General features: G+C 45.7%; 46 protein-coding genes, 4 tRNA genes and 1 pseudogene (1 of these 51 running past the window's edge). 24 read left to right on the forward strand and 27 right to left on the reverse strand.

The annotated features are described in order from the left end of the window. Positions 1 to 563: 563 nt before the first annotated feature. From L4D12_RS17780 to L4D12_RS17795, 4 genes are read right to left on the reverse strand one after another with little or no spacing between them, the layout of a single operon-like run. Positions 564 to 914 carry a hypothetical protein gene (locus tag L4D12_RS17780; RefSeq protein ID WP_428449176.1) on the reverse strand — a complete coding sequence of 117 codons (351 nt, stop codon included), beginning with the start codon at positions 912 to 914 and terminating at the stop codon, positions 564 to 566. Beyond that, positions 911 to 1465 carry a hypothetical protein gene (locus L4D12_RS17785; protein WP_428449177.1) on the reverse strand — a complete coding sequence of 185 codons (555 nt, stop codon included), beginning with the start codon at positions 1463 to 1465 and terminating at the stop codon, positions 911 to 913. The genes L4D12_RS17780 and L4D12_RS17785 overlap by 4 nt, the downstream gene beginning before the upstream one ends. Next, complete coding sequence (locus L4D12_RS17790) at positions 1462 to 3084, reverse strand: AHH domain-containing protein (protein WP_428449178.1); 1623 nt, start codon at positions 3082 to 3084, stop codon at positions 1462 to 1464. Before L4D12_RS17790 ends, L4D12_RS17785 begins: the two co-directional genes overlap by 4 nt. Continuing rightward, positions 3074 to 3262, reverse strand: coding sequence for a PAAR domain-containing protein (locus L4D12_RS17795; protein WP_428449236.1), 189 nt, complete (start codon positions 3260 to 3262; stop codon positions 3074 to 3076). Before L4D12_RS17795 ends, L4D12_RS17790 begins: the two co-directional genes overlap by 11 nt. A 453-nt stretch (positions 3263 to 3715) precedes the next feature. Between L4D12_RS17795 and L4D12_RS17800 the strand changes: the two are divergent. Continuing rightward, a pseudogene (locus L4D12_RS17800) lies at positions 3716 to 4133 on the forward strand (L-alanine exporter AlaE); the annotation flags it as partial. A 116-nt stretch (positions 4134 to 4249) separates the two neighbouring features. Here the strand turns inward: L4D12_RS17800 and L4D12_RS17805 are convergent. Then, on the reverse strand, positions 4250 to 4453 hold the full coding sequence (locus L4D12_RS17805; protein WP_428449179.1) for a mechanosensitive ion channel domain-containing protein: 204 nt from the start codon (positions 4451 to 4453) through the stop codon (positions 4250 to 4252). 101 nt (positions 4454 to 4554) lie between these two features. Between L4D12_RS17805 and L4D12_RS17810 the strand changes: the two genes are divergently transcribed. Both L4D12_RS17810 and L4D12_RS17815 read left to right on the forward strand, forming a co-directional pair. Continuing rightward, a tRNA-Ser gene (locus tag L4D12_RS17810) sits at positions 4555 to 4640 on the forward strand. A gap of 28 nt (positions 4641 to 4668) precedes the next feature. Next, positions 4669 to 4759, forward strand: a tRNA-Ser gene (locus L4D12_RS17815). Between the two features lie 224 nt (positions 4760 to 4983). Here the strand turns inward: L4D12_RS17815 and L4D12_RS17820 are convergent. Further along, the gene (locus tag L4D12_RS17820; RefSeq protein ID WP_428449180.1) at positions 4984 to 5838 is read right to left on the reverse strand and encodes a helix-turn-helix transcriptional regulator; all 855 of its coding nucleotides are present in this window, start codon (positions 5836 to 5838) and stop codon (positions 4984 to 4986) included. A gap of 144 nt (positions 5839 to 5982) precedes the next feature. Here L4D12_RS17820 and L4D12_RS17825 point away from each other — a divergent pair, with 144 nt between their 5' ends. From L4D12_RS17825 to L4D12_RS17845, 5 genes are all read left to right on the forward strand, one after another. Further along, on the forward strand, positions 5983 to 7257 hold the full coding sequence (locus L4D12_RS17825; RefSeq protein WP_428449181.1) for a hypothetical protein: 1275 nt from the start codon (positions 5983 to 5985) through the stop codon (positions 7255 to 7257). Then, positions 7250 to 7819: a condensin complex protein MksE gene (locus L4D12_RS17830; RefSeq protein ID WP_428449182.1), complete on the forward strand. Its 570-nt coding sequence runs from the start codon at positions 7250 to 7252 to the stop codon at positions 7817 to 7819. The genes L4D12_RS17825 and L4D12_RS17830 overlap by 8 nt, the downstream gene beginning before the upstream one ends. Beyond that, positions 7813 to 10602: a hypothetical protein gene (locus tag L4D12_RS17835; protein ID WP_428449183.1), complete on the forward strand. Its 2790-nt coding sequence runs from the start codon at positions 7813 to 7815 to the stop codon at positions 10600 to 10602. The genes L4D12_RS17830 and L4D12_RS17835 overlap by 7 nt, the downstream gene beginning before the upstream one ends. Next, positions 10599 to 11477, forward strand: coding sequence for a DUF7281 domain-containing protein (locus L4D12_RS17840; protein ID WP_428449184.1), 879 nt, complete (start codon positions 10599 to 10601; stop codon positions 11475 to 11477). The genes L4D12_RS17835 and L4D12_RS17840 overlap by 4 nt, the downstream gene beginning before the upstream one ends. Positions 11478 to 11786: 309 nt before the next feature. After that, positions 11787 to 13178, forward strand: coding sequence for an amidohydrolase family protein (locus tag L4D12_RS17845; protein ID WP_428449185.1), 1392 nt, complete (start codon positions 11787 to 11789; stop codon positions 13176 to 13178). A gap of 65 nt (positions 13179 to 13243) precedes the next feature. Here L4D12_RS17845 and L4D12_RS17850 read toward each other — a convergent pair whose 3' ends face one another. After that, on the reverse strand, positions 13244 to 14407 hold the full coding sequence (locus L4D12_RS17850; protein WP_428449186.1) for a DUF5666 domain-containing protein: 1164 nt from the start codon (positions 14405 to 14407) through the stop codon (positions 13244 to 13246). A gap of 333 nt (positions 14408 to 14740) precedes the next feature. Between L4D12_RS17850 and opgC the strand changes: the two genes are divergently transcribed. Then, positions 14741 to 16360: an OpgC domain-containing protein gene (gene opgC / locus L4D12_RS17855; protein WP_428449187.1), complete on the forward strand. Its 1620-nt coding sequence runs from the start codon at positions 14741 to 14743 to the stop codon at positions 16358 to 16360. An 88-nt stretch (positions 16361 to 16448) separates the two neighbouring features. Here the strand turns inward: opgC and L4D12_RS17860 are convergent, their stop codons facing one another. Next, positions 16449 to 17789, reverse strand: coding sequence for a helix-turn-helix domain-containing protein (locus L4D12_RS17860; protein ID WP_428449188.1), 1341 nt, complete (start codon positions 17787 to 17789; stop codon positions 16449 to 16451). Between the two features lie 662 nt (positions 17790 to 18451). Between L4D12_RS17860 and L4D12_RS17865 the strand changes: the two genes are divergently transcribed. Next, the gene (locus tag L4D12_RS17865; protein WP_428449189.1) at positions 18452 to 18904 is read left to right on the forward strand and encodes an L-alanine exporter AlaE; all 453 of its coding nucleotides are present in this window, start codon (positions 18452 to 18454) and stop codon (positions 18902 to 18904) included. 111 nt (positions 18905 to 19015) lie between these two features. Here L4D12_RS17865 and mscM read toward each other — a convergent pair whose 3' ends face one another. Then, positions 19016 to 22429: a miniconductance mechanosensitive channel MscM gene (gene mscM, locus L4D12_RS17870; protein WP_428449190.1), complete on the reverse strand. Its 3414-nt coding sequence runs from the start codon at positions 22427 to 22429 to the stop codon at positions 19016 to 19018. A 112-nt stretch (positions 22430 to 22541) separates the two neighbouring features. Between mscM and L4D12_RS17875 the strand changes: the two genes are divergently transcribed. Beyond that, positions 22542 to 22629, forward strand: a tRNA-Ser gene (locus tag L4D12_RS17875). A 25-nt stretch (positions 22630 to 22654) separates the two neighbouring features. Then, a tRNA-Ser gene (locus L4D12_RS17880) sits at positions 22655 to 22745 on the forward strand. A gap of 286 nt (positions 22746 to 23031) precedes the next feature. Here the strand turns inward: L4D12_RS17880 and L4D12_RS17885 are convergent. Continuing rightward, positions 23032 to 23607: a sugar O-acetyltransferase gene (locus L4D12_RS17885; RefSeq protein ID WP_428449191.1), complete on the reverse strand. Its 576-nt coding sequence runs from the start codon at positions 23605 to 23607 to the stop codon at positions 23032 to 23034. 472 nt (positions 23608 to 24079) lie between these two features. Here L4D12_RS17885 and L4D12_RS17890 point away from each other — a divergent pair, with 472 nt between their 5' ends. The 4 genes from L4D12_RS17890 to L4D12_RS17905 all read left to right on the forward strand — a co-directional run bounded on the left by L4D12_RS17890 (position 24080) and on the right by L4D12_RS17905 (position 28087). Then, positions 24080 to 25303, forward strand: a complete 1224-nt coding sequence (locus L4D12_RS17890; protein ID WP_428449192.1) for a hypothetical protein — start codon at positions 24080 to 24082, stop codon at positions 25301 to 25303. 21 nt (positions 25304 to 25324) lie between these two features. Next, positions 25325 to 26167: a DNAase gene (locus L4D12_RS17895; protein WP_428449193.1), complete on the forward strand. Its 843-nt coding sequence runs from the start codon at positions 25325 to 25327 to the stop codon at positions 26165 to 26167. Positions 26168 to 26284: 117 nt separating this feature from the next. Further along, positions 26285 to 27127 carry a DNAase gene (locus L4D12_RS17900; RefSeq protein WP_428449194.1) on the forward strand — a complete coding sequence of 281 codons (843 nt, stop codon included), beginning with the start codon at positions 26285 to 26287 and terminating at the stop codon, positions 27125 to 27127. A gap of 117 nt (positions 27128 to 27244) precedes the next feature. Next, positions 27245 to 28087 (forward strand): DNAase, encoded by an 843-nt coding sequence (locus L4D12_RS17905; RefSeq protein ID WP_428449195.1) that lies wholly within the window; start codon positions 27245 to 27247, stop codon positions 28085 to 28087. A gap of 234 nt (positions 28088 to 28321) precedes the next feature. Here L4D12_RS17905 and L4D12_RS17910 read toward each other — a convergent pair whose 3' ends face one another. Next, positions 28322 to 29293: a LysR substrate-binding domain-containing protein gene (locus L4D12_RS17910; protein ID WP_428449196.1), complete on the reverse strand. Its 972-nt coding sequence runs from the start codon at positions 29291 to 29293 to the stop codon at positions 28322 to 28324. A gap of 165 nt (positions 29294 to 29458) precedes the next feature. On the opposite strand from L4D12_RS17910, the gene L4D12_RS17915 reads away from it, so the two are divergent. Then, positions 29459 to 30013 carry a YbhB/YbcL family Raf kinase inhibitor-like protein gene (locus tag L4D12_RS17915; protein ID WP_428449197.1) on the forward strand — a complete coding sequence of 185 codons (555 nt, stop codon included), beginning with the start codon at positions 29459 to 29461 and terminating at the stop codon, positions 30011 to 30013. A 70-nt stretch (positions 30014 to 30083) separates the two neighbouring features. Here the strand turns inward: L4D12_RS17915 and L4D12_RS17920 are convergent, their stop codons facing one another. The 3 genes from L4D12_RS17920 to L4D12_RS17930 all read right to left on the reverse strand — a co-directional run bounded on the left by L4D12_RS17920 (position 30084) and on the right by L4D12_RS17930 (position 35577). After that, complete coding sequence (locus tag L4D12_RS17920) at positions 30084 to 30512, reverse strand: GFA family protein (protein WP_428449198.1); 429 nt, start codon at positions 30510 to 30512, stop codon at positions 30084 to 30086. Between the two features lie 178 nt (positions 30513 to 30690). After that, positions 30691 to 32355, reverse strand: a complete 1665-nt coding sequence (locus L4D12_RS17925) for an ABC transporter substrate-binding protein (RefSeq protein ID WP_428449199.1) — start codon at positions 32353 to 32355, stop codon at positions 30691 to 30693. A 438-nt stretch (positions 32356 to 32793) separates the two neighbouring features. Further along, positions 32794 to 35577, reverse strand: a complete 2784-nt coding sequence (locus tag L4D12_RS17930; RefSeq protein WP_428449200.1) for a molybdopterin-dependent oxidoreductase — start codon at positions 35575 to 35577, stop codon at positions 32794 to 32796. A gap of 401 nt (positions 35578 to 35978) precedes the next feature. Here L4D12_RS17930 and nirB point away from each other — a divergent pair, with 401 nt between their 5' ends. From nirB to L4D12_RS17950, 4 genes are read left to right on the forward strand one after another with little or no spacing between them, the layout of a single operon-like run. Next, positions 35979 to 38582, forward strand: a complete 2604-nt coding sequence (gene nirB, locus L4D12_RS17935) for a nitrite reductase large subunit NirB (RefSeq protein WP_428449201.1) — start codon at positions 35979 to 35981, stop codon at positions 38580 to 38582. After that, positions 38579 to 38944 carry a nitrite reductase small subunit NirD gene (nirD, locus tag L4D12_RS17940; RefSeq protein WP_428449202.1) on the forward strand — a complete coding sequence of 122 codons (366 nt, stop codon included), beginning with the start codon at positions 38579 to 38581 and terminating at the stop codon, positions 38942 to 38944. Before nirB ends, nirD begins: the two co-directional genes overlap by 4 nt. Before the next feature lie 10 nt (positions 38945 to 38954). Continuing rightward, on the forward strand, positions 38955 to 40430 hold the full coding sequence (locus L4D12_RS17945) for a NarK family nitrate/nitrite MFS transporter (protein WP_428449203.1): 1476 nt from the start codon (positions 38955 to 38957) through the stop codon (positions 40428 to 40430). Between the two features lie 15 nt (positions 40431 to 40445). Beyond that, positions 40446 to 42197, forward strand: a complete 1752-nt coding sequence (locus tag L4D12_RS17950; protein WP_428449204.1) for a bifunctional protein-serine/threonine kinase/phosphatase — start codon at positions 40446 to 40448, stop codon at positions 42195 to 42197. 105 nt (positions 42198 to 42302) lie between these two features. Here the strand turns inward: L4D12_RS17950 and cls are convergent, their stop codons facing one another. After that, positions 42303 to 43760: a cardiolipin synthase gene (cls, locus tag L4D12_RS17955; RefSeq protein ID WP_428449205.1), complete on the reverse strand. Its 1458-nt coding sequence runs from the start codon at positions 43758 to 43760 to the stop codon at positions 42303 to 42305. Positions 43761 to 43967: 207 nt separating this feature from the next. Here cls and L4D12_RS17960 point away from each other — a divergent pair, with 207 nt between their 5' ends. Beyond that, positions 43968 to 44654: a TIGR01621 family pseudouridine synthase gene (locus tag L4D12_RS17960; protein ID WP_428449206.1), complete on the forward strand. Its 687-nt coding sequence runs from the start codon at positions 43968 to 43970 to the stop codon at positions 44652 to 44654. Positions 44655 to 45171: 517 nt separating this feature from the next. Then, a complete protein-coding gene (locus L4D12_RS17965; RefSeq protein ID WP_428449207.1) occupies positions 45172 to 46110 on the forward strand; it encodes a class I SAM-dependent methyltransferase in 939 nt (312 codons plus the stop codon). Between the two features lie 109 nt (positions 46111 to 46219). Here L4D12_RS17965 and gspS2 read toward each other — a convergent pair whose 3' ends face one another. The 12 genes from gspS2 to aroF all read right to left on the reverse strand — a co-directional run bounded on the left by gspS2 (position 46220) and on the right by aroF (position 57338). Beyond that, the gene (gspS2, locus tag L4D12_RS17970) at positions 46220 to 46618 is read right to left on the reverse strand and encodes a type II secretion system pilot lipoprotein GspS-beta (protein WP_428449208.1); all 399 of its coding nucleotides are present in this window, start codon (positions 46616 to 46618) and stop codon (positions 46220 to 46222) included. 15 nt (positions 46619 to 46633) lie between these two features. Continuing rightward, a complete protein-coding gene (locus tag L4D12_RS17975; protein ID WP_428449209.1) occupies positions 46634 to 46936 on the reverse strand; it encodes a YciI family protein in 303 nt (100 codons plus the stop codon). A gap of 145 nt (positions 46937 to 47081) precedes the next feature. Continuing rightward, complete coding sequence (yciA, locus tag L4D12_RS17980) at positions 47082 to 47480, reverse strand: acyl-CoA thioester hydrolase YciA (RefSeq protein WP_428449210.1); 399 nt, start codon at positions 47478 to 47480, stop codon at positions 47082 to 47084. 14 nt (positions 47481 to 47494) lie between these two features. Next, complete coding sequence (locus tag L4D12_RS17985; protein ID WP_428449211.1) at positions 47495 to 48034, reverse strand: septation protein A; 540 nt, start codon at positions 48032 to 48034, stop codon at positions 47495 to 47497. A gap of 251 nt (positions 48035 to 48285) precedes the next feature. Next, entirely contained in the window at positions 48286 to 49515 is a 1230-nt protein-coding gene (locus L4D12_RS17990) for a dicarboxylate/amino acid:cation symporter (protein WP_428449212.1), read from the reverse strand. Positions 49516 to 49703: 188 nt separating this feature from the next. Further along, positions 49704 to 50507, reverse strand: coding sequence for a tryptophan synthase subunit alpha (trpA, locus tag L4D12_RS17995; RefSeq protein ID WP_428449213.1), 804 nt, complete (start codon positions 50505 to 50507; stop codon positions 49704 to 49706). Continuing rightward, the gene (gene trpB / locus L4D12_RS18000) at positions 50507 to 51697 is read right to left on the reverse strand and encodes a tryptophan synthase subunit beta (protein ID WP_428449214.1); all 1191 of its coding nucleotides are present in this window, start codon (positions 51695 to 51697) and stop codon (positions 50507 to 50509) included. The genes trpA and trpB overlap by 1 nt, the downstream gene beginning before the upstream one ends. A 14-nt stretch (positions 51698 to 51711) precedes the next feature. Then, positions 51712 to 53082 carry a bifunctional indole-3-glycerol-phosphate synthase TrpC/phosphoribosylanthranilate isomerase TrpF gene (gene trpCF, locus L4D12_RS18005; protein ID WP_428449233.1) on the reverse strand — a complete coding sequence of 457 codons (1371 nt, stop codon included), beginning with the start codon at positions 53080 to 53082 and terminating at the stop codon, positions 51712 to 51714. A gap of 2 nt (positions 53083 to 53084) precedes the next feature. Then, a complete protein-coding gene (gene trpD, locus L4D12_RS18010; RefSeq protein WP_428449215.1) occupies positions 53085 to 54095 on the reverse strand; it encodes an anthranilate phosphoribosyltransferase in 1011 nt (336 codons plus the stop codon). Between the two features lie 18 nt (positions 54096 to 54113). Further along, complete coding sequence (locus L4D12_RS18015) at positions 54114 to 54731, reverse strand: aminodeoxychorismate/anthranilate synthase component II (RefSeq protein ID WP_428449234.1); 618 nt, start codon at positions 54729 to 54731, stop codon at positions 54114 to 54116. A gap of 13 nt (positions 54732 to 54744) precedes the next feature. Next, a complete protein-coding gene (locus L4D12_RS18020; protein ID WP_428449216.1) occupies positions 54745 to 56328 on the reverse strand; it encodes an anthranilate synthase component 1 in 1584 nt (527 codons plus the stop codon). After that, the gene (gene aroF / locus L4D12_RS18025; protein ID WP_428449217.1) at positions 56325 to 57338 is read right to left on the reverse strand and encodes a 3-deoxy-7-phosphoheptulonate synthase; all 1014 of its coding nucleotides are present in this window, start codon (positions 57336 to 57338) and stop codon (positions 56325 to 56327) included. The genes L4D12_RS18020 and aroF overlap by 4 nt, the downstream gene beginning before the upstream one ends. 312 nt (positions 57339 to 57650) lie before the next feature. Here aroF and rnm point away from each other — a divergent pair, with 312 nt between their 5' ends. Beyond that, a protein-coding gene (gene rnm, locus L4D12_RS18030) for an RNase RNM (RefSeq protein ID WP_428449218.1) crosses the window boundary here: on the forward strand, positions 57651 to 57671 show its beginning. It continues 873 nt past the right edge of the window; 21 of the gene's 894 nt are visible here — the first part of the coding sequence; the start codon lies at positions 57651 to 57653; its stop codon lies beyond the right edge, outside the window.

Genomic DNA, 57671 nt, shown 5'->3' on the forward strand with positions numbered 1-57671 from the left:
TCGTAACACTCACTAACCTTTAATGTGGATACTTTCTTGTGTAGCGAATAAGAGGGATGGTAAAAGTCCAGTTTCTGTGGCTCTAGCTCCCCAAAAGAACCTTCCCCATCCTCAAAGCTGCCAAAGAGTAAATAGTAATTCATTTTGTCTCCAATGCTACGGCAACAGTGCCGGAATAGGCTATGCGTGTAGGTTGACCCGCTTGTGTGGTTTTAAAATCATGATGTTGGCTACTGTCTGATTTTGCTTATTCAAAGCCCCTTTTAGTCAAAATTATTAATCAGTTTAAGAGTGCGCTTACGTAAGGTTTTCATTTCCTTGCATATCTGCTCTGCCGCCAGATGATCTTGTTTGTCACAGAATTTAGCAGCAGTTCATAAAAACACGCTAGATCCGGTATGGTTGGCAGCACCACAATTTTCTTCTAATGCAACGAATATTGGCCTTGCTCATTTTCCCGACATAACGAACAGGGATACGAATATCATTAGCATGAACGTACGTACCGTTGGGTAAATGGTATAAAACATCCGGCATCGGCGAGATACCGGACGGCCACGGGCTTACATCAAACTATGCGAATGTTCGATGATGCTTGGGGATTGGGTCGCAAGCGCTTCAATCAACTCWGGTTCGAAATGAAGCGTATTTTCCGAGTATGCTAACCCTGTGCCTTGATAGTGCTCAAGTTTAACCGCAGGAATGAAGAYGTACATATCRTCAAGCGGGACGCTATTCTCATCGTAATAGACAACAGGTTGTGCCGCGTATGACTCTGATAAAACGAGGTTGTCGCGCACAAATACGCCCGGGGTTGGGAAAAACACCAAAACGACATCGCTCATCATTGGAAAAATCGTGGTGTTGGGTTTGTCTGCCAATAACCCCGGTTGTTTATAAGCTTGCTGGATCATGATGAAAACTCCATTGGCATAAAGGTAATGCCTTTCACGCCAGCGGCTTCAAGGGCTAATTTCACGGTTTCGTTTACATAATAGTCTTGTTTTATGGTTGATAGCGTGAAGCAATCATGTTTGAAGTTCGTGTTATTGAATTTATCACGGTCAATAATCGGGTCATAAAGGCTTGAGAATCCACCAATAGCCTCACTATAACGACGCGCTCTTGACGCCCTAGGGTCTAGCAGGTCATAGTGTGCAATCGGATTGATGAATGCGTAATCAGTGTATTCTTGTTCATTTTTTACCACCACAGGTAAAAATTGAATGCCAGTAAAGCCATGCTCAAAGAATACTTGTTGTACCTTGGCACTGGCTAATTTTCCAAGTCCTATTTTGAGAAAATCGGACATACCCCGTTCTTCGTAACACTCACTAACCTTTAATGTGGATACTTTCTTGTGTAGCGAATAAGAGGGATGGTAAAAGTCCAGTTTCTGTGGCTCTAGCTCCCCAAAAGAACCTTCCCCATCCTCAAAGCTGCCAAAGAGTAAATAGTAATTCATTTTGTCTCCAATGCTACGGCAACAGTGCCGGAATAGGCTATGCGTGTAGGTTGACCCGCTTGTGTGGTTCTAAAATCATGATGTAGGCTACTGTCTGATTTTGCCGCTATTCGATGGCGGCACATTGATAGTTCTTTATAATGGATTTGAATATCGCTGTGTAATTGTCGATTACAACAACCCTTATTACCTGCTTTATAAACATCGTGATACTTGGTATTTAAGGCCCCTTTGGAATGAAAATCAGCGATGAGTTCAAGAATTTCTTTACTGATTTCTCTCATTTCTTTGCAAATTAGCTTCGCCGCCAGATGGCCTTGTTTGTCACAGAATTTCGATTGCTTGATTTTATTTGCTAATGCTTTTAACTGGAGACGTATGTTATCGGTATAAGGCGTAGGGTGGGGCCCTGAATGCAGAGGCATTTCATAAAAACATGCCAGCTTAGGGACGGTTGGAAGTACCACAATGTTGTGCCACGCGTTCACATCGTACCCAAGGTGGGGCAGTTTTTCATACAAAAACATATTTTCCCACAGTTCGTCGCATGTAATGATATGGTGCGCCGCCAAAATGGTGCCGGGGGTATGTTTTGTTCCTTTTTCGATCAATCCCTGCTCTTTTAGTTGTTTAAATTCCTGCTTTGTCCAAACATGGTGAGGGTAAACATAGTGCCCTTTCTCATCGGTATCATAGCATCGAAGGTAAAGCGGATGTTTCATCGGACTGCCGTTGCTTAAGTAACCGTGCTCTTTAAGTAAATGCCATGGATAATGACCATTGGCAGGATAGACGATACCTTTTATCTTTGTTGGGCGATACAAACCGCGAAATGTAAAACCGTATTCGCTGTCAGTTTTTTTATAATATTCTCTTTTTAATTTCTTATGTTTGCAATAATTCCCACCTGAGTTTTTTTGCTCTTTTGTGGCACTCTTTCGTTCGCAAAGCCAACATGTTTTTGGCTTTTTATTCGCTTTATCCTGATGGACGGTGTCGCTCTGTGTACCAGACTGAGCGGTGCCTGTTTTTTCCGGCTTACCTTTTGTTGGGCTGGATTTGCCTTTTTTCATGCAGACATCGAGCAACTGCTGGAAATAACCGATTGCACTAGGCAATTGGTCATGGGCGAGTTTGCTCACGTCGTTCATTTGAGCATTAAAGTGGGTAATTTCACTGGCATAGGCATCATAACCAAACTTATCGGCGTAATCCGCTAAGGTGCACAGCACGTTTGAAAAGTTATCAACCACTTCGATGACAACCTGTAACACTTGCTGTTGGATAAACTGCCAATCAATATTTGCGATGAATGTTTCAACGCTCCCTTTGCCCATACCACGAAGCACTGCAAAGAGATCATCGCGCGATTTTTCCGCTTGGATTGCCTTGCCTACACCTTTCATGACAGAACCAATGGCAGGGACTGCCCCAATCGCAGTTAAAGTTAAGCCAAACCAATATTCAGGGTTTTGTTGGTTTTCTTCTTCAGTGAGATAAAATAGGTTAATTGCAATATCACGCGCGTCCATGACTTGGTCAACGCCGGGAACAACACTTAGTATGGTACTTAACATTAATTGACCGGATGTGGGGTCTTGATTTAAGTCACCAATCATGACACCCCATATCCAGTTGCCAGAGGTCATGGCTTGATTTTGCCGAATTACCATAAAGGATAGGAATAACGGCGTTACCTTGTGTGGTTAAGCAAACATCGGGCAATGTGGCGCTGGCCTCACCGCCAGAGCCTTTGTGTACAATGCTCAATCCATTAGCGTTAATGGTGACACTCACTATTCGTCTACTCGATTGAAAATAAGAAAAAACATACCAAAATAAGCGGGTTGCTTTCTCACTGTATTAGTGGGTGAATTGACTGTTTTTATAGGCTTTTTGCATATGCAAGTTAACGCTATGTATATGGGTAAGATTGAAAGGAATTGTTGTTACTTATCTTGGTGAGAGTTTTTAATGTATTCAAGACAATGTTGTAAGCAATGTTTAGAACGCGTCCTGTCCCTCTGATACCTGTACCATGTAGCACGAAAGTATTGCCAAGGTGGCGATTAATACTAAATAGTGACACAAGAGTAGTTGTAAAATTATAAACATGATAAACCTTTGGTGAGCTATTCTATTAAATAGCTGTTCTAATACGCGAATTAACTGGTCGTTGATTGTTATCCCAGTTAAATAAACTGGTGTTATTTGCCTTTCTGGTTGCAATTGCTGTATTTGAGGTTTTTTATGTCTGTTAAAGGCCCATTTAACGTAAGAAGTGCTGCTGCAGATACGTTTGCAATGGTGATTTTTAGTTTTATTACAGGCATGCTGATCGAAGTGTTCGTGTCCGGTATGACATTCGAGCAGTCATTAGCATCTCGTACCTTGTCGATCCCGGTCAATATTTTGATTGCCTGGCCTTACGGGGTATTTCGTGATTCACCAAGGTATGCGTTTATCTGATGGCCGATGGATGAAAGGGCTGTCTGATATGTTTGCCTACGTGCTGTTTCAGTCGCCAGCTTATGCCTGTATTTTATTAGTCGTTGGCGCTGATTTTGATCAAATCATAACGGCTGTGACCAGTAATGCGTTTGTGTCTGGTGCTTTAGGGGGGGGTTACGGCCTGTTCCTTGAAATGTGCCGTCGCATGTTCCGGGTTACTACCAGCCAGTATAGTGATTTTAACGCATTAATTGCGTGTCGTTTGATCATCATTGAACCATACAATTTTAGCCCCAGTAGGATATCCTGCTGGGGCTTTTTACTTTGGTGCTTTTATACATAGCGCTTTTTATATGGTGCTATTAATTTTGGTAACCGGGTATTGGCAACATAGTGGACATTGATTGATAGGGCTCTGTTCGGAACAATCACCTTTTTTTGATCAAAGTCGATGATGGTGGTTTCATGGGTTTGGATTTTTGCGATCACGCCAGTTAAATCGCGAATGGTGATGCAGATTGCCACAATTTGATCCATTCCTCACCAGTTGGGATAAATCGCAGGAAAAGCACTTGACCCTGAAGCGCTAAGTTATTACATTGGCCGCCGTTGAGACGCACAGCGTTCAACAACAATGTGGTGAGGTGTCCGAGTGGCTGAAGAAGCACGCCTGGAAAGTGTGTATACGGCAACGTATCGAGGATTCGAATCCCCCCCCTCACCGCCGTATCTCTTTTGAGATATAAAACAACGGAGAGATGGCTGAGTGGTTTAAAGCACCGGTCTTGAAAACCGGCGTGGGTTTATAGCCCACCTAGGGTTCAAATCCCTATCTCTCCGCCACATTCAAAAAAACCGCTACTCTGTTAGCGGTTTTTTTACATCTGAATTTTGTGATAAAAGATAGGGTGAAGAACCCGCTTAAACGGCAATAGCCCGAAGGGCGCGAGCTTGCGAGCAGTCAATCCCACCATTTCTTGTTTTAGTTTAGCTACATTCAAAGCTCAGTAGAAATAAAAGGGGCTTTGTTGGATGTAAAAAATCGTCCAAATTGACAACTGTAGTGACTAGAGATATTGCATCAACTCATCCATGTTCTTAACAATAATCTGCTGTCCTTGAGGGTTAGATTTTTGAGTATGAATATCAATGTTGTATGAATCGAGAACATACCTGATGAGTGACGCGTTTGTCGCTATGCTGAGAGCGCCATCATTCATGCCGTAATCTTTTTCTATCACCGCTTTTTGCTTTTCGTTAAAGCGAGCGTCGGGCACGAGTTCTACATCAAGACACGTGTTCCAAAGTGCGTCACCTTGTTTTCCATATATAGCGTTATCATTTAAATCAGGAATGTCATGAATTCGGCTTAATACGAAGTCTCGATAGTCCTTAGATTGTTCACAGTAAGCTCTAACATGCCAGCGTAGTGGTGTACAAACGAGTGTATGAGGTGAAATGATTCGTTCAACTACTTCGCCGTTTTTTAAGGATGTGTAGCTTATATCGACACGTTTTTTTTCGCGAATTGCTTGAACCAGAGGGCGTAAAATTTCGGGTGCAATGTTACGTGTCACTGGGCGGATCATTGCTGTATTTTCAAACCCCATATCAAGCTGGTCAAAAGTAACCGTCATGTCTTCAGTGCGAGATAAAACATGCAAGTACTCGTCTGCATGACCACGGGTAAGCTGAGGCACAAAGTTCCCACTAGGTTTATAGCCTTTTAGGTGCTTATCGTAGATGAGGTTATCTGGCGCGATCTCTGTCAAGTAGCTGTTAATGTCCTTTGACGCCTGCTGACGGCCAATACCAAAACTCTGGATTAAGTGATTGGTGGTCAGCCTTCCTTCCCATAACGCAATAATTTCAATCATTCTGTATCGAAACAGCAGATCCCATCGAATAGGCCAGTTACTCATTGTTCGATTCCTGTCTAGTTACTCGACATGTTTATGTATTCAGTATTTACCTGTCGCCGTTGTAGGTACATTATGAGCTTAGTTTTAATTGGTCAATGGTTCACTGCAATCTAACACTAAGTCTCTGAGTAAAAGGGTAATGACATGGCTGCACCCAAAAGTCTCATTTTTCAATTACATCGTCATTGGGAAGTGGTTGAAGAGTTGGCACGGTTATCTCGAGAGCACCCAGCGTTTGAGCTGCGTATGCTTGAGCACGTCATCAATCAATACAAGCACAAAGAAAGCGATAGCAACAGCGTCTTAAGCGCCTTAGTGAATGCAGATGTTTTGCAGTCAATGAGCCGAACCAGTGATTATCAACTCAACCCATTAGTGATGGATTTTGTAAGAGGACTGACTCAGGAACATGAACTCGGTCTATCTGATGTATTAAGGGTACGTGTTGAGGCAATAAAAGAGGCAACGGGTCAAATATTAAAAGGACTGGAAGAGTCGGATAATGATCTTCTTCGCTCCGGTGCACATAAATTGGCCGAATTAACACGGAAAATTGCACAGCAGCTTGCCCAAGATAAACAAGCCATTTTCGAAATTGCAGAGCAAGCTAGATCTGCAGATATAAATATGCCAATGGAGAGGCGATACCGCGAAGTATTAGAAGTTTACGATCAGTATGTCGAGCCCATGAATGAAATGATGGATAGTGGGCTTGGTGGCCGTTTTTATCCCCTATTGGAAAGTGCAGAGCATGCCTTAGATAAAGTGGTTGATACGTTATCGATTCGTGGGTCTTTGTATCAACAGAGATTGATGATGCGTCAAATAGCGTATCAAGTAAAAGATCTTCGATATCAAGGTCGTATAACGGCTCAACAGTGTGCCGATACACTACTTCCACTAAGAGAAGAAGTAAGGCAACACAACCGATTATCATCCATCATCAGTAAACAAATCAGCCAGGTGCGTAAAAAAGGACTGGTACGTGGATTGATCAGTGAGGGATTGCCTGTATGGCAAAGTCGACGTTCTACTCGCGTTCAATTGGGTAATGAAATTCGAGAGTTGATGGCCGAGTTTATGTACTTTGAACCAATCGCGGTCCCATTTCCTGATGAAGGAGCCTCGCCAGATAGTCCATTAATTCGTTGGGTTGATGAAGATGAGCTTCGCAGTAACTTGATGAATTCGTTACCCATCACCAATCTGATGATTTGGCTTAAGCAGCATTATCTCTATTTACCGGATGCGGAGCTATTACGCCTTTACCATGATCTTGTTCGAGAGACTCATTGGCAGAGTACGCTTAGTCAAAAACAGAGCACCACGGCATTAAATAGCATATTAGTGACTTTTCACCCCCATGAGCTGGGCCTCTCCATTGCTCAAGCATCTGTTGAGGACAATGACAATGCATAATAATCACATTGACTTAAACGAGCTTTCTCAACTTAAAGAATTCTTCAACTTGTTTAGTTCTGGCTATCATCTGAATCGTTGGGCCAACGCATCTTTATGGCATGAGCTAGAGCAACACAGTGATCAATATCAAGCTCTATTTAAGAACTTGGGCTTTGACCTTGAAATCGATAGTCGAGGATTTGCATGGTTTCATGATGAAGAAGGTAATCCAAATATCACTAAACAGTCGCGGCAACTTGCTTTACTGATTATGGTGATTTTTGACTACCAAGCAGATAGCGGACGCGACCTTGGGCAGTTTTATCAATGGATCATTGATCGTGAGCTATTGTCAGCTGTGTATGAAAAACATCAAGCGTTACTGGATGCCGAAGAATTAGATCAAGATGCGCTAGTGAAAATATTAGATGTTGCAGTACGCAAGGGTTTTGCTGCCCAAGAAAATATTCATTGGCAGTTGTTGCCCGCTGTTTATCGATACCTTGATCATTTTGAAGCAATAACAGAGAAAGCAATGGATAATAGTGCGCAGAAAGTTGAGGAAGACGAATCATGTTAAATTATGGATTTCAACGACTGGCTTTAATTGGCAGTGCGGGATATCAACGAGCAGAGTTACCTCTCGATGATTCCGTTTCCTTAATTGCACCGAATAACCACGGTAAAACAAGTCTTATTAATGCGCTGCAATTTCTGCTTATTATTGATAAAAGACGAATGGACTTTGGTTCTCACTCGTTGGATAAAGCTCGACGCTTTTACTTCCCTAACAATAGCGCGTACATCTTGTTGGAAGCGGTTCTACCGCAAAGCGGCACTGTGGTTTTTGGTTGCGTCGGTAAAGGTGTTGGCCATGATTATGAATATTTTGCTTACCAAGGGGAGTTAGATATTGATGATTACCGCCTTGATGATGGCAACATGGTGACACAACCGAAGTTGGTGAATCACCTAGCGAGCAAAGGCCACATTGTTTATCGTTACAACGATAAAGAGTTTCGTCATTTGATTTATGGTGGAGCAAAAAGCAAAAAAACAGCAGAGGTAGACTTTACGGTTTTTAAATTAGAAAACCTTAATGATGCGCGCCCATTTCAGCAAGTACTTACCAAAACATTAAGATTAGACAAACTGAATTCGAGTGACGTTAAAGAATATCTTCTCAAGATTTTCCGTCGCGATCAGGCTAATGCGAGTGTCGACTTCAAGCAAGAATGGGAAAAAGCTTTTCACGACATCAATATCGAACGAGAGCAGTATTTAGCCGTCGAACAAAATTTGCCTTTGATACAGGTTCTTGAAAATAAATTTGAACGTAACCTAGCCTTAAGAGGCAAGATTATCGCGTGTCAGCCCCAAATAAATGAGTTGCTTCATCAATGGCACGACTATACGGAAGATCAGGCTAGACTCCTCGCACAGGAAAAATCTGCAATTGAGCAGCAGCAAAATGATTTACAACAGCAAGATAGAGTCCATGTTGAAAAGCGCAGTGACCTGAAAAATCAAATTGCCCAAATCCTGCAGATAGAGCGACAGCAACAAGAATTAGTTGCTCGCTTCGCTTTGATACCTGATCAGCAATATCTAGAGAATCAACGTGAGTTGGCCCAACGAGCTTATGATGTTCAAGCTGCGCTCTATGTTAACTCTCAGCGCTATTCGCCTCAAAGCCTGAGCAAACAGCTTGCGGAAGCAAAGGCACGACTTGTTGCCCTACAGGGACAACATAAAACGTTGGGAAATAATCTCTATCTCTACCTAGCTAACTTTTTAGATTCCGTTGAGTTAGAAAAACTCAACAAAGTGTTTAGCTCACAAATGATGCAATTATCTCCAGAGCATTACGCCATCGATATTGATGCGCTTCACCAGTTGTTGAAACATGGTACTCAGGAACAATTCGTATTGTCTGGATTAAGTGTTTCTCTTGTGGACCTTATCCCCCAGCATGTCCAAAAAACAGAGCAAGAGTTGGTGGAGGAAATACAGACGGTCAATGAGCAGTTAGACGAACTGAACAAACTACTCGAAACCAGCAAGGAAATTGAATTAGCAGAAAATAAGAAGTCACAGCTTGAGCGAGCCGTCAAAGAGTGTGCAAAGGATCTCGTGGATTATCAGCAATTACAGACGTTGCTAAAAGAGCAAGATCAGCGCACTAAACTAAACGAAACGTTATCCGATGAGCTCAAGTCCATTGAGAATGAACTAACCAATGCAAATCAAAAGAGCAAAGTATTGGCGGAAAAATGCACTCAAACGGTGCAAAAGGCGATCGAGTTGGCAACGAATAACGACAAAGTAAGCAAGCTTAAAGCGAACCGAATCGATGACCAAGCCATATTTACGGCGTTAGCTGAACAGCTACATACTCCTTGGTTCTTTGATGAAGACTGGTCACTGGAGTACTTGCCCGCTCGGTTTGAGCATTACAATGCCGAGTGTCGAGAGCTAGATTCGCTCACCAAAGAGTTGCGCCAGATGAGACACGATCTAGTGCAAAAAGGGCTAACCAAGTTTCAAATGGCTCAAACTCAAGATGAAGAACTAAAAAGCATCATTCAATTCAGTCAATGCTTGGATGAGGAGAAGAAAGCGCTTGAAAGGCGAGCTCGTTCAGCAGTGGTCACTGTTACAGCCAGCTTACGCGAGTTACGTGATGGGCTGCGGGTAATACAGACCAAAATGAGAGAGTTCAATCGTCTTATCAGCCATAGACAGCTATCAGATCTAAAAACATTTAAAATTGCGCCAATGGAAGAAGAGCCGCTAGTAAATGCAATGAATGTTCTGATCCAGCAAGCGGAACAAACCGACAGTGGACAGAGTTTCGATCTGTTTGATCAAGCTAGCATCTTAGATGATGTTGAATTGGAGAGGGCGAAGACTCTTCTTATCGAAGAAGGTAATGCTCGCCAAGGCTTGAGAGTGTCCGATCTATTCCGACTAGAGTTTGTTGTTGCCAAGCAAGGGCAGCCGGAAGAGTCTTTCGAAGATATTGATAGTGCAGCGTCTAATGGAACGGTTTTGATGGCCAAACTGGTCACCGGGCTTGCCATGTTGCACTTGATGCAAGATAAGCGTCACAACATGAAGGCGGTGTGTTACCTCGATGAAGCATTGGCGCTTGATACGAAAAACCAAGCCAACTTGATTGAAATTGCTCAGCAATTCGGCTTTTCACTGATCTTTGCTTCGCCAGCGCCGTTAACCACGGCAAGATATTGTGTACCTATCCATCAAGCCAATGGAAAAAACCATATTAGCCGCAATAGTTGGCAAATTTTTGAGTCATTAGAGCATTCAACAGTGGACTCGTCATTGGAAGCGGCACTATGAGCCAAGCTTTAGCTAAGGCGCTGGCACGATTGTTAGAAGTTCATCCTGCCTCCGTTGCCGCCAGCATAATGACGATAGCGCAAAGAAAGCAACTGGATGAGTTTGCGCGCAGAACACAAAGTATTCTGGTTTCGACTAAGGGGCGAGGGGCTATTTATGCCATTCGAGATGTGGATGTTATTGAACTCAAGGTTCGTCAATTAGTCCCCAGTTATGGCGAGCAGTTATCAGCACCGCAACGAGCTGCAAATATCGCGGCGACGCGCAGCAGTAAAACGGGGCGAGTGACTCACGATGTTACCCATATACTGCTGAAGACGCGAGGCAATCCCTGTTGGTATCGTGCTGACAAACGAACCGAACAACTACACAAGGCAAACGAAGAATTTGGCGTTGCAGCATTGGAAATCGGCGGAGACAAAAATTGCGCACTATTCAGCCAGCAGCCTATCTGGCTGGTGGAGAACCAAGAGCTGTTTGACCAACTCGATTGGTTGCCGAGCGCTGAAAAAACAACCGTCATTTGGTATCGCGGTCAGTTGCACAACAAGCTGATCGATTGGCTCTCCGTCCCCGAAAGGGCATCTATGGTCTATTTTTTTGCTGATTATGATGGGGTGGGGCTCAACAACTACCGCCGTCTGAAGGAGCGGCTTGGGAAAAGAACAGAGTTTTGGATGATGCTAAACTGGCGCGAGCTATTAACTCGCTATGGTCAAAATCAACTCTGGCTCGACACTTCACGAGAATTTGAGTCTTTTGAACGCAATATTGGGCCATGGTTCGAACAAGAGAGTGAACTCCAAGAGCTTGTTAAAGCGATGAAGAAACAAGGATTGGCATTGGAGCAAGAAGTGGTGTGGCTGGACAGATAAATACGGACTCAATTATTGGCAAACCTTGATTATGGACTGAAGGTTGTGCTGTGGGAATAATTGACAGCATCTTTAGGGGACTCATCGGCAGTTTCATAACCGAGAAGACCAAAGGAATAGTTGTGAGTGGTAAAATAAGCGGAGGGCGATGATATCAGTAAGCTCACTCATAGTTAACAACTGATAAGCATGCAGCTTACAATCAAAAGATAAATAACCTTGCGTTTGTGTTGCTGCGATAACTCTCACCGTATTTTATCGCGCTATCGCGTATGTTGGCGGTAATTTCCCTATGGATTTACCCGATATATGAAGATCAACAAGATTAAGTTTTTTGATGGTGTTGAGCGGCGTTTTACCGCTCGAGATTGCATTGAGGTGGAATGCCTTGATTTTGACGGGGTGATTGCCGATGGCGGTTATTTGATTCCGGCACTAACCGATATTCACACCCATAGTGATTTTTATTTTGACTCGGCTAAGGCCAACCAGTTTGCAAAGGGAATGGGGGTCGCCTCTCAGATCGGCGGGTTGTGTGGCTTTCATGCCGTTTTTGATGAATCTCGGGTATCGCGTGAAGAGTTCGAGGAATATGCGGCGTTTCTTGGTACCAAAGGGTCGATCTTTACGAGTTTTGATGAGTTGTTTGCTGCTGCTGAGTGTGCGGACAAACAACATTTACAGCTGTTGGGGCTTAATGCCTATCTATTCTCTTATCCGGTGACTGAGCAGACCGATCTTGATCTATATGTTGATGAGCTGGCAAAGATCTTTCATTCCTATCCGTTTGTCGGGATCAGTGTAGGCTTAGCTTATCATCCAATAAAAACCTTGCCAGAAACGCTGTTTCAGCTGTTACTGACCAAGCTGGTTGCGAAGATCCCTACGGTGTATAACTACCATATTCGCAACCAGAATAGCCAAGTGTTTGAGTCGCTGGAGGAAGTGTTCGTGTGCCACCGTGGTTCAAGTGCTCACTGTCATATCAGTCACTTGAAATTTGCAGGGGCGACGCATATTGGTCATGTTAAAGATCGTTTTGCCCATTTTAACGCTATGGTTGAGCAACAAGACTTTCCGGTGACCTGGGATGTTTATCCATTTAATTTTGCCTGTACCACGATCAGTGCTTTTCTGCCTGAAAGTGATTCTTGGAGCCGAATGACTGAAGCTGAAGTCATTGAATATCTGGAACAAAACCCGCCTTATGATTTTAATAATGTCATCATCGCCTGTGATATGCCCGCTTACAATGGCTTAAAGTTGTATGAGATCGCCGCGAGTAAAGGACTATCTGTGGAGCAAGCATATTACAAGATTGTATACGAACTGGAAGGAATCGGGGCCTATTTCCGTCAGTTCTGTAGCGATGCTGATCTGGCTGAATTAGTCTTTGCGCAAGAGGCGATTATTGCGTCGGATAGTTTGGGAGTGGATAACGTGCATCCGCGTTGTACTCATACTTTTATTAAAGCATTGGCTTGTGCTCATCAATTGGGAGAAACGTTCTTTATCGATATGGTCTGTAAATTGGTAGAAGGACCTAATCGGGTGTTTCCACAGGTCAAGGATCCCACAGAGTATCTGTACATTGCCTTTGATTCCGATGTTACAGTGGATTTGAGCAGCCCAGAATCGTTGATCGATAAGAAAATTAAGCAATGCTTGCTGGTCAGGTTGAAATCGAAAACCACGGCTTAATCATTTTCCCTCACTATCAGCGATGATGGTGAGGGATGTTTGGGTCACTTTACATTGAGAGGTGATCAGTCGTTCTCATCTTCAATCTCAATGGAACGCGCGATGCGTTTACCGTCAATCCACATGCCTTCGACTTCAATGAATTCATTGAAAATCGTATCAAAGTTAGCGCCGTTTTCGAACTCAGTATGAGCATCGGTATGAATAGTTTTGCCATTGATGGAAAAAGACTGCTCAGCGACATTATAATCAGCCACATAGCCTTCAAATTCAAATTCCAGCTTGTCCCAATCACCGTGGTTATCATCACGGCCTTCAAATTCGATTTCTTCGGCGATCAGCTTGTTCTGGTTATTACGTAGCTCGACTTCGACCCAAGCACCGGGTTTCAGATCCGCCTTATTTCCATCATCAAACTCGGTTGCGCCATTGACTTTGATTTGCGCGCGGTAATTGAGTTCAAAGGCACGTTTGTCTTTCGCGACCCAAGTGACGATGCCTTCAATTTCTCCGTCGTGGGTGATGTGTGAGTAATCTTCACGCGTGATGGTTTCGGCTGTTAATGTCGAGTTTGTTTCATTAAATGAACCAACCACTTCCACCCACAAGCCTTCGCGCAGGGCAAAATCGACATTATTTTTGTCAAATAGCACCGTCAGTGACTGACCAATTTTGAAGCTGCCTGCATTGATGTTGAGATTGTTAATGCGACCTTCGGCTTCGGCTAAGTGACCAAACTCGTTGTTAAACTCGATAACAGATAGCACTTTGTAGCCTGCGTTGGCGGTGGGTAGCGCTGATACCATTACCCAATCACCATCCTGAATGTTACTAGACAGGGTTGCAAACTCTAGTTCAACACCGTTGACCAAGAAGCGGTTAGGTTTGTCATGAGAGCCTGGCGCGAAAATGATTTGGCCAGTAAAAGTAGGTTCAAGCTCAACATTAACACCACCGCCATGGCGTGCGTAGCTATTGGCGATACGCACCATCATGTTTTCTTTGCCAGCAAGGAATGATGCTGGGGCTGATCCGTCTAGATAGCTAACTGCGCTTACTTGATATTCATACCCATTTACATAAATGGTGTTGCCAGATACGCGTTCGATGCGACCTTCTACCGCAGAGGGAGTGGTTGGCGATGTTGTTTCGCCGTTGCTGCTTTCACTACCGCCACCACAGCCAACCATTGCAAGAGAGAACAGAGGAAGCATTGCGTATCGTTTCATTATTGTGCCTATTACTAAAAGACTGCCCTATTGGCGAAGCAGAAATTAGCATAGGTTTTCAGCAGAAAATTCCGGCCAATGTCAGGAAAATGCAAAGCATGACGTTGCTTCAATAAATGGCATTTTATTATGGTGTAATGGTAACAAAATGTGACTAAAAGTGTGGGTATCTAGCGTACAACTGTCGTTAACAGGTCGCTAAATGTTTTGTTCTGGAGTGCTTGATTGCAAATTCGTTTCGTGTGTGGAATTGGCAACTAAAGCGCACATTCGGTCAGATCTTTGCATTGTAGTTGTTCCACAATGATCAAAATTCATCATAAGGAACGAAGAATGAAAAGAATACCGGCGTTAGATAGCCTGCGAGGATTGCTGCTTCTGCTGATGACCTTCAACCATCTGATTTGGATCAGCGGCGGGACAACGGCTTTACAGCGTTTTACCTTGCAACCGTTCGGTCAATTTGGGGCGGCTGAGGGGTTTGTGTTTATTTCCGGCTTGCTGGCTGGTGCTATTTACAGCCGTCGTGAGTTATCTGATCGTGAAACACAGCGCAAAGCGCACCGACGGGCGCTGACTATTTATAGTTATCATTTGGTGTGTCTGGCGATCATCGTGGTATGGTTTGCCCTGGCTTATGTATATTCTCCTTTGGCTCATGGGGTACTTAGGGCGAATGTCAGCGGCTTGGAGAGTGCGCCTATACCAGCATTGATGCTTAGCGTTCTGCTTATTAATAAACCGTTTTATCTCGATATTTTGCCACTGTATGTCATGTTTATGATCTTACTACCATTGTTAATTGCAGCGTATCGACGTGGTTTGATGTGGTTGGCGGTGTCTGTAAGCGCGGCTTGCTGGTCGATGAGCGGATGGGTCACTGATGCCATGTTGGCTCCCTTGTATACATGGGTCGCCCCTGAATTGACGGTGCAAACCGGCTTTTTTGATCCGGTGGCGTGGCAGTTATTGTTTGTGCTCAGTAGTGCACTCGGTTTTGCATGTCAAAACCGGTCATTCAAATGGCGATATCCTGCGCTGACTGGGCTGTGTGCTGTCGTCGCAGCATTCATTATGGCGGCGCAGACTGGTCTGTTGTGGGAGTTCGGTTTTAAGCCACAAACCTTATATATGTTGGGTAATAAACCTGAGCTGGCATGGATCCGGTTAGTTAGCCTTGGGGTATGGGTTTATCTGATCGCCGTGGTGATCCAGAGCTACCCCCAAGCATTGACATGGCGACCACTGAGTTACCTTGGCCGCTATTCATTACAGGTGTTTAGTTTTCAAGCGGTCTTAATTTACCTCTGTGCGCCGTTGTTGTTCTCGTTGCGTGTGGCACCAGCGTATTTGCCTGTCGTGGCCTTGTGTTGCGCTTCTTTGTGGTTGCCTGCATGGTTTTTGGCTGCCCGCCAGCGGGGGGCATTGTCTGGCGCTAGCACATCACCAGAATCGGCGAAGCCTGTTCTGATGAATAGGCTGAAGGCTGGTGGGGTGATCGGTGGCGTATGTGCTGTACTGGTGGCCATCAATGTCTTATCTGGGACATTAAAGGGCGAGTCAGACAGTATTCTCTCTGGTGAGGCAGGTGGCCAGTACCCGTTGACGATACAGGTGAATGGGGCACGTGATGTGAATGAGTTCGTGGTAGTGTCTGTGTTTGCTGAGAGTGATGATTTGAATGGGACCGCCAGTGTACATAAACAAACGTACACCAAGTTACAGGTGAGTGAGGGGATCGTGTTAGATGCTTTACCCGTGGGACAGTACGCGGTGTTTGCCTATCAAGATAGCGATGGTAACCAGTCTCTTACTATGGACAGTAGCGGAATGCCGCAAGAGGCGATGGGCTATTCTAACAACCCGATGTTGATGGGGCCACCGACGATGAAGCAAGTGAGATTTGCTCATCATAAACCACAGACGCAGACGGTCAATTTGACCCAGTATTAATATTGATAGGTATTAACGACTGATTGAATTTGTAACATTGTCACTGTCCGGTATTTATGTCTGATTATTTTCTTGTTTAGATGAGTATTCAGCGTGATGCCGGACGATCACCCCTACGGTTTTTTATCGGGGTAAGTAACTCGAATGAGATTTCGCTCCTCTCCCAGAGGATATGCCGAATGATCTCGTATCCTTGGGTGTAATAGAGTTCGGGATGCTGCATGAGTTCAAAATACATCCGCTCCATGTGATTTTCAATCCTGAAGATATCACTTCCTTTCCACAACGTTCGTAAATAGGTGCCGCCATAATGGAGTGATTCCGGCCCTGTTGCTGAGCTGAATGATATTTGATACTGCGCATCATCACCGATTGTCGTATCGCCAAAGGCAATCACCGCCTGTTCCGTATCGGCAATAATCTGAACCTGCTCGCTAAACCGTGTCAGTAATGTGGATAGCCGGCGTGTACCTGCTTGTTGGCTAGGTAATAGCTGATGGGTGGAGACCCGCGTTGAGGTATGAGGCAGATGGATTATATCAGGGGATGATAGCGATATGGGGTGGGGATCGCTATCTGGTATAGCGCCTTCAACGGCGAAGAGGACGTTAAAGCATGTTCGGTCGGCATTGTAATACCAGATGTGTGGCGGCTCTGATAAGCGTAGTCCATGCTCAGCACTCATTCGGATAGCCAGATGATAAAAGACGGCTGGAATGTAACTGGAATCGGGTAAGGCAACATGTGCCATTGTTCGGGCAGGCAGTTGTATTTCAAACATTGCCTCAGGTATCGGTTGATTGGCGTTGAGGGGAAAGGCTATCGCGAGTGGGAAGAATGAGCTGGCATATTGGTTATGTTCGGCGAGCTCAATGATGACAGGGGATATCCCTGTAAACTGGCTGGCAAAGGGCTGGTGGTAAAAGTGTTCAAAACTGGCATTGATGGCTTGTTCAATGCTTGCGCCATCCCGGCTTAAGCAGTTTTGACGAATAGCATAACAGGCCATTCGCATCGCAGGCTGGTTGTTGACGGTCAGCGGTGTGTCTCGGAGATAAGTGATTTTCGCGAGTAAATTGCCATCAATGGCTGGAAACGACAAGCGCTCTGCCCAGACGGCATGCTGGCGGATATTCTTGGGAGCGACCGTGGTAAACCGTTTGAAAGCACGGGCAAAGGCTTCTTGGGATTCAAAACCAAAATCAATGGCAATATCAAGAATGCGGTTATCTGTTGTGCCAATCTGCTGCGCAGCCAGACTAAGGAGTCGATTACGTTGATACTGTCCGATGGACAGGCCCGTTGCATGTTTAAATTGGCGCTGTAGGTACCAGCGACTATAGCCACTGCGCTGGGCTATCTCATCAATACTGATGGTTCCCGGTAGTATTGATTCGATCATATTGATAATAGAGAGAATTTTATCCATCGCTTTAATTGTATGGCGGTGTCAGCATTAAATATTTACTGAAGATTAACATTTATTGTCTGATTTTTATCTCAATGGCTGAAATGAGATGAGAATATTATGTTTTATATCGGTTTGATCTCATTTTATTTCGATGACTACTCAAATTCTATGATAACTCGTCGTGTTTGTTCCACTATGTTCTCAAAAATTGTATACCAAAATGGCATTTTTTAGATTAATAGTTCGGTATTTATATGTTGGTATTGTTCTTTTTTATCAGTGGCTTGTGATGGGTTTATTGCATGGGTGATGGTGGCTGTCGGATTGGGAGTGGAAATGCCTAATTGGTAGGTTAACGTGGTTTTATGGATTGCAACTCTTAAAGTTGGCACTAAACATCGTGATATTCACACGTTGAGGCTGGTTTAAGTGTGTATTTTATTGGGAAATAATGTTGTCAAAGCGCCATGTAGCACGAAAGTATTGCCTAGGTAGCAATTAATCCTGAATAGTGACGTAAAAGTAGTCGTAAAATTACAAACATGATAAATCTTTAGTGAGTAATTCCAGTTAAAAGCTGTTCTAATACGCGAATCAACTGGTTGTTGGTTGTAATCCCAGTTAAATCAACTGGTGTCATTTGTCTTTCTGGTTGCAATTGCTGTATTTGAGGTTTTTTTATGTCTGTTAAAGGTCCATTTAACGTAAGAAGTGCTGCTGCAGATACGTTTGCAATGGTAATTTTTAGTTTTATTACAGGCATGCTGATTGAAGTGTTCGTGTCTGGTATGACATTCGAGCAGTCATTAGCATCTCGTACATTATCTATCCCGGTGAATATTCTTATTGCCTGGCCTTACGGGGTATTCCGTGATTTAGTGATCCGCCAAGGCATGCGTTTATCTGGTAGCCGTTGGATGAAAGGGCTGTCTGATATGTTTGCTTATGTGCTATTTCAGTCGCCAGCTTACGCCTGCATTTTGTTAGTTGTTGGTGCCGATTTCGATCAGATTATGACGGCGGTAACCAGTAATGCATTTGTTTCGGGGGCATTAGGTGTAGTGTATGGCCAGTTCCTTGAAATGTGCCGTCGAATGTTCCGTGTTCCTGGTTATTACCAGCAGCAGGTATAGTGATTGTAACGCATTACTTGCGTATGAATACTTATCACTGAATCCCAGAAATTTAGCCCCAAAGCGATTATCGCTTTGGGGCTTTTTATTTAGACATTGTTAATCACGGGATTAACGTGCACGTGTAGTACGTCTTTTCATTTGTACTTCAAGTTGAGGGGCCGCAATTTCAATGCCATGGTGATTGAATTTTTGTTTGATTCGGTTGTGTAAATCATGGATCAAGCTCAGTCGATGGGCTGTTTCGGCGGCATAAGCCCTGACTTCAAAGTTTTGGCTATCGGCGGTTAGGGTAAGGAAAAACACTTCAGGGGCCGGGTTATCTAATACCAAATCACATTCATCGGTGGCTTCAAACAGTAGTTTGGTGACTAGATCGGTATTGGCCGCATAGTGAACACTGATAGACAGTGTGACACGGGTAATGGGATCAGACAGTGACCAGTTGATGAATTGCTCGGTCACAAAGGCTTTATTTGGGACAATCACTTCCTTGCGGTCGAAGTCGACAATTGTCGTTGCCCGGGTCTGGATCTTGGCAATGACCCCTGTTAAGTCACGGATTGTGATCGTATCACCAATTCGGATCGGCTTTTCGAATAGGATGATGAGTCCAGAAATGAAGTTTGCAAAAATCTCCTGCAAGCCAAATCCCAAACCGACCCCAAGAGCAGCTATCAGCCATTGCATTTTTGACCAGTCAAAGCCAATCAATCCTGAGCCGATAATGATCCCCAAAAAAATGGCGAGGTAGCGGGTTAGCGAGGTAATGGCATAGCCAGTACCGGGAGAGAGGTTGAGATGCTGTAAGATCAATAGCTCCATCGCACCGGGTAGGTCACGGGTCAGAATCGCCGTCAGCCAGAAGGTGAGAATGGAAAGCAAGACGCTTTTGATTGATATCGAACTTAACTCTTCAATGCCGTCAATGGTATGAGTCACGCCCCATAAACGGATATCGCCTAGGTAGGAAATTGCCTGATAGAAATCTGCCCATACCACCGACAAGCAAGCCAGATAAATCAATAACAATAGAGATCGCAGCAGGCGCAGCGATTGCGCACTGATTTTATCAAGGTCAATTTCAGGTTCATCGATATCAATCTGCATTTCACTGCTGCTGAATGTCTCTTCTTTTTCTACTTCTACTTCCGCAATACGTTGGGCAATGATCTCTTGTCGTTTGGTTTTGGCGCGTTCAAAAGCCAGCCGCCTTTTCTGAATTAACATTAATCGTTTGGTGAGGTAGTAGATCAGCAAGGTGATCACGCCGAGCACCGCAGATAACTCCATTTTTGCCATCACCGACTGTGATGATGACAAGTAGCCATTGAGCGCGGTGTAGTTGAGTGCTTGGGGGATCAGGATCAATATCCACCAAAAAATATGGTGGCCAATGTGGGCCTTACCTTCTGGTAGCTCCCCGTAAGTCATGGGGATCTTTTCCTGATACATTCGCCACAAGAAGTAGCTGACGGCAAGGTTACTGATCACAAATGCGAGGCGGCCGAGGGTGGCGTTGACATCAATATCACTATAAAGATGCGCAAAATCTTGGATCACCATCATGGGGAGGTAAATTAACAGCAACCGCTGATAGTGGCCGAATGCGCGTTTGATGATAGCCGGATCCCAGCCAAAATGGCCGATAAGCAAGCCATTGCTGCGAACGAGTTCGCGGATAAAGCAGTACATCACTAACGCCATTGGTATCGTCAAGGCTTGGCCAAAGTGATGAACAAAAGGGTACTGCCACGCGGCGGTGAAAACCAGCCCTACCAAGCTGACGACGATCGGAACTGGCCAGGCGAGGCAGAAGGAGAAGAATACATTGGTATAGCTCCAACGGAATCGGTCTTGTGTGACTTTGCCTATTTTCTTACTGCTATCACTTAAAAAGCGTTTCCAGTATTTGCGGATCCAGTTGAGGCCAAGGGTGATCAATGCGATGAGCCCCAGCGACAAGAATAAGGGAAGACTGTCGAGCGTTGCGGGGAAGGTGATGAATCCTACCCACTGATAAGGCGAAAAAAACCATTTCAGTTTTTCCCAGGTGGCGATGATTAAATTCAGGCTCAGAGGGTTCGTATCCGGTGCCCAGAATAGCTGTTTAACGGCCTGTGCCTTGAGATCATTAAGGCTACTATTGAGCCGTTCGTATGACACTTTCAAGGTCGCTTGCTGGTAAATCAGAGTATCGGTACGTTCTGCCAGTTTAGCGAGTAGCGCTTGACTGGATGTGGTTAAGGCTTTTTCTTGCTGTTTTTGCGCGTCCGTTAAATTCACACTGGCTGGCACGCTGGCCTTATCTTGCAGGGAATCAAGAAGCTGCTGATATTCATATTTTTTGATTTGGTTTTGAGCAATCTCTTTGTCGAGCGAGATGATAGGAGGATTGGCGGGTAACCGCTTGATCCGCGTTCGGAGATTTTCACTGAATGCAGGACTGAGCTTGAGCCATTCGGACATGGTGTCGAGATCATCCGCTGTTTGCTCAACGACCTTGATTTGTTCGCTGGTGGATTTTAGCTGTTGCTGAACTTGCTCATCCTTGGTGGCAATGGCATTAAGGGCGGCGCGGTAGCGCTGGTTATTAGTGGCGAGTAACCTGATCACATCAGGCTGCTCATTGGTATTTTCGGTAACGGTCGGTGACACTGTTTTTGACGGCCTTGTTTCATCCCGTAGTAGGCGTGATAACTCACGCTGAAGATTATTTCGGTAGGCCTGACGGGCATCAATCTCAAGGTTGGCGAGCTGAATATGTTGTTTGATTAAAGTGCGTCGATGTCCTGCGCTTAGTTGCTGAGCTTCCAGCATGTAGAGCTGGCTAACGAGGTATTGATGTGAGATTTGGTGTACTAGTGCTTGTTCGGCAGGATCAGGTTGGTTTTGAATGTGGTTGAGGGTTTGCTCTTCTTTCTTGATTTGCTCTCTGAGTTGGGATGAGCGATAAGAAAATTCATCAATCCCACGCTCGATATCTTGTAATTCATTTTTGCTGTTGCTGCGCATCTGTTCGAGTTGCTTGAGCTTGGCATCTTGCAACATGATCGCATCAGACAAAGCATCATGGTCCATTTGACTAAAATCAGGAAACGCCGTCACGGCAAAATTTGCGATTTGCTGTTTGAGTTGCGCTGTACGCTGCTCAAAGGTCTCGATTACCTGACGATAGGTTTGGGTGAGTTGGTCAAACTCAATGGTTTTTTCAAGCTGGCTTTGGGCGTTGAGCAGCGTATCGAGCTCTTTGAGTGTATCAGGGGTATTGGCCTGCGCTTGTCGTTTTTCTATTTGGTTTGTGAGTTGTTCAGCCCGGTCGGCATAGCGATATGTCTGAGCGAGCGAGAGGTTAGCGACAAATAAAGAAACAGAAAGACACAAGAAAAACAATTGTCTGATGGTCATAACACTCCGTGACGTTGGCTCAATCGGTTGAAGCACGGAGTTAAATTGTAGTTTATGGCAACGCGTATCGATAAGAAGTGCATGGTTGGTGACGGAGATAGCCACAAATTGAACCATTCCTCACCAGTTGAACAGGGTTTCGAATAAATCGCAGGAAAAGCACTTGACCCTGAGACGCTAAATTATTACATTAGCCGCCGTTGAGACGCACAGCGTTCAACAACAATGTGGTGAGGTGTCCGAGTGGCTGAAGGAGCACGCCTGGAAAGTGTGTATACGGCAACGTATCGGGGGTTCGAATCCCCCCCTCACCGCCATATCTCTTTTGAGATATAAAACAACGGAGAGATGGCTGAGTGGTTTAAAGCACCGGTCTTGAAAACCGGCGTGGGTTTATAGCCCACCTAGGGTTCAAATCCCTATCTCTCCGCCACATTCAAAAAAACCGCTACTCTGTTAGCGGTTTTTTTACATCTGAATTTTGTGATTAAAGATAGGGTGAAGAACCCTAGGCAGGGTTCACCTGAGCGAAGCGAAAGCACATTGCCCGTACCGAAGGTATGAAAGGGCAATAGCCCGAAGGGCGCGAGCTTGCGAGCAGTAAATCCCTATCTCTCCGCCACATTCAAAAAAAACGCTACTCTGTTAGCGGTTTTTTTACATCTGAATTTTGTGATTAAAGATAGGGTGAAGAACCGACTTAACTGCCCTCATATTACCTATTGGTTCTCATGATCGTGCTTATTCTCATGAATCACCCTGATTAACTTAGCCGGTGTCCCACCATACAGTGAATCAGGCGGCACATTAGTATTAACGACAGAATTAGCCGCAATCACAGAACGCGCGCCAATGGTCACACCTTGGTTGATCACAACATTGCCGCCAATCCACACATCATTCTCAATGGTAATAGGAGCACAGACGGTCTTCCAGTTACGACGTTCGAGATAGTTTAAGTCGTGGCTAGCACAGTAAAGCTGTGTGTTCGGGCCAATCAGCACATTATTGCCAATAGTAATTTTAGCGCCGTCCAGCATGGTTACATTCATGTTAATGAAAGTCTTTTCACCAATCGAGATCGTCTTACCGAACTCACAATAAAATGGCGAGCGGATGACACTAGAAGTTGCAATATTGCCCATTAGCTGTTGAAACAGCTCACAACGTTGAGAGTTATCTGTATTTTGATTAATGGTCTGCAATAAGTTAGAAGCATTTTGACGGATATGGTTAATACAGTCTGCGCCACCGTCAAAGTCTTTGCCAGCAAGCATCTTTTCGAATTCGGTCATGTTGTCTCTCAATTTCTTATATAGGTTTATTGCCACAACATTGTATCACTTGCACTGGTACCTATTCATCAGCCTATTCTATAGACGGGATCATAAACTTAGTACAGGTGCGATCTTTTGTTACTTACGTGAAAAAAGCCTTGGGGACGCCTTACGCAGTGTCTCTCAAGTGATATCGTAACTGTATTGGTACGGAATAAGATAGGTAACAGAAAGCTAGGCTGAGTTCATACTCTTTACCTTTTTATGGGCGACATTTCATTGAAAAATCGGTTGCTTTCTCGTCATCAAATCAACTGACATTCGTTATTCTGGGATATAGGTTAACCTAAAATGGGCAACATCCGTATGTGTTGCAACAGATCTCAACGCCGATCCAAGAAAAATCAATTATTCGCGGTATTGGCTATGAGCAAATAATATTTTGTTTAGTATTTATGCCAGCATTTTTATACAGGGATGGATATGACGAATGACATGGAAATTTGCAGGACGGACAGACGCGTTTGATAGCTTTTCGGTAAACAATCGCTCAGTGAAAGGGCTTGAAACCTTTCTTTCTGGGCTTATCAGCCCTTCGTTGTTTAGCAGCAAAAAAATTAATATATCTCGGCAAGCTTTGATTATGCTCGCGTCAATGAATGAATATGATCAGAAGCAAGTGGTTAAAGAAATGTATTACGTGTCAGCGAACCCCAGTTCACAATCTGTGGTGCGGCATAAAAAAAATCCGTTAATCAGAATTTATCGAACCAAGTATCCGTTTAAAAATTACCATTATTTAATTACCTGTATGCTAAAGCAAGGAGAAGTGGTTATTCATGATATTGCATTTGATGAGCGTCTGCATGGCAGTAAAATAGAGAAAAATTCTCATCAGCGCACCAAAATGTATCACGTGAGCAAAAAAGAGGGGGCAACCGGTGAGTATGACGGTACTCAAAATAATGAGGCGGTACAGCTATTGATGGCGGAATGGGATGCCGCTGAGGCAAGACCCACGTCAAACGTCAGAACGGTGCATGTCACCGTGAATGGTATGATGAATGATTATACGAAAGCGGCGGGTTTAATGGGGATTCACACGCAGGTCGCCTATCAGCAAGATAAACCCAAAGAATACACACTATTTCATAATCCGTCAGATGGTGCGCCATTAGACTTAATAGAGTGCAGTTTTGATAAAACCTGGAAGACATCCCATAATGCTAAGCATTTAGCGGCAGTGATGAAACACTGCGCTCAGCATGGTCAGCGAGTAAAATGGACGGTACACAGTCAGGGCGCCATTATTTTTAATTCCGCTTTGCAGTATATTGAAAGAAATTATCCTGCTGTCAGGCTTACCAATCAAGAATTGGTTGTCCATGCCGGGGGAACCAACACAGTAAAAATTGGGCGTAAAGCATTAAAACTGGGCCTCAAAGTAAATCACGACAGAACCCGAGTCAATCCGTTTGATCTCGTGCCCAATATCTTTGGTGGTGAGAAGAAGGCAGCAGGCAGTAGCTTAATGAAGTGCCTTAAATCGATGGGTTTACTTCTAAATAATATTGATATGACAATTAGCCCCCATACATTACCGTACTTTGGGATTGAATCTTATCGACAGCAACTGATCAGTTCGGGTCATGCTAGCGCCTTGAAACGGTTGAAAGATGTTGATACACATATCAAATCAAACTCAAATAAATGACATGATTGAGCAGGAGGAATAATGGGGCTATTTAAAATAATGAAAGACGGTTTTAGAGGGAAACCCGATTTTTCTTCATTACGGACCAATACTTATCAGATAGATGATCTTCTATTCACTTTGAGCATTCCTCATAATGTAACCAGTGGAGAGGATTACTATCATACTTTTCAATTGATTGATTTTGCTGAACTAGCGAAAGTTGATGATCATGAAACCGTATTAAGATTAGCTTATTCACAATATTATTTTAATACAAAGATAATTAATCCACTTTATCCTATAAATAGCCCCGGTTCTGTGTTTGTATGTCTCAAACTGAAAAAGTTAAATATTAGTGTTAAAGATATTAAATCGTTGTCTGATTTTCTTGAGAAGAATTATTTTGAATATTATCATGACTCAGAGGTGAGCAATAAATCATATCGTGGTCGGCATACTATGTTTATGAATCGTGCTTATGATTTTGCGAAACGGTGTTGGGGGGAAGAGCCAGAAAATCAGGGCGAAATAAAAGAAAAAAAAGAGTTTATATTAGATAGTTTTCTTCGTGCTTATCCACCCATAAAATGTGAAGAGATTAAAATAGGGAATAATGTTTTTTCGAAGTATAACGAAGGACATATTGATAAAAAAAACAAATACTCTCGGTTATATAACTTACCATTAAAAGAAGAGTATTTTCTCAGCATTGAATTCCATTATGATATTGAAGCAACAGTGGATAATAAAAAATTCAGAGAGTGGGTGAGACATGCAGATGAAACATTTGAAAGGTTAATTATGCAGACTGTAGACGTATCTCGTGTTGTAGATTCAGTCATTGATATGCCGATCAAAAAAATTGGTACAGAAAGCCATTGATATAAATATGTGTACCGCGAAAAAATGGTTGGCCAGTAATAGTTTTCGCTACTGGTCATCCTGTGGGGTATTTAAATTGTGAGTGACATAAAATTTGATTATCAAGGGTAGATGATAATGGGGCTGTTTAAAATACTGAAAGATGGTTTTAGAGGGAAACCCGATTTTTCATTGTTACGAACCAATACCTATCAGATTGATGATCTGTTATTCACCTCAAGTTTTCCTCATAATATAACCAGTGGGAATGATGATAATACTAGTTTACAGTTAAGAAATTTTGAAAGTTTAGCGAAGCTTAGTCATCATGAAACTGTATTAAGTTTAGGTTATGTGAGGTATTATTTTAATACAAAGATAATAAACCCGCTTTATCCTATTAATAGTCCAGGTTCTGTTTTCTTGTATTTTAATCTAAAAAAATCCAGTCAAAATATTGATAATGAAAAAAAACTATCATATTTTCTTGAAAGAAATTATTTTGAATATTATCACGATTCAGTCGTGAGTAATAAAACACATCGTGGTCGACATACTGATTTGATGAATGAAGCACAAGAATATGCTGAAAAACGTTGGGGAGTTGATCCTGAATGCCAAGATAAAATAAAGAGAAAGCAAGATTTTCTTCTTGGAAACTTTCTTCGCGCATATCCGCCCATAAAATGTGAAGAGGTTAAAATAGGGAATAATGTTTTTTCGAAATATAATGAAGGAAATATTGACTTAAAACATAAATACTCTCGGTTATATAATTTGCCATTAAAAGGTGAGTGTTTTATCAGCATTGAATTCCATTATGATATTGAAGCAACAGTGGATAATAAAAAATTCAGAGGGTGGGTGAGACATGCAGATGAAACATTTGAAAGGTTAATTATGCAGACTGTAGACGTATCTCGTGTTGTAGATTCAGTCATTGATATTCCGATCAAAAAAATTGGTACAGAAAGCCATTGATATAAATATGTGTACCGCGAAAAAATGGTTGGCCAGTAATAGTTTTCGCTACTGGTCATCCTGTGGGGTATTTAAATTGTGAGTGACATAAAATTTGATTATCAAGGGTAGATGATAATGGGGCTGTTTAAAATAATGAAAGACGGTTTTAGAGGGAAACCCGATTTTTCTTCATTACGGACCAATACTTATCAGATTGATGATCTGTTATTCACTTTGAGCATTCCTCATAATGTAACCAGTGGAGAGGATTACTATCATATTTTTCAATTGATTGATTTTACTGAACAGGCGAAAGTTGATGATCATGAAACCGTATTAAGATTAGCTTATTCACAATATTATTTTAATACAAAAATAATTAATCCACTTTATCCTATAAATAGCCCCGGTTCTGTGTTTGTGTGTCTAAAGCTGAAAAAGTCAAATATTAATGTTAAAGATATTAAATCGTTGTCTGATTTTCTTGAGAAGAATTATTTTGAATATTATCATGATCGAGATGGTAATGGTAAATCATGTCGTGGATTACACACCTATCTGATGAATGAAGCTTATGATTTTGCAAAACGGTGTTGGGGGGAAGAGCCAGAAAATCAGGATGAAATAAAAGAAAAAAAAGAGTTTATATTAGATAGTTTTCTTCGTGCTTATCCACCCATAAAATGTGAAGAGGTTAAAATAGAGAATAATATTTTTTCGAAGTATAACGAAGGACATATTGACAAAAAAAACAAATACTCTCGTTTATATAACTTGCCATTAAAAGATGAGTATTTTCTCAGTATTGAATTCCATTATGATATTGAAGCCACTGTGGATAATAAAAAATTCAGAGAGTGGGTGAGACATGCGGATGAAACGTTTGAAAGGTTAATTATGCAGACTGTAGACGTATCTCGTGTTGTAGATTCAGTCATTGATATGCCGATCCAAAAAATTGGTACAGAAAGCCATTGATAGAAATATGTGTACCGTGAAAAAAATGGTTGGCCAGTTATAGCCTTACGCTGGCCACCTTGTGTGTGCTGAATATAGCGTTGCTCTAGGAGATGAAATCTGAAGGACGAAAATAGAAAAATATAGTTATGATGGTTAGTAATCTGATAGTAGGCAATGATGACTTGGATAACCTAACACAACATAGATTAACCCGATAATTCGATAGGAAGGACATTAAATCCAAACGGTTGATTAATCAGTCGCTAATTTTTTTAAATAATCATAAATGTATTTGACATGATCATGCTGCATGTTTTCATGACGAGCAACCAAAAAATAGGATGGTACTTTCTCTGTCTGAATGTCGATTTTGAATGCTTCAATCAGCTTTCCTGTTTTAATTATATCATCAACTAAAATTCGATTTACAAAAGCAACCCCTAATCCTAAAACCGCAGCATCAATGGCGTGAATTGAGTTTTGGAATATCAATTTTGATTGGTTTTGTGATGGTTTTAACTTGTAGTGATGTAGAAGTACATCCCATTGCACTAAGCGATTGGTCGTGTAAATTAATGTTGAAGATGACAAAAATTCGCTAGAAAGGTCATCATAGGGTTTTGCCATATAATCAGGGGCACAGACGACTATCATTTCTTCTGTAAATAAATGATCTGAATGAAAACCTTCTGGAAGTTCAAAGCCATATCGAATGGCGATATCAATGTTATCTTTGGCAAAATCAAGATGATCTAATGTATCGACAAAGGTCACCTCAATTCCTTGCTGCTCAATTTTCGAAAAATCTAATTTTGGTAGCAACCACTTATTGAGTAATGTCGGCGGTATCGCAATTTTAAGCTGAGCGTTTTTTGTGTGACGTCCGAGATCAGCGGTCGCAACCTCTAAATCGTTTAAAATAGAGAAGGTTCTTTCGTAATAGCGTAACCCGCAGTTGGTTAACTTTATCGCTCGATTTTGGCGGAGAAACAGCTTTTGGCCAATAAAATCTTCTAAGGTATTAATTTGATGACTGACGGCTCCAGGGGTGACACAGAGCTCTTCTGCCGCTAATTTAAAACTTTGCAGACGCGCGGCTGCTTCAAAATAAATAACCGCTTTAATTGGTGGTATCACTCTCATCAAAATCGCCTTTAATTTACTTTTTCTCACCTCACAACCCAATTCTATTGCGTTGTCATCAGCGGTTAACCCCAGCATCATACCAGACAAGCATAAGGAACTGTCGATAGATGCATCTTAGCTGAACATTCAGTGACCATATATCGATGTTTTAACCTTACCGGGTTACGACCGAAGCTCCACTATCTCACGATGCTCAACACATTGAGATAGCCGGAGTCTATTTTAAATACTCAAGAGGCGAATATGAAATTCACACACCTTGCAGCGGCTGTGGTACTCGCAGTACCAGCCTTTATGACGCAAGCCATGACCTTAAAAAGTGCCGATGTCACCAATGATCACTCTTTGCAAAGTACTCAAGTATTTAATCAATGGGGCTGTACGGGTAGCAATGAATCTCCACAATTAACATGGAGCGATGCACCAGCAGGAACGAAGAGTTTTGCTGTGACAATGTATGATCCGGACGCACCAACAGGTAGTGGTTGGTGGCATTGGGTTGCGGTGAATATTCCAGCGAACGTGCATTCGCTAAAAGAAGGTGCGGGTAATGCGGATGGTAAGAATTTACCAGCAGGTGCAAGCATGGTGACTAACGATTTCGGCTTTAAGGGTTTTGGCGGTGCTTGCCCACCACCTCATGCTAAACCCCATAACTATGAAATTACGGTTTATGCATTAAATACTGCGAAAATTGACTTGCCAGCCAATGCCTCTCCTGCACTTGCTGGTTATAACATCCTTGGTCATGTGATTGATAAAGCTGTTCTAACCGCGCCTACCAATACACGTAAATAACCATTGCGTTGTATGTATATCTAGCCACTGAAGCTGCTGCTTTAGTGGCTTTTTTTTATGTGGATGATTGCTACTCTTCTGCTAAGTCAGCGGCAAAAAAAGCCTGTATTTCGGCTTCTGTCATCGTTTTGGTTTGATTCGTAAAGCAGTAGTACTCAGGCCGCTTATCATTAAAATATTGCGTGTCCATCACCAGCCCTGCCAGCTTAGGAAACAGGCCAACTGGCATGTTGTAACTTTGGTATTTTTTAAACCGGACATACAAATGTGTCCCACACTCAGCGCAAAAGCCGCGTGCTGCCCAGGCTGACGAGTCAAATTCTTTTACTTCACCGTCAATGGTGACCTCGGTGCCACACTGCACGGCAAAGAAGGGGCCTCCTCCCCATGTACGGCACATTTGGCAGTGACATACGGTAAATTTAGGGTTAACTGTTGTCACCGTTATTTTGACGGCACCGCACAGGCAGTGGGTGATTTTTTGCGCTGAATCTGGCATTAGGCTGCATCCTTTCAAGTTATCGAGACTGCATAATAATACTGTAATTATATACAGTCAAAGGTGGCGTGATGAGCGTATTAGAAAAGTGAGGTGAGTCAGTGCTAAGCCAGATGATCGTCATAGATACAACAACGAAACCCCGCCGAAGCGGGGTTTATGATGGTAGTGGTGTTGCTTATTTCACTGGCTTCAAATCAAGCACGTGTAACACACGCTCTGGTGTACCTTCCCATGGCATTGGGCGGCCTTTAGCATTGTCGCTGCTCCACCAACCAGTAAAGCGTTGGGTGTTGTACTGGTAGAAGTTGGAGCCTGAGATAACAGGTACAGTGACTTGCTGTTCTGCAATGATGTTTTGGATCTGATGGGCGATCTTCATTTGCTCATCGCGTTTGTCAGTTTTATAGAAACCATCCAGTAACTTATCTAGGTTTTTGTCGTTCCAGAAGTGCATGGCAAAGCGTGGAACACTCTCGCCAGTCTGCAACTTAGAATGGTAAGCGCTGCTCCAGTATTTGTGTGGCGTTGGCCCATGGAAATAGTTGGTGAACGCAATGTCATAACCCGCATTCAACATTTCCATGTTATAAACCGCGAAATCAGGTGTTTTCACGTCAATGCGAATACCCACTTCGGCTAATTGTTCTGCAGCAAGAATGACCACGTTATTGAAGTCTGTCCAGCCACCCGGGGATTGAATTTCTAGCGTCAGTTGCTTGCCTGATGGTGTTTCAACAAAGCCGTCTTTATCTTTATCAACAAAGCCCGCTTTTTTCAGTAACGCTTTAGAGGCATCAGTGTTGAAGGTCATGTAAGGGCGGTATTTGTTATGGGTTTCTTCGTTTGACCAAGCTTCAAATGCGTAACCAAGACCTGATGCGAAGTCGTTGACAGTACCGTTGCCATAGTTGGCAATATCGATGACTGACTGGCGATCAAGTGCCATAGAGAAAGCACGACGGAAATCGATGTTATTCAATGCTTCCTGTTTGACCGGATCGCTTGATTTAAAGTTAAAGACAAATGACTGGGTACCCGCTGCGGTATACCAGTAGCCATGGTTCTTAGAGGCGGCGACAAAGGTACTGTCAATGTCTGGAACAAAAGACCCACCCCAGTCGACTTCAGAGTTGATCAGTGCGGCAAGCACTTGGTCGTTGTGGTTATATTGCGGTACACGTAAACAGTCAACGTCTAAGTCGGCGTTATCCCAGTAATTGGGGTTACGACACTGCAGGAAAAGGGTTGAGGTAAAGCGTGGAATTTCAGTGAACGGGCCAGTACCAACTGGATTCGGGTTAACGAATGTGGTGTGATCAGATACTTTCTTCCAGATATGCTCTGGTATAACAGGAACCTGAACAATCTCATAGGCTGCATTAGTGTTAATTTCGCTGAGGTGGAAAGTAACGGTTTTGCTGTCGGTTGCCTCGACTTTGTCGATTAGCTTATTGACACCACGGTCATCCAATGCCGGTACCGCTTTAATATTGTTAAAGGTATAAGCAACATCATTAGCCGTAAATGGGGTGCCGTCGGACCATTTTACGCCATCACGAATTTCAAAGGTAATGCGTTTTAAGTCGTCGCTAAAATAGTAGTTTGTTGCTAGGCGGTATTCCGGCGTATTACCTTTTAATTCATTGAAAATGACTAGTGATTCGTAGATGAAATCACGCGCGGTATGCAGTCGTGTTGGCAGGTAAGGGTTAAAATTGCGAATCATCGTCGGGTTATGGTTCGGGACGATGGTGAGTTGCGACATTTCATCAACGTTTTGTTGCGCGGCACTCATGCCAGACACACTCATTAACGCAGCCACAAGAGCCAATTTTTTCATCTACTTCTCTCTTATATTAAGTGGAAAATTGAAACTGAAATATAAACACCTAGCTATATTGTGTGATTAATAGGAAGTGAAAAAGCGTCCAGTGATGGAATGTTTCAGTTTTGCTTTTGTGTGAACAAGCAAATGTGTTTCAAAATGTAACAGCAATATGTGAGGTGAAGAGGCTTTCGTGATCTCACCTCGAGAAGATGATTTGTTAAAAAATAGAATGGGTTGATTTGATTACAAATTGCACGTTGAGTCTGAGGCGTGAGGGGGTTGTCAACCCCCCCTTGTAGAGAATGCAGCATTTCATGGCTTCAAAATGATAATTAAATCAATTAGTCACGTAGTTACATAAATTTGTGACAAGGGGAAATAAATTAAGTGGGGAGTAATGTGCTGCTATTGCCTTGGGTTATGGCCATGCGTGAGTGATATCCCTTGAATTTATGCGTCTATCGTGTGCTTTATTACGGTGTTGTTTGCTTCGTCGAGTAAGCATTGTAATTCAGGCAGGCAACTGCCACATCCGCTTCCCGCTTGAGTACAATGTTTGATCCCTTGTATAGAGTTGAGCTGATGTGTTTTTATCGCTTGGGTAATGGTGTGAACACCTACTTTTTTACACGCGCAGATTGTTCGTCCCGTTTGGTGATCGGGTGATGACTGACCAGTCAGTATGGCTTGAACCGCGAGATCGCTGAGTGGACAGTTAAGCAGGGTATACAGGTAGTCTTTATCAAGCTTATTTTGTGCATGGGTGACGACAGAGGCCGCTTGAATATGATGATCGTTGAGGTGCACAACGCGATATTCGCGGTGGTTTTGTATTACGAGATGTTGCCGCGGTCTTTCATGGGGGTCTGATACACTGTCCGTGTTTGTGAGCAAGTGCTGGAGTTGGATAGAGAGCTGTTGGGGCATCTGCTCGGAAATGATCCGGTATAGGTAACCATGCTGGATACGCTGTAACACCCAATTCTCGATAGCATATTGCTGAAATTGTTGTTTGGTGATTATGGCTTGAGTGACAAGCCATGCCTCGCTGTTGCCAGTGACTGGAGTAAGATTGATCGGGGTATATTTGAACTCGGGCTGGCCGGATAATGGATCGCGATGTGTGCCGATAAGGCTGTTGATCTTGCCGAGGCTGGTCGTGCTGTTACTCCAGTGAAACGGAGCAAAGGCGTGCCCGATATGGCTATCTTGGCTGATTTTTACCCGTAAGCATGCTTGACCATAGTGGCTTGATAACTGTGCCAGTTGCCCGGATTTTAAATCATAACTCTCGGCATCAAGTGGGTGTAAGGTAATAAAGGGTTCGCTGATATGTTCAGACAATCGGGCTGATAATCCGGTACGGGTCAAGGTATGCCAGTGATCGCGGATCCGACCCGTATTGAGGATCAGCGGATATTGCTGGCAGGGTGAAGAGGCTGGTTGTTGGAATGGAGTCGCAATAAATTGCCCTTTTCCTGAGGGGGTTAGAAATTGCCCGTTGCTCAGTAGTCGAGTGGTGGGCTGGTTACATAGATAGACAGGCCATTGTTGTGGCGACAGTTGGTGGTATTGCTGGGGACTGAGGTTGATCAGCCCTTGAAGGTTGAGTAACCGGGGTGTCGATGATGAGGCCTGGCTCTTAGCTGGATGAATGTGATGGCGAGATCCCCGTTGATTGTGATGATTCAGATCGTTACTAAGGGTGGTCATAGCCGCATATTCGTTAAAGATCTCGCCTTCATGACGGTAATTGAATGCTGTCGGATAGCCCATTCTTTTTCCTATCTCGCTGATGATCCACCAATCGGGTTTGCCCGCTCCCGGTGTCGGTAAGATCCGCCGTTGACGTGAAATACGCCGCTCTGAATTGGTGACTGTACCGGATTTCTCACTCCAGCCCTGAGCTGGCAGCGCGACATTTGCATGACGCAGCGTGTCAGTTTGCGCCATACAGTCAGATACCACGACGAAAGGGCAATTTTCTAGGATCGTATTGATTCTCTCGCTCTCGGGTAGGGTAACAGCCGGGTTAGTTGCCATGATCCAAATGGCTTTGATCTCACCTTTTTCAACGGCATCAAACATGTCGATGGCTTTGAGTCCGGGGGCGGTGGATAAGTTGTCTGTGCGCCAGAATTGGCTGAGCAGCTGGTGATGCTCCGGATCATCAAACGACATATGGGCCGCTAGCATGTTGGCAAGGCCACCGACTTCCCGCCCCCCCATGGCGTTAGGTTGTCCGGTGACAGAAAAAGGAGTACAGCCGGGTAGGCCTACACGGCCCGTTGCAAGGTGGCAGTTGAGAATGCTGTTGACTTTACTAGTGCCGGAGGAGGATTGGTTGATACCTTGAGAATACAGAGTGACGGTTTTATGTGTACGGGCAAACAGACTGTAAAAGGTGTTGATCTCTGAGTGGCTTAGACCAGTGGTAGCCTGAACCGATCCAATATCACCAAAGCGGTAAGCTGTATCGAGGGCCGAATCGATACCCTCCGTGTGCGCGTTAATGTAATCCTGATTGAGATAATTGTGCTCACTCAGGTAAGCCAGCAACCCATTAAACAAGGCGATATCGCTGCCGGGTTTGAGGGCAAGATGCAGATCAGCAATGTCACAGCTGGCTGTTTTTCTGGGATCAATCACGATCACTTTGGTGTTGCGTTCAGCTTTTGCGGCCCGTAAACGTTGGTAAAGCACCGGATGACACCATGCTAGGTTGGAACCTGCCAGAATCACCAGATCAGCCAGTTCTATATCCTCATAGCAGCCCGGAACAATGTCGGCACCAAAGGCTCGCTGGTGGCCTGCAACACTGGATGACATGCACAGGCGGGAATTAGTATCGATATTGCTGCTGCCGATGAACCCTTTCATCAGCTTGTTGGCGACGTAGTAATCTTCAGTGAGTAACTGGCCAGAGACATAAAACGCCACTGCTTGTTTACCGTATTGCTCAATGAGTTGATTAAATTTATCGGCTACATGATTCAGGGCCCGCTCCCAAGAGTGAGGTTTCCCCTCTATCTGTGGCTGTAGTAATCGGCCGTGTGCCCCTACCGTTTCACCCAGAGCTAACCCTTTCGAGCATAGCTTGCCGTAATTGGCGGGGTGAGACTTATCGCCACGAATATCCAGAGAGCCTTGTGCATTGGGACGCGCTTCTACACCACATCCGACGCCACAGTAAGCACAGGTGGTTTTGATCCATCCCTCGGTATTGTTTTCCATGACGATCTCCTCTATCAGCATTAACGTATTGTTGCACCCATAACCTCAGCAATAACCACGCCAATATCAAATCGAGGTGAGAAATGAGGTGCCTTGCTCTCGCTATTCATGCATTGGTGGTAATAGGTTTCGTGATTAACTCAGTGTGTCGGTGTGCATAGAGGGGGCAGATCTTTTGGCTAGATTGGTGCAAGCCAGAGGATGTTGCACGGGACAGGTGCATCAGAATAGGCAGTGGCATGTTTTACCATTTCAGGGTAATCAGCTATAAGGATCAATAACATCTTATTTAACAATTGCTTGCTAATTGGTTGCTGTTGGTTCGTTGGCGGATGGCACTGTCTTTGCTCTGTGTTGTTCGTAATGAGTAGAGATTATGTGTCAGCATCTCGGGAGGAACGATGATGAAACAGCGAATCGTTGTGGTCGGTAACGGAATGGTCGGTCATAAGTTTATTGAAGATATCTTGGCACAGGACCGTGCCAGTGAGTTTGACATCATCACCTTTAGTGAAGAGCCAAGGTTGGCTTATGACCGGGTTCAGTTGAGCCATTATTTCAGTGGTAAAACGGCCAGTGACTTAGCCCTGACGGATGAAGCGTATTACCAGCAGCATGGTGTTAGCTACGTGTTGGGAGACGCGGTTGTGGAGATTGATCATCAGTATCAAGCCGTGATCACCGCGTCTGGGCGAAGAGAGAGGTATGACGTGTTGGTCTTGGCTACGGGTTCGTTCCCTTTTGTTCCGCCCATTCCGGGTAACGATCAACGTCATTGCCATGTCTACCGCACGATAGAAGATTTAGACGCGATTGAACAATCAGGTTGTCAGAGTGAGTGTGGGGTGGTAGTCGGTGGTGGCCTGCTGGGACTAGAAGCGGCGAATGCCCTTAAATCGATGGGGTTAGTCACCCATGTGGTGGAATTTGCCCCCCAGTTAATGGCCGTGCAATTAGATAGCGGCGGTGGACAATTACTCCGACAGAAAATAGAAGCGTTGGGAGTCAACGTTCATACCGACAAGGCGACCACGGAGATCGTTGCGGGTGAGTGTTGTCGTTATCGGATGAACTTTGCTGATGGGTCATTTCTTGAAACCGATATGATTATTTTCTCAGCGGGGATCAGGCCGCAAGATGCGTTAGCTCGCCAAAGTGGCATCGAGGTGGGATCGAGAGGCGGTATTGTGATTGATGATCACTGCCAAACCAGCATCGAAAATATTTACGCTATCGGTGAGTGTGCTTTATGGCAGGAGAGGATTTTTGGTTTGGTTGCTCCCGGTTATCAGATGGCGAAAGTGCTTGCTCACAATCTTATTCAGAATCAAATCGGGCCGAATAAGAGCGAGGAGGGTAAGGCGGTAAATCGTGCGTTTACCGGGGCCGATATGAGCACCAAGCTCAAGTTGCTAGGCGTGGATGTTGCCAGCATTGGTGACGCACATGGTGTGACAGAAGGGGCGCAGTCTTACACCTATAGTGATGATATAGAACAAGTATACAAGCGACTGATTCTGTCTCCGGAAGGTGACAAGGTGTTGGGGGCGGTGCTGGTCGGGGATGTGGAAAGCTACAACACGTTATTGCAAATCAAGCTCAATGATTTGCCCCTGCCTGAGAATCCGGCGGTACTGATCTTGCCTCAGCTTGCAAGTGAAGGGGATAGCGGTGGTAAGGGGATGCCTACGGGGATTGAAGCGTTGCCCGATAGTGCGTCAATTTGTTCCTGTTATGACGTCAGCAAAGGGGATATCAGGCAAGCGGTTGCTGCGGGGTGCTCTGACATGAGCGCCTTGAAATCAACCACTAAAGCCTCAACAGGGTGCGGGGGGTGTACCGTATTAGCGAAGCAAGTGCTGGACGCGGAGCTGGCTAGTATGGGGGTAGTCGTCAGCGATCATCTGTGTGAGCATTTTGCCTATTCCCGTCAAGCGTTGGCCGACATTGTGCGGGTTAAGCAGATAAAAACCTTTGATGACTTGATTACGAGCCATGGTCGCGGTCTTGGTTGTGATGTGTGCAAGCCTGCGGTGGGCTCGATATTGGCCTCGTTCTGGAATGACTATGTGCTGGAAGACAGTCATATGGAGCTGCAGGACACCAATGATATTTACCTCGGTAATATGCAAAAAGACGGGACGTACTCGGTAGTACCGCGTATTCCCGGCGGTGAAATCACGCCAGATAAGTTGATCGTTCTTGGCGACGTTGCCAAGCAGTTTGAGCTCTACACCAAGATCACCGGTGGCCAACGGGTGGATTTATTTGGCGCCCAGCTGCATCAGTTACCACAGATTTGGCAACAGTTAGTGGATGCGGGATTTGAAACGGGCCATGCCTATGGCAAGTCGGTACGAACAGTGAAGTCGTGTGTGGGCAGTACGTGGTGTCGGTATGGGGTGAAAGACAGTGTCGGGTTCGCGGTTGAGCTGGAAAATCGCTACAAGGGGCTTCGCGCACCGCATAAGCTCAAATTTGCCGTCTCAGGTTGTACTCGAGAATGTGCAGAAGCCCAGTCGAAAGATATTGGGCTCATCGCGACGGAGAAGGGCTGGAATTTGTATGTGTGTGGCAACGGGGGAATGCGTCCACGGCATGCGGATCTGTTCGCTTCTGATTTGGATGAGCTGACATTGCTTACCTATGTCGATCGGTTATTGATGTTCTATATCCGCACTGCTGATCGTTTGCAGCGCACCTCCGTCTGGTTGGAAAATCTGGATGGTGGATTGGATTATCTTAAACAGGTTGTCATTGATGATCATCTTGGAATTGCCGCAGAGCTGGAAGCTGATATGGCTGAGACATTGAGCCACTATCAATGCGAATGGAAAACGACCTTGTCTTCACCACAGAAGCTCAAGCGATTCAGGCATTTTCAAAACAGTGACCAAGGTGATAGCCAGCTCGCTTATGTTATTGAACGGGGACAACGTCGCCCGGTATCTGTGCAGGAAAGGCAGATTGATGTCTTAGATATTACTGAGGAGAGCCGTTCATGACAGTCGCGAATCAAGTAACGTGGCAGACGGTGTGCCAGAAAGACGATTTGATCAGCCATACCGGGACCTGTGTGCTACTGGGACAGCAGCAAGTGGCGATTTTTTTCTGCGCAAGAACCGATTCACTGTATGCCTTGGACAATTATGATCCCATCGGAGGGGCTAACGTGCTATCGCGGGGGATCATCGGTTCGATAGGGGAAGAGGCAGTCGTCGCTTCGCCGTTGTATAAACAGCACTTTAATTTGCAAACGGGCCAATGTCTGGAGCATGCAGAGGTTCGACTAAAAACCTATTCAGTACGCTGTTACCAAGGCGCGATACAAATTGAAAGTCACAATGCCGACATTGGCTCGGAATAAGGAGTATTCAATGTCAGATCTAGGCAAATTCAATGTCTTTTCATTTTCAGGCCGGATGAAGATCCTCCACCTGAGCTGGATGGCCTTCTTTATTACTTTCATGGTGTGGTTTAATTTTCCCCCTTTGCTTCAAGCAGTAAAAGAATCATTGGGATTAACAACTGCCGAGATTAAAACCCTACTTATTCTTAATGTTGCTTTTACCATTCCGGCACGGGTCATTATCGGGATGCTGACCGACAAATATGGTCCACGGTTGGCGTATAGCGGCTTGCTATTGGTGTGTGCTATCCCGTGTTTTGCGTTTGCATTGGCTGACAATTTTGTTCAAGCGGCGATAGCGCGGTTTGCATTGGGGCTCATCGGTGCTGGATTTGTGGTGGGGATTCGCTTGGTGTCAGAATGGTTCCCTCATCATGAGCTGGGTACTGCAGAAGGCATCTATGGTGGGTGGGGGAATTTTGGTTCCGCGGCGGTGGCATTTTCCTTACCAACGATTGCGGTCATGTTTGGCGGGGAAGACGGCTGGCGTTATGCAATGGCGCTGACTGGGGGTATTAGCGTGGTGTTTGCTTGGGTCTTTTATCACAACGTGACGGATACCCCGAAAGGGGCGACCTATTTTAAACCGCAAAATCTCGGCGCGATGGAGGTGACGTCTAAGGGTGACTTTTTGTTATTGTTATTGATGAAGCTACCCATGTATGGCGCAATGGCCTTGTTGATCTGGAAACTGTCTGACACTGGAGTGGGACTATTACAAGATAGCGTGGCATGGGGGCTATATGGGCTACTAGTCGCGATTTATAGTTGTGAGGTCCGTCAAGTATGGAAGGTTAATAAATCAGTATTTATTTACCCAGTACCTGAGATCCATCGCTATCAGTTTAAACAAGTGGCGGTATTGAACGTACTCTACTTTGCCACGTTCGGATCAGAGCTCGCGGTTATTTCTATGCTGCCACTTTTTTTCTCTGAAACGTTTGAGTTAACACCCGTGATGGCTGGAATGGTTGCATCCGCCTATGCCTTTATGAATTTGATGTCACGCCCGGGTGGGGGGTGGTTGTCTGACAAGTATGGTCGTAAGCCGACATTGCTTATTTTAACGGCAGGTTTGGCTGTTGGTTATTTTTTGATGGGGCAAGTTGATAGTCAGTGGCCACTTTGGCTCGCGGTGGTTGCTGCAATGGCGTGTTCGTTCTTTGTTCAGTCCGGAGAAGGGGCCGTTTTTGCCACGGTCCCCTTGATTAAACGCCGTATGACTGGTCAGATTGCCGGAATGACTGGGGCGTATGGCAATGTGGGGGCGGTGTGTTATCTCACTATCCTGTCGCTGGTTGATTACAGCACATTTTTTTATGTGATAGCAGGCACCGCAGTGATTGGTTTTGTCACCTTGTTGATGATGGAGGAGCCAAAAGGCCAAATTGCCGAGGTCAATGATGATGGCAGTATTACCATGATTGACGTGGCAAAAAATTAGCAGGGAGGTTAGCCGATGGCAGTAATGGATGAGGTGCTGGTAAATAGTCGTTATTCATTAAGGTTAAGTGTCGGTGGATATTCCAGTGCAGGCCATCGCAGCACTAATCAAGATGCCTTTGCCGTTAAACAGCCCGCCTGTCAGAGTGAATATTCACATAAGGGCGTGGTGGCGTGTATTGCCGATGGCGTAAGCTGCAGCGAGCTAGGGCAGCAGGCCAGTCATACCACAGTAACCCAGTTTATTAGTGAGTATTATGCGACGCCACAAACTTGGGGGGTCAAGCAATCCGCGAGTAAGGTGCTAAATGCATTAAACCAGTGGTTTTATCACCATGGCCGCCAAAGGGAGTTGACCCATAATGGTATGGTTTCGACCTTTTGCACTGTGGTGATCAAGTCCAATACTGCCCATATCATGCATGTCGGCGATAGCCGAGTCTCGCTTTTTCGTAAGGGAAAACTGACACCATTAACCCGAGACCATCGTCGTCACCAGTTTGGTCATCAGTATTTTTTAACCCGTGCTCTAGGCATGGATACGCATCTAGAAGTGGACTATCAGCAGCTACGGCTCGAAACGGGGGATCGGTTAATACTCACTACAGACGGGGTTCATGAATGGGTGAATGCCACGGCAATGGCTGATCAGTTATCGTGCCCGTCATTGTCTTTAGAGCATCAAGCTCAGAGTGTGGTTGAATCGGCTCTGGCACAAGGGAGTCAGGACAATAGTACCTGTTTAATCCTCGGTGTGGATGCTCTGCCTGAGATGGGGCTGGATGAAATGGTCGGAGAGCTGGTACGGCGAGCGATCCCGCCTGTGATGGCCGTCGGTAATCAGCTTGATCAATATAAAATCATCCGGATCCTCCATTGTGGAGCACGTAGTCATGTGTACCTTGCCGTCAGTGACTTTGATGGACGGGAGTATGTGCTGAAAGTGCCGTCGCTGAATTATGCGGAGGATTACCACTATCTACAGGGTTTTGTTCGGGAAGGATGGATAGGTGAACAGTTAACGCATGCTCGATTAATGAAAATTCATCCATTTTCACACACATCATCATTTTTATACCATGTCTGTGACTGGGTGGACGGTGTGACACTCCGGCAGTGGATGAATGATAATCCGTATCCTGAGTTAGAACAGATCCGGCGCATTGGTTGCGAGATCGTCAAAGCCGTGAGAGTGTTACAGCGGCATGGTATCGTGCACCGCGATTTGAAACCCGAAAACCTCATGATGAATAGCCATGGTCAAATTGTGATCATTGATTTCGGCACGGTATGGGCGAAGAGCTTTCAAGATGTACCCGTTGTGATAGATGAACCACTCCCAGTGGGCGATACAAAGTATATGGCGCCAGAATGTTTGGCAGGCACTGAAGTAAGTACGCAATCTGATCTGTTTTCTATCGCGGTGATTCTCTATGAGATGTTATCGGGTCATTATCCTTATGCGGCACTGAGTTTTCAGCACAGCCGGTATCCCTCAAGCCGTGCGATGATCTATCAGCCACTGTCACTGTATCGGGATGATTTACCAGCATGGTTAGATTTAGTGATCAGTAAGGCTTGCCACCCGATGCTGAGTCAGCGATATCAGGCCCTGTCAGAGTTTTCATCAGATCTTTATCGCCCTTCTGAACAGTTACTCAAGCAAGCCAGTCATCTCCCTTTCAAAAAGAAAGCGCCGGTTGTATTTTGGAAGCTGATTAGCTTATTTTTATTTGGCATTATTCTGCTGCAGGCGTTGTGGTTTTGATCGAGTTATGTCCGATTGCAAGACCCTAGTGTTAAGAACGGGTGCTGGGTGAATAGAGAAAGATAAAAGCCCTGAGGATTCAGGGCCTTTGTGTGGGGCTGTCCATTAAAGTAACGGACTAAACATATAGAAAAATTGCTCAATCAACTTGTTGGTGATATGTCGCTCTTGCCATGTGTCTTTATCGACCATCGATGAGTCCTTGATGTATTCTTGCTGCAACCAGTTAAGCTGTTGCGTAAACTCGAGATTATCGACAGCCAGCGTCACTTCGAAGTTAAGCCACAGGCTGCGCATATCCAGATTCACGGTACCAATTAAGCAATGGTTATTATCAATGACCACTGACTTAGTATGCAGTAAACCACCGTGGAAGCGATGGATCTTCACGCCGGCTAATAACAGCTCTGAGAAGAATGAGCGGCTGGCCCATTCCACCATGATAGAGTCGTTTTTATCTGGGATCACAATATCAACGGTAACCCCTCGCAAAGCAGCGCCTTTCAGAGCATGAAGCAAGTTTTCGCTGGGAACAAAATACGGGGTTGTTATCACCACACTGTTACGAGCTTGATAAATACTGAGCAGTAATGTCTGGTGAATAATTTCATCTGGCATACCTGGGCCAGATGGGATGACTTGGATCATATCGGCATTATTGCTTATATGAGACAAATCACATTCAGGTAATTGAGGAAGGTAGCGCTCACCCGTTTCTACCTCCCAATCCCACGCTTGAATAGCGTTGAGTACCGCAACGGTAGGGCCCGTGACTCTGACCATGACGTCAATCCATTGCCCTACACCGGCATCGGTTTTAAAATAGGCGGGGTCGACTAAGTTCATGGATCCGGTATAGGCAATGCACCGATCGATGACGACAATTTTGCGGTGCATCCGCAGATCAAGCCGACGCAAAAACATTCTTAATGGGCTGACGGCCAATGCTTCTACGATGTGGATGCCAGCATGGCGCATTAACTTGGGCCAGTGGGAGCGGAAGAAGCGCATACTGCCTGCGGCATCGAGTAATACGCGGACGTCGACGCCGCGTCTGGCTGCAAGAATCAATGCGGTGGCAACATCATCGGCTAATCCGCCAGGATGCCAGATGTAGAATTCCATCTGAATTGAATGTTGAGCCTGATGGATGTCCTCCACCAGCGCTCGAAGAATCGTTTGTGGTGAATCTTGTAGTGACAGGGTATTACCACTTAGTGCGGGTATGCCGAGGCGATTTTCACAGAGATCATTAATTGGGCGGGCATGTTCACTCATCAGGTGAGGTTGATGTCCAGGTCCATCGTTTAGGCGTTGGAACCAGTCTTCATAAGGTTGAAACATGTCACGGGCTCGTTCGGCGCGTTTTTTTCCAAGATTGAGTTCGCCAAAAAGTAAATAGGCAATTACACCGCCAACAGGAACGACATAGATGATCATGAGCCAGGCTAGTGATACGCCGACGACACGACGTTTGAAGACAATGCGCATGCTTACGGCAGCGATCATCAACCAATAAAGAAAAACCCCAACCCAGATCAGTACTTGGTAAAATTGTTCCATTAGATTTTTTTATTAATGTGTCATGAGTATATATATTGCCTTGATATGCTAGGAATACCAGTGGAATTTATGAAAACAGAGACTCAAAACAGTGATGGTGTGATGGAAAAAATCCAGAAAGAGGCTGGAATATTTTTGGTCGTGAATGCACATAAGCAGTGAGCTTAGGTATATACTGCTGCCGTTTTTTATTGATTGAGTACCGTTATGTTTACCCTGGTTTTTGAGCACCCTGACTTTCTGGTTATCGATAAGCATCCTGGGATCAGTGTCCATAAAGATGATAATGAGTTGGCGTTATTGACTGAAGTGGCGCGCCAGACCGGGGATGACAAACTGTATCTGATCCACAGGCTCGATAAAATGACCTCAGGTCTTTTATTGCTTGGCCGCCATCATGATGCGGCGTCAGCGCTGTCGGCGAATTTTGCTCATCGGGTGGTCGAGAAGTTTTATTTGGCGATTGGATCGAAAAAGCCGAAGAAGAAGCAGGGCGTGGTGATTGGCGATATGACCCGATCCCGTCGCAGTAGTTGGAAGTTGGAATCGAGCCGTGAGAATCCGGCGATCACCCAATTTTTTTCCACTACAGCCGGCAATGGCAGGCGTTTGTTTTTATGCAAACCGCATACCGGTAAAACCCACCAAATTCGCGTGGCACTGCGCAGTGTCGGTTCGGGAATTACCGGTGATGATATTTATGGCAGTGAAGGGGCTGATCGCGGTTATCTGCATGCTTATGCGTTACGTTTTCCATATCTGGGTGAGCAATGGCAGTTTGTTTGCCCGCCGGTACGTGGTGAATTGTGGCAGGGTGATGATATTCAACAAGGGTTAGCACAATGGAAAATGCCATGGACACTCAATTGGCCTGTTTTACCGAGCAAGAAGTAATGCGCAAAATATAGCGCTTACGATGAGAAAACGGGTGAGTGAAAAAGGTGGTTATTACGTAACCACCTTTTTTGATTTTAGGCTGGTAAAACAAGCCATATTGCTGTTAAAAGAGGCTAAGCCGATATTTTCTTACGTTTTATTGGCTTGATTGGTGGTTATTTAGCCAATATTAATTTCAAGGTGATGAAAGTTCACTTATAATGCCCGTCTAGGAAAATACCTAGATCGAGAATCATCATGCGCCATACCCGTTCTATATCGCTTCGTATGCGGTTAAAAAAGAAAAAAATAAAAACACGTTTTTGGGGGCAGGCGTCATTTCGTCGATATCAAAAAATCATCAAAAAACGGCTCCGTCGCCTACACCGCGCAAGAATGGAAGTTGAGTATGTTCTACTTGCCGATTGCCGCCATTGTGAGCAGGAAAAGATCAAACTCATTCCCTGAATGCCCTTATCATTACTGACCATCTCGCATAGAATAGCGCCCTTCATTGACTCAACGCAGTAACGTTATGGAAATAAGTGCGCTAAAAACCTTCGAACAACACTTACATGCTGAACTGGCTACACCGCCAGCAGAAGTTCGCCGATTATTTCATGGCCGTGGTCGTTGCTGGCCAGGATTGGAGCAGTTGACGGTTGACTGGCTATCGGGTCAGGTTTTGGTGTCTTTATTTAAAGAGCCATCTGAAGCGTTTCTGACTCAATTACAGACTGTGCTAGAAGCACTGGTCGAAACACCCGTCTGGCAGCAGTCAGGTGCCAAGTCTTTATTACTGCAACACCGTGACCGTCCGGGATCGCCACTGGAAGTGTTGTGGGGTGAGAGTAGTGAATATCAAGATGTCGTTGAGAATGGCTTGGTATTTAAGCTGGATTTGGGTCGTAAACAGAATAACGGTCTGTTTTTAGATATGCGTTATGGTCGTGAGTGGGTAATGCGCCATGCTGACAGTAAGCGAGTATTAAATCTATTTGCTTATACCTGCGGTTTTTCCGTTGCAGCTATTGCTGGCGGGGCAGAGCATGTAGTGAATTTAGATATGGCGAGAGCGGCGCTGAGCCGTGGTCGTGATAACCACCATCTCAATGATCATGATCTGAAAAAAGTCAGTTTTCTTGGGCATGAACTCTTTAAGTCATGGGGAAAAGTGCGCAAGTTGGGTCCGTATGACATGATCATTATTGATCCGCCATCATTCCAGAAGGGCAGTTTTGCCTTGACGCAGGATTATCAGAAAATTTTACGTCGATTACCGGAATTGTTGACACCACAGGGGCAAGTGGTTGCCTGCGTGAATGATCCCGGTGTTTCCGCCTCTTTCTTGATTGATGGCATGGCGGCAGAAGCGCCGGAGCTGATCTATCAGGAACGTTTGGAAAACCCACCTGAGTTTAAAGATATTGATCCTGAAGGTGGATTGAAAGTGCTGATCTTCGAGCGACAGTAATCACTATCGCCGTTAATAATGGCTTATTTTCACTTGCTAAAACGCCAGCATCCGCTGGCGTTTTCATTATTAACCGTGAGAAGGCCGCTGGCTGCTCAATAATGAACGGTCAATGTGTTATCTGCTGGCAGACTTCTGCGGTGATTGGCTGAGTGACCATCGGGCGACCACGCATATCCATAATGATAATGTTGTAGTTCACGCCGCCGTTTAATGTTGGGTTAAGCTCTGGGTTATTACAGTAATTAACGACGGTATTACTGGCCGCTTTGGTCGGTGGAGTATTGCCACCGCCGCCATATAAAATGGTGATTTCAACGACGTTCTCACGCGCTTTCGCTTTCATGATCTGGTATTGATCAATTTTCTGATAAGGCGCTTTGCTGTTAATTGTCATAGCACGGCTTTTCGCCATGGCCATAATCGCTTCTTCTTCAGAAGGGGTTGATGAGCATCCGGCAAGCAATGCGATGGCAAGTAGGGTGAACGTACGTTTTAACATATTCATCTATTCCTACAGGCGTTACTGGGGTAAGACTTTTTTAAACGGTTTAACGATAACGTTCGCATACACACCTGCGTCAATATACGGATCCGCATCCGCCCATGATTGAGCTTCTTCCAGTGAGTTGAATTGTGCAATAACGGTTGATCCGGTAAAACCCGCTTCACCAGGATTGTCACTATCAATGGCTGGCATAGGCCCTGCTACGAGTAGACGACCTTGTTCTTGCAGATCGTGAAGTCGGGCAAGGTGTTTGTCACGTACGCTCATACGGCGTTCAAGGCTGTTCTCAACATCTTGAGAAAAAATAACGTACCACATGGGATTCTCCTTGTATTCGCCAACGCCTGTAACGTGCTATCACGTCAGAATAAAGGGGCAGAAACGGCGAATGCGTTATAGATGAAGCTATCTTAAAGCAAAAAAAAAGCCCTAACTAGACATTAGGGCTTATTGTGCATATTTCCTATGCTTTTTTGACTGGGCGAGGGCGACCATTACTATCGATTGCAACATAGTTGAATGTTGCCTCGCAGACTCGGTAACGTTCACCTACATCGTCATGGGCCACTGGTTTGACCCAGACTTCCAAAGCTATACTCATGGATGTATTGCCGATGCGGGAGCATTCACCGTAGCAGCAGACAACATCACCGACGCCAACAGGGGCTTTAAAGGCAATACTATCAACGGAAACGGTCACGACGCGGCCGCCAGAAATCTCTTTGGCTAGAATGGCTCCGGCCAGATCAAGCTGGGACATAATCCAACCACCAAAAATATCGCCATTGGCGTTGGTGTCGGCTGGCATTGCAAGGGTGCGAAGCAATAATTGCCCGCGAGGGATGTTGTTTTCTGCTGTCATGTGGCGACTCTGCACTACTCTGAATCGGATTCTTTTGGCATATGGTGATAAATATATCCGCCAGTGGCGAGGGTGAAGATCAATGTCAGAATTAGTAACCCGAAAACTTTGAAATTGACCCAGACATCCAATGGCAGGCGGAAAGCAATATAGACATTCACGATAGCACATACAACGAAAAACAGTGTCCAAGCACTATTTATACGATTCCACACCGCTTCTGGAAGGGTAATTTCCTTACCAAGCATTTTTTTTATCAATGGGTTACCCATATACTGGCTAGTGGCCAGACCAATCGCAAAAATGGCATAGATAAGGGTGACTTTCCATTTTATGAAGTTTGCATCGTGCAGAAAAATCGTTAATCCACCAAAAACAGAGACCATGATAAAAGTGATAAGCTGCATTTTTTCTACTTTTTTGTAGAGCAAGAAAGTAACAATCAGTTGGATAGCTGTTGCTGCGATCAACGCCCCTGTGGCCACGTAGATGTCGTTGGTTTTGTATAAAATAAAAAATACAATTAGGGGGATAAAATCGATCAGTTGTTTCATGAATAGAACCATTAATAGTGCATTATTCGTATATGGTATACTAACCGCAGAATTTATGCAGGCCACCCCCTATTAGGCCATCGGTTTTTCTCCGCTTAAGGTAACCTGCTACTTGCACCTACCACTTGTCTCTTTTTGCTTGTCCGTCTATTTTCATCTCTGTTTCGCACCTGCTCTTTTCCCGAACCTACTTTTTACTCGCTTCGTGTAACTCGTCCCTGATTATTTCTAGTCCCTCGTTCCTATCTCTCTCACTCCGGCTTCTCAAGCATACTATCAACAATCACAGCACAGGCTGCATCACCGGTAATATTCAGCGCGGTACGGATCATGTCGAAGATTCGATCAAGCGCAAATAACAGTGGTAGCCCTTCAATCGGGATCCCCGCCGCCAAGAGCACGGCAACCACCAGAAAAGACGGCCCTGGCACGCCTGCTTGGCCTATTGCTCCTAAGGTTGAGGTGAGAATAATCGCAATATATGCCCCCATTCCTAATTCAATATTAAATATCTGGGCAAAAAAGATAGCCACTAAACCGTAATAAATGGCGTTACCACTCATGTTGATGGTGGCCCCTAGCGGCAGGACGAAAGAAGCAGTCGCGTTTTTTACCCCGAGCTCTTGCTCACAGACTTCCATATTCACGGGTAGGGTCGCCATGGAGGATGCGGTGGAGAGTGCAACCGCTTGTGGTTTTTTCATCACCGATAAGAATTTGAGCGGTGAAGTATTGCTGAAGATTTTGATCATCGCGGGGTAGAAAAGAAGGCCATAGATCAAAATAGTGACGACATATATTACGAATAATTTGAATACGACCATTAATGCGCTGAAGCCAAAGGTACCGACGGCGTCGGCCATTAAGCCAAATACGCCCAAAGGGGCGACTTTCATTACTACATTGATCATCCATACCATGGCATCGACAATCGTATTGACGCCATTGATGATGGGATCTCGGCGTGCTTTTTCCTGCTTGGACAGGGCGATACCAAAGAAGAGGCAGAACACTAAAATTTGTAGGATATTCGCATCATTAAGTGACTGGAAAACATTGGTGGGGATCATCCCCAGGATAGTGGTCCAGAAGGTGGGGAGTTCGCCTTTATCGGCGTAGACACTAGAGAATATGCCTTCGACCCCGGCAAGATCAATGCCGATCCCTGGTTCGAAAACTTCCCCCATCATTAAGGCTAAGGCGACGGCCACGGCGGATGTGATGGCAAAGAATCCTAAGGTCATCAGACCGACTTTTCCTGCCGAGTGACTGCTACCGAGCCCAGCGGCCCCAGAGATGATGGCAACGGCAACCAGTGGGATCACTAGCATTTTGATTAAGTGAATGAAAATACTGCCCAGTGGGGCGAACATGCTGGCAGAATGCCCCATCATTGCCCCGACGAGGGTACCGACACACATGGCTATAACGACTTGTATACCGATGTTGTTCAAGAGCCCTTTTTCTTTATCCACGATCAAACACCTCAGCTGCACTTGCTTAGATCAAAGGGTAGTCCGTTATTTCAGGCATGTGTTTATGGTGGCAAAGAATATAAAACGTGGTGATGAGGTAATAGGAGAAATATGAAAGAGCCGCCAGAGCGGCGGCTTTAATCGATAATGCTGTAACTTATGTGGTCATACCGTCTATCGGATAGCTGATATCACTATCGTGTTGCTGCTTTCATGCTGCTGATAAAGGTATGCATACTTGACAGCAGGGTATCCTCGTTATCCAGATTTTTTTCGATGACCTTTACAACCGCAGAGCCTGAAATGGCACCAGCGGCACCGGCTTCTATGGCATCTTTAACCTGAGCGGGTTCTGAAATGCCGAATCCCAACAATGCTGGCGGCGCATTATAGGCTTTCAGACTATCCAGTAGTGGTCCGATCGGCATGCACGCTTTAGTTTCAGCCCCAGTGACACCGGCTCGTGATAACAGATAGGTATAGCCCCCGCTGAATTCAGACACGATTTGCAATGTGGCGTTGTCAGCATTAGGCGGGGCGATGAAGATTGGATGGATCCCATGCTTTTCAGCCGCCGTCCGAAATTCTGCAGACTCGTTGAGTGGTACATCAGCGATTAATACCGAATCAACACCGGCTTGGGCACATTGGTGATAAAAGTTGTCAATGCCATTGGCAAACACCAAGTTAGCGTACATTAGCAGACCAATAGGGGTATCAGGGTACTTGGCGCGAATAGTGGCAATCAGCTCAAAGCAAACCGCAGGTGTGGTGCCCGATTCCAAAGCCCGAATAGTCGCGCTCTGAATCGTCGGACCATCCGCGAGCGGATCAGAAAACGGTATGCCAAGTTCTAAGGCATCAGCGCCTGCGTCTACCAGTGTTTCAATTATTTTCAGCGAAAGTTCGGGATTAGGATCGCCAATGGTGACAAAAGGAACGAATGCGCCTTCGTTGATTTCAGCCAGACGGGCAAATTGTGCTTGATAACGATCCATTACAGCGCTCCTTTTGCTTCTAGGATATCGTGGACGGTGAAAATGTCTTTATCACCACGGCCGGAAAGGTTAACAACCAAGAGTTGTTCTTTTTCTGGATTGGCTTTGATCATTTTCAGGGCATGGGCCAAAGCATGTGCTGATTCCAGTGCTGGGATGATCCCTTCATTACGCGCCAGGATCTGGAACGCATCAAGTGCTTCGTCATCAGTCACCGCATCATAGGTTGCTCTGCCAATGGCATTGAGGTGAGCGTGTTGCGGGCCGACAGAGGGGAAGTCCAGACCCGCAGAAACAGAATAAGACTCTTCCACCTGACCATGGTTATCTTGCATCAACGGTGCTTTCATGCCAAAGAAGATCCCCAGTTTACCGTGTTTCAGCGGGGCGCCGTGCATATCGGTATCGAGGCCCATGCCTGCGGGCTCGACCCCAATCAGCGCAACCGATTCATCGTCAATGAAATCGGCAAACATCCCGATAGCATTGGAGCCACCACCGACGCAGGCAATAACGGCATCCGGCAGTCGCCCTTCTTTCTTCAGGATCTGAGCCTTGGTTTCTTCTCCAATAATGCGTTGGAATTCACGCACAATGGTCGGGAAGGGGTGAGGACCCGCAGCGGTACCGAGTAGGTAGTGGGCGTTGTCATAAGTTGCTGACCAGTCACGCATCGCTTCGTTGCAAGCATCTTTCAGGGTCGCAGAGCCTGAATGAACGGGGATTACCGTGGCGCCCATCAGCTTCATTCGAAATACATTCGGGCTCTGGCGCTCAACGTCTTTAGCACCCATGTAAATCCGGCATTTCAGACCAAGCAGGGCACAGGCCAAGGCGGTCGCAACACCATGCTGTCCAGCTCCGGTTTCGGCGATAATTTCGTGTTTGCCCATCCGCTTGGCCAGTAGTGCCTGACCCAATACCTGATTGGTTTTATGGGCACCGCCGTGTAACAGATCTTCGCGCTTTAGGTACAGTTTTGTCTTGGTACCTTTCGTCAGGTTCTGACACTGTGTCAGTGCTGTTGGGCGTCCTGCGTATTCCGTTAGCAGGTGCATGAACTCGTCTTGAAAGCTAGGGTCTTGCTGGGCGTCAATGAAGGCGGTTTCCAGCTGATCCAGTGCAGGGACGAGGATTTGCGGGACAAACTGCCCACCAAATTCACCGAAATAGGCGTTTAACTTGCTCATCGTGTTATCAATCCTTAATACTTTCTAATAGCCAAAAAGGCCGCTTTCAATTTGGATGGGTCTTTTTTGCCTGGGGCAGTTTCGACGCCGGAGTTTAAATCTAGTCCTTTGAAGCCAAGATGGGCGGCTTCACAGACATTATCTGGGGTTAAGCCGCCAGCCAGCATGAGGTGTTGGCGTTCTGATTCAGGGATCAGGCACCAGTTGAATGCAACACCAGTCCCGCCAGATTGCTGACCGACTTTGCTATCGAGCAGGTGCCTGTCGGCATCCCATTGGGCAAAATTGGGTACCTTGTCTGTGATGCCATGGGCTTTCCAGATTTCGCAATCGGCTGGAAGCTGGGCTTTGAGGTGTTGGACGTAATCAGGGGTCTCGTCACCATGAAGCTGTACGGCTGAGAGCGACAGGGCCTTGGCGGCTTTGGTGACCGCATCGGGATCGGCATCGCGGAATACACCAACATATTTAAGCGGGGCACCGCTCATAACCAGTCTGGCCTGCTCAAGCGCTATTTCACGTGCTGAACCGGAAACGAAGATCAGTCCGCCATATACCGCGCCATGTTGGTAAGCTACGGCGGCATCGTCGGCGTGGGTCAGGCCACAGACTTTATTTTCACCGAGTAAGACACGCCGAACTGCAAGCTCAAGGTTGTCTTCTGCCATCAGTGAACTGCCGATCAAAAAACCATTGGCATAGGCTGATAATTCGCGTACCTGCTGGTGGTTATAGATGCCCGATTCAGAAATCACAATGGTTTCTGCTGGCAGGCGAGGTGCCAGCTGTTTGGTCCGGTTAAGATCGATACTGAGATCACGCAGGTTGCGGTTATTAATGCCAACAACCTTGGCCTGTAATGCAATAGCTCGCTCAAGCTCCGTTTCGTTACTGACTTCGGTCAGGATCCCAAGCCCCAGCGTTTCTGCCACGGCGGCAAGTTCGCGGTATTGCTTGTCGTCTAACACTGATAGCATCAGCAAAATGGCATCCGCCTGATAGTGGCGGGCCAGATATACCTGATAAGGGTCAATCATAAAGTCTTTACACAGTACCGGCTGGGTGACTTGGTTGCGCACTACAGGCAGAAAGTCGAAATTGCCTTGAAAATACTTCTCATCGGTCAGTACCGAGATGGCACTGGCATGGCCGTTGTAGACCTTGGCAATGGCATCGAGATCGAAATCCTGACGGATCAGCCCCTTAGAGGGTGAGGCCTTCTTACATTCCAGAATAAACGCGGCCTGCTCGCCGGACAGAGCATCGTAGAAGCTGCGATCGCTCGGGGTCAGGCTATCAATGAAAGAGGTCAGCGGCTGCTGTGCCTTGCGTGCCTCAACCCAAAGGTGTTTGTCTGCAACGATTTTTGCTAATACAGTTTCCATCATTAACCTCGTGATGCAAGTTGGCTGACCAGCTCATAGGCTTTGCTGGACTGCATGACAGCCATGGCCTGCTGGGTATTGGCTTTGAGATCATCGTGGCCAAATAAACGAAGCAGCAGGGCAACGTTGATCGCGACAGCCCCCACTTGGGCCTCGGTGCCTTTGCCTGTCAGAATATTGGTGATAATGGCTCGGTTTTCCTCTGGTTCACCACCTTTGATCGCTTCAAGCGGGTAGGTGTCCAGACCAAAGTCAGCCGGTGTCAGGGTGTATTCTTTGATCTCGCCATTGATGATTTCCGCGACGGTGGTTTCACCATGAATAGCGACTTCATCTAATCCGCTGCCATGTACTACGGCGGCCCGCTTCATGCCCATATTTGCCATGGTTTCGGCAATAGGGCGTACTAATGATTTATCATAGACGCCCATCAGTTCGATGTTTGGCCTGGCTGGGTTGATCAATGGCCCAAGCAGATTAAAGATAGTACGAGTTTTCAGTGTTTGACGTACAGGCATGGCATGGCGAACCCCGCCGTGGTATTCCGGTGCAAACAAAAAGCAGACCCCGAGTTCATCGAGGGCTTTGCGAGCCGTTTCCGGTGCCATGGCGAGGTTGATACCAAAAGCATCCAGTAAATCAGATGAGCCTGATTTGCTCGATACCCCACGGTTACCGTGCTTTGCTACTTTGACACCGCAAGCCGCTGCAACAAATGCTGCCGTGGTGGAAATATTGATGGTATTGGCCCCATCGCCGCCGGTGCCAACAATATCCGCGAAGTCATAATCAGGGCGGGGGAAGGGGGTGGCATTCGCCAGTAGCGCTTTGGCCGCCCCTGCGATTTCCGCTGGGATTTCCCCTTTGATTTTCAGTGCTGTTAACACGGCAGAAAGCACGATGGGTTCCACTTCACCCTTGATGATGGCATCAAATAGGATCTGACTTTCAGCTTGGCTGAGAGATTCTTGGGCATAGAGCTTGTTGGTTAAGGTCGCAATAGTCGCATTCATGGTTAGTCTTCCTTTTCTTTAATTCGTCGGCTGATTATTGGTGCTTTCAGGGGACGACATCACCCAGCTCAGCGTATTGGTCAGTAGCTGAGCGCCTTGGGTTGTGAGAATGGATTCCGGGTGAAACTGGAAGCCGCAAACTTTGTCCTGATCATTGGCGACGGCCATCACCAGTCCGTCAACGTCTGCAATCACGTTTAAGTCCGTAGATACAGTTTTTGCAACTAACGAGTGATAACGGGCAATGGATAGCGGGCTGGGTAGCCCGCCAAAGACCGCATGACCGTTATGCTGCATCATGGCCGATTTACCATGAACAATGTCACCGGCACCAGCCACTTTACCGCCGTAGGCTTCTACGATGGCTTGATGGCCTAGGCAGATGCCAATCATTGGCACCTTACCTTGCATTTTCTTGATCAGGGCTGGCATACAGCCTGCGTCTGCCGGAGCTCCCGGGCCGGGCGATAGCACTAAAACTGGATTGGTCTTTTCAGCCAGAGCCTGCACCATCTGCTCCACACTCAGGCTGTTGCGGTAGATGGTGACTGGGCAGCCAAGGGTGCGAAACTGATCAACCAGGTTATAGGTAAATGAATCAAAATTATCGAGTAACACAATATGGGGTAGGGTCATCATTGGCTTCCTTCTATCGCGTTGTCGACGGTGACAGGCTATGGGCTTTACGAATTGCGGTGATCACGGCTTGTGCTTTGCCCCGCGTTTCATCGGCTTCGGCTTGTGGCTGTGAGTCATACACGACGCCAGCACCGGCCTGAACACTGGCGATACCATTTTCGACATAGGCTGAACGGATCACGATGCAGGTGTCCATATCGCCGTTACCGGTGAGGTAGCCGACTGCGCCGCCATAACTGCCTCTGCGGCGCTGCTCGACCTCGCGGATCAGCTGCATCGCACGGATTTTGGGAGCGCCGGTCAGCGTGCCCATGTTCATACAGGCTTGATAAGCGTGCAGTGCATCCAAATCGCCGCGGAGTTGCCCCACCACCCTTGATACCAGATGCATAACATGGCTGTAGCGGTCGACTTGAAGCAAATCGGCGACATAACGCGTACCCGGTTCACTAATGCGGGCAACATCATTACGCGCGAGATCGACCAGCATCATGTGTTCAGCGTTTTCTTTCATGTCGCTGCGCAGTTCAAGCTCGATACGACCATCCAGATCGAGGTTGATTGAACCGTCGGGATTCTTACCCCGAGGACGCGTGCCTGCAATCGGGTAGATCTCGATTTGGTTGGTCTGAGTGCAGTATTTCAGCGCACTTTCAGGTGAGGCACCAAATAACGTGAAATCGGCATCTTGTAAAAAGAACATGTACGGGCTTGGGTTACCCATTTTCAGTTCTTTATACGCGACCAGTGGCGATGGGCACGGTAGGATAAATTGGCGAGATGGCACAACCTGAAACACATCACCATTGATCACATGTTGCTTGAGATTGATCACCTGTTGGCAAAAATCGCTATCGTTGACAGTGACTGTCGGCTCGCAGGTATCGAGCGGCTCGGCGGCCGGTACGGAGGTTGGTGCAAAGCAGGCTTCTTTGATGTGCTGCAGACGGCGGCTGAGCTCGAAATAACAGGCAGTGTATTCGTCACCGCCAAATAAGGTAGCTTGCAGCTTACCTTTGCGGCGCTGGTGGTCAATGACCAGTAAGGTTTCGGCAATATAGAATAGATAATCTGGGCATTGATTATCTTGTTGTGCCTCGGGCAGTGGCTCGAAGCTGTCGACCATATCATAGGCAAATAATCCGCCGAGGAATAATGCCTCGCGCGGGTGCCCGGTGATATCAAAAGCATGCTGGATCATTCGCAGCGCATCAAACGACGAGGTTTGACGCAGGCGGCTGTCTTCATCCAAGGTGCGTTCTGCGGTTGGAAAGTCCAAAATAAGGCAGGTGCTGTCGCGCTGCACCTTAATCTCAGTCCCGATGGTGGGCTCTAAGGTCTGCAGCACATTGAGACCATTGTCTGTCAGGGCTTCAAGGCGAACTTGTTTGCCCCTGCAGACAATGCGTACCGCCGCATCGATCAGCATCAGGCTTTTGAGATCTTGTTTGGAATCGACTTCTGCCGACTCTAACAGTAGGTTATGGGGGCGGTTACCACAGACGGAGTAATATAACTCGGTCGGATCCGCCACATAGGGTACATCCAGGCTGAGGAGCTCCAGCTCGCCAATGCCTAGGGGGGTAGTATTCACAGCGTTCTCCCTGCCGCTTGTACAAACGGTGTTAACTCTTGCATCAACTGTTCAAACATTGGACCTGTCAACGCCTGATGACCATCTGATAAGGCTTCACACGGGTTAAGGTGTGATTCAACGATGATACCATCAGCCCCTACCGCCGCCGCTGCGCGTGACAACGGAATAACCAGTTCACGGACTCCTGTCCCATGGCTTGGGTCAACCACCACCGGAAGGTGGCTGTGCAATTTAAGGTAAGCAACAGCATTCAAATCCAATGTATTACGGGTGGCTGTTTCGTAGGTGCGGATCCCTCGCTCACACAGGACAATGTTTGAGTTACCTGCATCATAGATGTATTCCGCGGCCAGAAGCAGCTCTTCGATAGTGGCGGAAAGTCCACGTTTGAGCAAGACCGGTTTTTTACTCTCACCCACGGCTTTGAGTAATGCGTAGTTCTGCATATTTCGCGCACCAATCTGAAGGCAGTCCACATACTCACACATTGCTTCCATCTGGCTGACTTCCATCACCTCAGAAACGGTTGGCAGCCCCAGTTTTTGATTGGCGAGCTTGAGCAGCTTAAGGCCTTCAACACCCATGCCTTGAAAATCATAAGGGCTGGTACGTGGTTTGTATGCACCACCTCGCAAAGCTACGGCACCGTGTTGTTTGACCACTTCCGCGACAGCCAGTAATTGCGCTTCTGACTCAACGGAGCATGGTCCGGCGATGACCGCGAATTTGTCACCGCCAATGGCGGCGTTGCCAAAACGAACAACAGTATCGTGGGCTTGCACCTCACGGCTCACCATTTTGTATTTGGTCAGAATGGGTTTAACGTGTTCAACACAAGGGTAGGCATCAAGATGTAATCGTTCCAGTACGCGTTCATCACCAAGGGCACCGAGTACGATGCGTTCAACGCCTGGCATATACAGAGGCTTGAGGCCAGCAGTTTCAATGCGAGCCAGAATTTCTTTTGCCTGGGCTTCCGTTGCATCTGGTTTAAGTACGATAATCATGATGGTTTCCTTTTGTGAATGCGTGAGGGCATCTTCTTGGCCTGACGCATCGTGCTAAATGGGTGATTAAATCGGTATCATTGAAAAAAAGGCATAAAAAAACCCGCACAGTTGCGGGTTGGTATTGTTGGCCTACAGGCGCAGCAAATCACACAACCCGCAGTGGGAAGTGCCAGCACCAAGAGAAGAAAGCGCAGAGTTGATGATGAATTTGCTGTACCATGTAAATATCCTGTGACGTTAGAAAGTGTCATAGTCAGTAACTGCGTACTAGTAAACTAGTCCATGAAAATAAAGTCAAGAATTTAATTTATGTTATTTGATTTACACAGC

Origin of the sequence: Photobacterium nomapromontoriensis (genome assembly GCF_050336815.1) — a bacterium.
In the GTDB taxonomy this organism is placed as follows: Bacteria; Pseudomonadota; Gammaproteobacteria; order Enterobacterales; family Vibrionaceae; genus Photobacterium; species Photobacterium nomapromontoriensis.

Bases quoted from the DNA above. Each gene is read 5' to 3' on its own strand.
- L4D12_RS17785 (WP_428449177.1), bottom strand. From the start codon at position 1,465: ATGAATTACTATTTACTCTTTGGCAGCTTTGAGGATGGGGAAGGTTCT.
- L4D12_RS17790 (WP_428449178.1), bottom strand. From the start codon at position 3,084: ATGATTGGTGACTTAAATCAAGACCCCACATCCGGTCAATTAATGTTA.
- L4D12_RS17805 (WP_428449179.1), bottom strand. From the start codon at position 4,453: ATGGATCAAATTGTGGCAATCTGCATCACCATTCGCGATTTAACTGGC.
- L4D12_RS17820 (WP_428449180.1), bottom strand. From the start codon at position 5,838: ATGAGTAACTGGCCTATTCGATGGGATCTGCTGTTTCGATACAGAATG.
- L4D12_RS17825 (WP_428449181.1), top strand. From the start codon at position 5,983: ATGGCTGCACCCAAAAGTCTCATTTTTCAATTACATCGTCATTGGGAA.
- L4D12_RS17830 (WP_428449182.1), top strand. From the start codon at position 7,250: ATGCATAATAATCACATTGACTTAAACGAGCTTTCTCAACTTAAAGAA.
- L4D12_RS17835 (WP_428449183.1), top strand. From the start codon at position 7,813: ATGTTAAATTATGGATTTCAACGACTGGCTTTAATTGGCAGTGCGGGA.
- L4D12_RS17840 (WP_428449184.1), top strand. From the start codon at position 10,599: ATGAGCCAAGCTTTAGCTAAGGCGCTGGCACGATTGTTAGAAGTTCAT.
- L4D12_RS17845 (WP_428449185.1), top strand. From the start codon at position 11,787: ATGAAGATCAACAAGATTAAGTTTTTTGATGGTGTTGAGCGGCGTTTT.
- L4D12_RS17850 (WP_428449186.1), bottom strand. From the start codon at position 14,407: ATGAAACGATACGCAATGCTTCCTCTGTTCTCTCTTGCAATGGTTGGC.
- opgC (WP_428449187.1), top strand. From the start codon at position 14,741: ATGAAAAGAATACCGGCGTTAGATAGCCTGCGAGGATTGCTGCTTCTG.
- L4D12_RS17860 (WP_428449188.1), bottom strand. From the start codon at position 17,789: ATGGATAAAATTCTCTCTATTATCAATATGATCGAATCAATACTACCG.
- L4D12_RS17865 (WP_428449189.1), top strand. From the start codon at position 18,452: ATGTCTGTTAAAGGTCCATTTAACGTAAGAAGTGCTGCTGCAGATACG.
- mscM (WP_428449190.1), bottom strand. From the start codon at position 22,429: ATGGTTCAATTTGTGGCTATCTCCGTCACCAACCATGCACTTCTTATC.
- L4D12_RS17885 (WP_428449191.1), bottom strand. From the start codon at position 23,607: ATGACCGAATTCGAAAAGATGCTTGCTGGCAAAGACTTTGACGGTGGC.
- L4D12_RS17890 (WP_428449192.1), top strand. From the start codon at position 24,080: ATGACATGGAAATTTGCAGGACGGACAGACGCGTTTGATAGCTTTTCG.
- L4D12_RS17895 (WP_428449193.1), top strand. From the start codon at position 25,325: ATGGGGCTATTTAAAATAATGAAAGACGGTTTTAGAGGGAAACCCGAT.
- L4D12_RS17900 (WP_428449194.1), top strand. From the start codon at position 26,285: ATGGGGCTGTTTAAAATACTGAAAGATGGTTTTAGAGGGAAACCCGAT.
- L4D12_RS17905 (WP_428449195.1), top strand. From the start codon at position 27,245: ATGGGGCTGTTTAAAATAATGAAAGACGGTTTTAGAGGGAAACCCGAT.
- L4D12_RS17910 (WP_428449196.1), bottom strand. From the start codon at position 29,293: ATGATGCTGGGGTTAACCGCTGATGACAACGCAATAGAATTGGGTTGT.
- L4D12_RS17915 (WP_428449197.1), top strand. From the start codon at position 29,459: ATGAAATTCACACACCTTGCAGCGGCTGTGGTACTCGCAGTACCAGCC.
- L4D12_RS17920 (WP_428449198.1), bottom strand. From the start codon at position 30,512: ATGCCAGATTCAGCGCAAAAAATCACCCACTGCCTGTGCGGTGCCGTC.
- L4D12_RS17925 (WP_428449199.1), bottom strand. From the start codon at position 32,355: ATGAAAAAATTGGCTCTTGTGGCTGCGTTAATGAGTGTGTCTGGCATG.
- L4D12_RS17930 (WP_428449200.1), bottom strand. From the start codon at position 35,577: ATGGAAAACAATACCGAGGGATGGATCAAAACCACCTGTGCTTACTGT.
- nirB (WP_428449201.1), top strand. From the start codon at position 35,979: ATGATGAAACAGCGAATCGTTGTGGTCGGTAACGGAATGGTCGGTCAT.
- nirD (WP_428449202.1), top strand. From the start codon at position 38,579: ATGACAGTCGCGAATCAAGTAACGTGGCAGACGGTGTGCCAGAAAGAC.
- L4D12_RS17945 (WP_428449203.1), top strand. From the start codon at position 38,955: ATGTCAGATCTAGGCAAATTCAATGTCTTTTCATTTTCAGGCCGGATG.
- L4D12_RS17950 (WP_428449204.1), top strand. From the start codon at position 40,446: ATGGCAGTAATGGATGAGGTGCTGGTAAATAGTCGTTATTCATTAAGG.
- cls (WP_428449205.1), bottom strand. From the start codon at position 43,760: ATGGAACAATTTTACCAAGTACTGATCTGGGTTGGGGTTTTTCTTTAT.
- L4D12_RS17960 (WP_428449206.1), top strand. From the start codon at position 43,968: ATGTTTACCCTGGTTTTTGAGCACCCTGACTTTCTGGTTATCGATAAG.
- L4D12_RS17965 (WP_428449207.1), top strand. From the start codon at position 45,172: ATGGAAATAAGTGCGCTAAAAACCTTCGAACAACACTTACATGCTGAA.
- gspS2 (WP_428449208.1), bottom strand. From the start codon at position 46,618: ATGAATATGTTAAAACGTACGTTCACCCTACTTGCCATCGCATTGCTT.
- L4D12_RS17975 (WP_428449209.1), bottom strand. From the start codon at position 46,936: ATGTGGTACGTTATTTTTTCTCAAGATGTTGAGAACAGCCTTGAACGC.
- yciA (WP_428449210.1), bottom strand. From the start codon at position 47,480: ATGACAGCAGAAAACAACATCCCTCGCGGGCAATTATTGCTTCGCACC.
- L4D12_RS17985 (WP_428449211.1), bottom strand. From the start codon at position 48,034: ATGAAACAACTGATCGATTTTATCCCCCTAATTGTATTTTTTATTTTA.
- trpA (WP_428449213.1), bottom strand. From the start codon at position 50,507: ATGGATCGTTATCAAGCACAATTTGCCCGTCTGGCTGAAATCAACGAA.
- trpB (WP_428449214.1), bottom strand. From the start codon at position 51,697: ATGAGCAAGTTAAACGCCTATTTCGGTGAATTTGGTGGGCAGTTTGTC.
- trpCF (WP_428449233.1), bottom strand. From the start codon at position 53,082: ATGGAAACTGTATTAGCAAAAATCGTTGCAGACAAACACCTTTGGGTT.
- trpD (WP_428449215.1), bottom strand. From the start codon at position 54,095: ATGAATGCGACTATTGCGACCTTAACCAACAAGCTCTATGCCCAAGAA.
- L4D12_RS18015 (WP_428449234.1), bottom strand. From the start codon at position 54,731: ATGACCCTACCCCATATTGTGTTACTCGATAATTTTGATTCATTTACC.
- aroF (WP_428449217.1), bottom strand. From the start codon at position 57,338: ATGATTATCGTACTTAAACCAGATGCAACGGAAGCCCAGGCAAAAGAA.